58 protein-coding genes (1 of these 58 cut by a window edge) are annotated in these 55133 nt (G+C 66.1%); 30 read left to right on the forward strand and 28 right to left on the reverse strand.

Annotated features, from left to right (window positions below; all coding sequences use genetic code 11):
* Nucleotides 1-3: 3 nt before the first annotated feature.
* From D8676_RS00260 to D8676_RS00265, 3 genes are all read right to left on the reverse strand, one after another.
* The gene (locus D8676_RS00260) at nt 4-504 is read right to left on the reverse strand and encodes an MmcB family DNA repair protein (RefSeq protein ID WP_121578842.1); all 501 of its coding nucleotides are present in this window, start codon (nt 502-504) and stop codon (nt 4-6) included.
* A 138-nt stretch (nt 505-642) separates the two neighbouring features.
* The gene (locus D8676_RS27145; RefSeq protein WP_183096907.1) at nt 643-819 is read right to left on the reverse strand and encodes a hypothetical protein; all 177 of its coding nucleotides are present in this window, start codon (nt 817-819) and stop codon (nt 643-645) included.
* A 124-nt stretch (nt 820-943) separates the two neighbouring features.
* A complete protein-coding gene (locus D8676_RS00265; RefSeq protein WP_121578843.1) occupies nt 944-1132 on the reverse strand; it encodes a hypothetical protein in 189 nt (62 codons plus the stop codon).
* Nucleotides 1133-1343: 211 nt separating this feature from the next.
* On the opposite strand from D8676_RS00265, the gene D8676_RS00270 reads away from it, so the two are divergent.
* On the forward strand, nt 1344-1568 hold the full coding sequence (locus D8676_RS00270) for a hypothetical protein (protein WP_121578844.1): 225 nt from the start codon (nt 1344-1346) through the stop codon (nt 1566-1568).
* A gap of 186 nt (nt 1569-1754) precedes the next feature.
* A complete protein-coding gene (locus D8676_RS00275) occupies nt 1755-1946 on the forward strand; it encodes a hypothetical protein (protein WP_121579679.1) in 192 nt (63 codons plus the stop codon).
* Between the two features lie 120 nt (nt 1947-2066).
* Here the strand turns inward: D8676_RS00275 and cueR are convergent, their stop codons facing one another.
* Complete coding sequence (gene cueR, locus D8676_RS00280) at nt 2067-2465, reverse strand: Cu(I)-responsive transcriptional regulator (protein WP_121578845.1); 399 nt, start codon at nt 2463-2465, stop codon at nt 2067-2069.
* 237 nt (nt 2466-2702) lie between these two features.
* On the opposite strand from cueR, the gene D8676_RS00285 reads away from it, so the two are divergent.
* Entirely contained in the window at nt 2703-3326 is a 624-nt protein-coding gene (locus tag D8676_RS00285; protein WP_121578846.1) for a L,D-transpeptidase, read from the forward strand.
* Nucleotides 3327-3590: 264 nt separating this feature from the next.
* Entirely contained in the window at nt 3591-4034 is a 444-nt protein-coding gene (locus tag D8676_RS00290; RefSeq protein WP_121578847.1) for a hypothetical protein, read from the forward strand.
* A 10-nt stretch (nt 4035-4044) separates the two neighbouring features.
* Here the strand turns inward: D8676_RS00290 and D8676_RS00295 are convergent, their stop codons facing one another.
* The 4 genes from D8676_RS00295 to D8676_RS00310 form a co-directional block, all read right to left on the reverse strand.
* Nucleotides 4045-4623: a NifU family protein gene (locus tag D8676_RS00295; RefSeq protein WP_121578848.1), complete on the reverse strand. Its 579-nt coding sequence runs from the start codon at nt 4621-4623 to the stop codon at nt 4045-4047.
* A 152-nt stretch (nt 4624-4775) separates the two neighbouring features.
* Nucleotides 4776-5267 (reverse strand): universal stress protein, encoded by a 492-nt coding sequence (locus tag D8676_RS00300; protein ID WP_121578849.1) that lies wholly within the window; start codon nt 5265-5267, stop codon nt 4776-4778.
* Between the two features lie 145 nt (nt 5268-5412).
* The gene (gene trpS / locus D8676_RS00305) at nt 5413-6480 is read right to left on the reverse strand and encodes a tryptophan--tRNA ligase (RefSeq protein ID WP_121578850.1); all 1068 of its coding nucleotides are present in this window, start codon (nt 6478-6480) and stop codon (nt 5413-5415) included.
* Nucleotides 6481-6586: 106 nt separating this feature from the next.
* The gene (locus D8676_RS00310) at nt 6587-7777 is read right to left on the reverse strand and encodes an acyltransferase (protein ID WP_121578851.1); all 1191 of its coding nucleotides are present in this window, start codon (nt 7775-7777) and stop codon (nt 6587-6589) included.
* 164 nt (nt 7778-7941) lie between these two features.
* On the opposite strand from D8676_RS00310, the gene D8676_RS00315 reads away from it, so the two are divergent.
* On the forward strand, nt 7942-8223 hold the full coding sequence (locus D8676_RS00315) for a type II toxin-antitoxin system RelE/ParE family toxin (protein ID WP_121578852.1): 282 nt from the start codon (nt 7942-7944) through the stop codon (nt 8221-8223).
* Nucleotides 8198-8512, forward strand: a complete 315-nt coding sequence (locus tag D8676_RS00320) for a HigA family addiction module antitoxin (RefSeq protein WP_121578853.1) — start codon at nt 8198-8200, stop codon at nt 8510-8512. The genes D8676_RS00315 and D8676_RS00320 overlap by 26 nt, the downstream gene beginning before the upstream one ends.
* Here D8676_RS00320 and murJ read toward each other — a convergent pair whose 3' ends face one another.
* The 6 genes from murJ to dinB form a co-directional block, all read right to left on the reverse strand.
* A complete protein-coding gene (murJ, locus tag D8676_RS00325; RefSeq protein WP_121578854.1) occupies nt 8513-10105 on the reverse strand; it encodes a murein biosynthesis integral membrane protein MurJ in 1593 nt (530 codons plus the stop codon). It lies immediately after the preceding gene.
* Between the two features lie 9 nt (nt 10106-10114).
* Complete coding sequence (locus D8676_RS00330; RefSeq protein WP_121578855.1) at nt 10115-12910, reverse strand: [protein-PII] uridylyltransferase; 2796 nt, start codon at nt 12908-12910, stop codon at nt 10115-10117.
* 171 nt (nt 12911-13081) lie between these two features.
* The gene (locus D8676_RS00335) at nt 13082-15760 is read right to left on the reverse strand and encodes an EAL domain-containing protein (protein WP_245426498.1); all 2679 of its coding nucleotides are present in this window, start codon (nt 15758-15760) and stop codon (nt 13082-13084) included.
* 371 nt (nt 15761-16131) lie between these two features.
* Nucleotides 16132-16539: a DNA breaking-rejoining protein gene (locus D8676_RS00340; protein WP_121578856.1), complete on the reverse strand. Its 408-nt coding sequence runs from the start codon at nt 16537-16539 to the stop codon at nt 16132-16134.
* 40 nt (nt 16540-16579) lie between these two features.
* Complete coding sequence (locus tag D8676_RS00345; protein ID WP_245426500.1) at nt 16580-17575, reverse strand: L,D-transpeptidase; 996 nt, start codon at nt 17573-17575, stop codon at nt 16580-16582.
* A 100-nt stretch (nt 17576-17675) separates the two neighbouring features.
* Complete coding sequence (dinB, locus tag D8676_RS00350; protein ID WP_121578858.1) at nt 17676-18923, reverse strand: DNA polymerase IV; 1248 nt, start codon at nt 18921-18923, stop codon at nt 17676-17678.
* 187 nt (nt 18924-19110) lie between these two features.
* Between dinB and D8676_RS00355 the strand changes: the two genes are divergently transcribed.
* From D8676_RS00355 to D8676_RS00375, 5 genes are all read left to right on the forward strand, one after another.
* Nucleotides 19111-19542, forward strand: coding sequence for a hypothetical protein (locus D8676_RS00355; protein WP_121578859.1), 432 nt, complete (start codon nt 19111-19113; stop codon nt 19540-19542).
* 62 nt (nt 19543-19604) lie between these two features.
* Nucleotides 19605-19976, forward strand: coding sequence for a hypothetical protein (locus tag D8676_RS00360; protein WP_121578860.1), 372 nt, complete (start codon nt 19605-19607; stop codon nt 19974-19976).
* A 216-nt stretch (nt 19977-20192) separates the two neighbouring features.
* A complete protein-coding gene (locus D8676_RS00365; RefSeq protein WP_121578861.1) occupies nt 20193-20780 on the forward strand; it encodes a sigma-70 family RNA polymerase sigma factor in 588 nt (195 codons plus the stop codon).
* Nucleotides 20771-21445 (forward strand): anti-sigma factor, encoded by a 675-nt coding sequence (locus D8676_RS00370; RefSeq protein WP_121578862.1) that lies wholly within the window; start codon nt 20771-20773, stop codon nt 21443-21445. Before D8676_RS00365 ends, D8676_RS00370 begins: the two co-directional genes overlap by 10 nt.
* Nucleotides 21446-21554: 109 nt before the next feature.
* Nucleotides 21555-23294 (forward strand): S8 family serine peptidase, encoded by a 1740-nt coding sequence (locus D8676_RS00375; RefSeq protein WP_348628987.1) that lies wholly within the window; start codon nt 21555-21557, stop codon nt 23292-23294.
* A 13-nt stretch (nt 23295-23307) separates the two neighbouring features.
* Here the strand turns inward: D8676_RS00375 and D8676_RS00380 are convergent, their stop codons facing one another.
* Complete coding sequence (locus tag D8676_RS00380) at nt 23308-24330, reverse strand: substrate-binding domain-containing protein (RefSeq protein WP_121579681.1); 1023 nt, start codon at nt 24328-24330, stop codon at nt 23308-23310.
* A 339-nt stretch (nt 24331-24669) separates the two neighbouring features.
* Between D8676_RS00380 and D8676_RS00385 the strand changes: the two genes are divergently transcribed.
* From D8676_RS00385 to ugpC, 5 genes are all read left to right on the forward strand, one after another.
* Nucleotides 24670-26025, forward strand: a complete 1356-nt coding sequence (locus D8676_RS00385; protein WP_121578864.1) for an ABC transporter substrate-binding protein — start codon at nt 24670-24672, stop codon at nt 26023-26025.
* A 147-nt stretch (nt 26026-26172) separates the two neighbouring features.
* The gene (locus D8676_RS00390) at nt 26173-27183 is read left to right on the forward strand and encodes a sugar ABC transporter permease (protein WP_121578865.1); all 1011 of its coding nucleotides are present in this window, start codon (nt 26173-26175) and stop codon (nt 27181-27183) included.
* A gap of 1 nt (nt 27184) precedes the next feature.
* Entirely contained in the window at nt 27185-28351 is a 1167-nt protein-coding gene (locus D8676_RS00395; RefSeq protein ID WP_121578866.1) for a carbohydrate ABC transporter permease, read from the forward strand.
* Nucleotides 28352-28353: 2 nt separating this feature from the next.
* A complete protein-coding gene (locus D8676_RS00400; RefSeq protein WP_121578867.1) occupies nt 28354-30021 on the forward strand; it encodes an alpha-glucosidase in 1668 nt (555 codons plus the stop codon).
* Nucleotides 30022-30059: 38 nt separating this feature from the next.
* On the forward strand, nt 30060-31172 hold the full coding sequence (ugpC, locus tag D8676_RS00405; RefSeq protein ID WP_121578868.1) for a sn-glycerol-3-phosphate ABC transporter ATP-binding protein UgpC: 1113 nt from the start codon (nt 30060-30062) through the stop codon (nt 31170-31172).
* A 90-nt stretch (nt 31173-31262) separates the two neighbouring features.
* Here ugpC and D8676_RS00410 read toward each other — a convergent pair whose 3' ends face one another.
* Genes D8676_RS00410 through D8676_RS00430 form a run of 5 tightly spaced genes read right to left on the reverse strand, consistent with a single transcriptional unit; the run spans nt 31263 to nt 36733 of the window.
* Nucleotides 31263-33176: an adenylate/guanylate cyclase domain-containing protein gene (locus D8676_RS00410; RefSeq protein ID WP_245426502.1), complete on the reverse strand. Its 1914-nt coding sequence runs from the start codon at nt 33174-33176 to the stop codon at nt 31263-31265.
* Between the two features lie 53 nt (nt 33177-33229).
* Nucleotides 33230-34072, reverse strand: a complete 843-nt coding sequence (locus tag D8676_RS00415) for a metal ABC transporter permease (protein WP_121578869.1) — start codon at nt 34070-34072, stop codon at nt 33230-33232.
* On the reverse strand, nt 34069-34959 hold the full coding sequence (locus D8676_RS00420) for a metal ABC transporter permease (protein ID WP_121578870.1): 891 nt from the start codon (nt 34957-34959) through the stop codon (nt 34069-34071). Before D8676_RS00420 ends, D8676_RS00415 begins: the two co-directional genes overlap by 4 nt.
* Nucleotides 34956-35849 carry a manganese/iron ABC transporter ATP-binding protein gene (locus tag D8676_RS00425; protein ID WP_121578871.1) on the reverse strand — a complete coding sequence of 298 codons (894 nt, stop codon included), beginning with the start codon at nt 35847-35849 and terminating at the stop codon, nt 34956-34958. Before D8676_RS00425 ends, D8676_RS00420 begins: the two co-directional genes overlap by 4 nt.
* Nucleotides 35846-36733: a metal ABC transporter substrate-binding protein gene (locus D8676_RS00430; protein WP_121578872.1), complete on the reverse strand. Its 888-nt coding sequence runs from the start codon at nt 36731-36733 to the stop codon at nt 35846-35848. The genes D8676_RS00425 and D8676_RS00430 overlap by 4 nt, the downstream gene beginning before the upstream one ends.
* 164 nt (nt 36734-36897) lie before the next feature.
* On the opposite strand from D8676_RS00430, the gene D8676_RS00435 reads away from it, so the two are divergent.
* The 4 genes from D8676_RS00435 (at nt 36898) to D8676_RS00450 (ending at nt 40631) form a co-directional block, all read left to right on the forward strand.
* Nucleotides 36898-37326, forward strand: coding sequence for a Fur family transcriptional regulator (locus tag D8676_RS00435; protein ID WP_121578873.1), 429 nt, complete (start codon nt 36898-36900; stop codon nt 37324-37326).
* A gap of 126 nt (nt 37327-37452) precedes the next feature.
* Nucleotides 37453-38874, forward strand: coding sequence for an NADP-dependent phosphogluconate dehydrogenase (gene gndA, locus D8676_RS00440; protein ID WP_121578874.1), 1422 nt, complete (start codon nt 37453-37455; stop codon nt 38872-38874).
* Between the two features lie 43 nt (nt 38875-38917).
* Nucleotides 38918-39964: an L-glyceraldehyde 3-phosphate reductase gene (mgrA, locus tag D8676_RS00445; protein WP_121578875.1), complete on the forward strand. Its 1047-nt coding sequence runs from the start codon at nt 38918-38920 to the stop codon at nt 39962-39964.
* A gap of 220 nt (nt 39965-40184) precedes the next feature.
* Complete coding sequence (locus D8676_RS00450; protein WP_121578876.1) at nt 40185-40631, forward strand: DUF2214 family protein; 447 nt, start codon at nt 40185-40187, stop codon at nt 40629-40631.
* A 98-nt stretch (nt 40632-40729) separates the two neighbouring features.
* Here the strand turns inward: D8676_RS00450 and nth are convergent, their stop codons facing one another.
* Complete coding sequence (nth, locus tag D8676_RS00455) at nt 40730-41503, reverse strand: endonuclease III (RefSeq protein WP_121578877.1); 774 nt, start codon at nt 41501-41503, stop codon at nt 40730-40732.
* Nucleotides 41504-41525: 22 nt separating this feature from the next.
* Between nth and D8676_RS00460 the strand changes: the two genes are divergently transcribed.
* Together D8676_RS00460 and D8676_RS00465 are read left to right on the forward strand one after the other, a co-directional pair.
* Nucleotides 41526-42017: a DUF2244 domain-containing protein gene (locus D8676_RS00460; RefSeq protein ID WP_121578878.1), complete on the forward strand. Its 492-nt coding sequence runs from the start codon at nt 41526-41528 to the stop codon at nt 42015-42017.
* A gap of 102 nt (nt 42018-42119) precedes the next feature.
* Entirely contained in the window at nt 42120-43016 is an 897-nt protein-coding gene (locus D8676_RS00465) for a methylated-DNA--[protein]-cysteine S-methyltransferase (protein WP_121579683.1), read from the forward strand.
* On the opposite strand, the gene D8676_RS00470 is transcribed toward D8676_RS00465, so the two are convergent.
* Nucleotides 42997-43881, reverse strand: a complete 885-nt coding sequence (locus D8676_RS00470; protein ID WP_121578879.1) for an EamA family transporter — start codon at nt 43879-43881, stop codon at nt 42997-42999. The genes D8676_RS00465 and D8676_RS00470 overlap by 20 nt on opposite strands.
* Before the next feature lie 176 nt (nt 43882-44057).
* On the opposite strand from D8676_RS00470, the gene D8676_RS00475 reads away from it, so the two are divergent.
* The 7 genes from D8676_RS00475 (at nt 44058) to D8676_RS00505 (ending at nt 49774) form a co-directional block, all read left to right on the forward strand.
* Nucleotides 44058-44960, forward strand: coding sequence for a ribokinase (locus tag D8676_RS00475; protein ID WP_121578880.1), 903 nt, complete (start codon nt 44058-44060; stop codon nt 44958-44960).
* Between the two features lie 67 nt (nt 44961-45027).
* Nucleotides 45028-45642 carry a LysE family translocator gene (locus D8676_RS00480; RefSeq protein ID WP_121578881.1) on the forward strand — a complete coding sequence of 205 codons (615 nt, stop codon included), beginning with the start codon at nt 45028-45030 and terminating at the stop codon, nt 45640-45642.
* A gap of 13 nt (nt 45643-45655) precedes the next feature.
* Nucleotides 45656-46231, forward strand: a complete 576-nt coding sequence (locus D8676_RS00485) for a DUF922 domain-containing protein (protein WP_121578882.1) — start codon at nt 45656-45658, stop codon at nt 46229-46231.
* A 48-nt stretch (nt 46232-46279) separates the two neighbouring features.
* On the forward strand, nt 46280-47059 hold the full coding sequence (locus tag D8676_RS00490; RefSeq protein ID WP_121578883.1) for an alpha/beta hydrolase: 780 nt from the start codon (nt 46280-46282) through the stop codon (nt 47057-47059).
* 71 nt (nt 47060-47130) lie between these two features.
* Complete coding sequence (locus D8676_RS00495; RefSeq protein WP_121578884.1) at nt 47131-48276, forward strand: benzoate/H(+) symporter BenE family transporter; 1146 nt, start codon at nt 47131-47133, stop codon at nt 48274-48276.
* Between the two features lie 114 nt (nt 48277-48390).
* The gene (locus D8676_RS00500) at nt 48391-48864 is read left to right on the forward strand and encodes a DUF2852 domain-containing protein (RefSeq protein ID WP_121578885.1); all 474 of its coding nucleotides are present in this window, start codon (nt 48391-48393) and stop codon (nt 48862-48864) included.
* Between the two features lie 139 nt (nt 48865-49003).
* Entirely contained in the window at nt 49004-49774 is a 771-nt protein-coding gene (locus tag D8676_RS00505; RefSeq protein ID WP_121578886.1) for a M48 family metallopeptidase, read from the forward strand.
* Between the two features lie 12 nt (nt 49775-49786).
* On the opposite strand, the gene D8676_RS00510 is transcribed toward D8676_RS00505, so the two are convergent.
* From D8676_RS00510 to D8676_RS26945, 6 genes are all read right to left on the reverse strand, one after another.
* Nucleotides 49787-50344 (reverse strand): DUF934 domain-containing protein, encoded by a 558-nt coding sequence (locus D8676_RS00510; RefSeq protein WP_121579684.1) that lies wholly within the window; start codon nt 50342-50344, stop codon nt 49787-49789.
* Nucleotides 50345-50419: 75 nt separating this feature from the next.
* Nucleotides 50420-51172 (reverse strand): phosphoadenylyl-sulfate reductase, encoded by a 753-nt coding sequence (locus D8676_RS00515; protein WP_121578887.1) that lies wholly within the window; start codon nt 51170-51172, stop codon nt 50420-50422.
* Nucleotides 51147-52817 (reverse strand): nitrite/sulfite reductase, encoded by a 1671-nt coding sequence (locus D8676_RS00520; RefSeq protein WP_121578888.1) that lies wholly within the window; start codon nt 52815-52817, stop codon nt 51147-51149. The genes D8676_RS00515 and D8676_RS00520 overlap by 26 nt, the downstream gene beginning before the upstream one ends.
* 17 nt (nt 52818-52834) lie before the next feature.
* Complete coding sequence (locus D8676_RS00525; RefSeq protein WP_121578889.1) at nt 52835-53131, reverse strand: DUF2849 domain-containing protein; 297 nt, start codon at nt 53129-53131, stop codon at nt 52835-52837.
* Complete coding sequence (gene cysG / locus D8676_RS00530) at nt 53128-54576, reverse strand: siroheme synthase CysG (RefSeq protein WP_121578890.1); 1449 nt, start codon at nt 54574-54576, stop codon at nt 53128-53130. The genes D8676_RS00525 and cysG overlap by 4 nt, the downstream gene beginning before the upstream one ends.
* An 18-nt stretch (nt 54577-54594) precedes the next feature.
* Nucleotides 54595-54780 (reverse strand): hypothetical protein, encoded by a 186-nt coding sequence (locus D8676_RS26945; protein ID WP_147448122.1) that lies wholly within the window; start codon nt 54778-54780, stop codon nt 54595-54597.
* 29 nt (nt 54781-54809) lie between these two features.
* Between D8676_RS26945 and D8676_RS00535 the strand changes: the two genes are divergently transcribed.
* Nucleotides 54810-55133, forward strand: partial view of a host attachment family protein gene (locus tag D8676_RS00535; RefSeq protein ID WP_121578891.1) — the 5' portion only. The gene runs 126 nt beyond the window's last position; 324 of the gene's 450 nt are visible here — the first part of the coding sequence; the start codon lies at nt 54810-54812; the stop codon falls past the right edge of the window.

Consider the following 55133-nt stretch of genomic DNA (forward strand, 5'->3'; position numbering starts at 1 on the left):
GCTTCACTCACTCTCCCCATCCAGCGCCGGCACCGCCACGCCGGCGAGTTCCGCCGCGAGCAGCCTTGCCGCGCCGGCGCGCGCGATCCTCAGCATCAGCGCCTTGCGGGTGGCGGCGGCCATCCGGTGCTCGGGCGCGTCGCGCATGATCTCGGCGCCGTAGCCGTCGGAGAGGATGAAGCCGCATTCCTCGGGAAAGATCCCGGCCGGCACTTCCGGGTGCGTGGCGAAGAAGAAGCGGTCGGAGTGCAGCCGGTATTCCGGCCATTTGCGATCGACGCGGAAATCCTCGATCGAGGATTTGATCTCGATGATCCAGATGTCGCCCTGCCGGGTCAGCGCGACGAGGTCGGCCCGCCGGCCGGTCGCCAGGCTGAGCTCGGGCAGCACATGCGCGCCCATCTCGGCGAGAAGCCGCTGCACGCCGCGGCGCACGATCATGGCGCGCTCGGACTGGCGGCCGTCGACGAGGGGATTTTGCAGAATCGGCGAAACGATGGGCATGGCTCCACCATGCCAGCTTTTGTTCACGATTTGAACTCGTTTCGGAGTGGCGGTTGCAGATTACCAGATCGAAACGGAAGAGAGTGGCATCTATGGCGCCTTGATGGGGGGTCGGCTGGTGCTCGTTATGTGGCTGGTTTAGGCGGCGTAAAAGAATAGCGCGCCGCCTGCACAGGCAAGACTCAGAAACAAACCAAGATACGCGGCGGCGATCTTGCGGTCGGACACACTCCGCCAGCTTCCGTCATAAAGATCGTATCGGTGGACCAGGAAGATCGCTAATCCGAACCCGGCGATTATCATGAAAGCCAGCATGGTCGATCATATCCACGAGCGTCTGTTTCGAAGCTGGCCTGTCAAATACATAATCACCTTCGCTGGAGCCATCACAGATTTGCTGAAGGGCTCGGCTGAAAATCCGGCCGGATCTGCTGACGGATCACTGGTAGATTGGCAGGGTGGAGGTCCAGATGGCCAGGCCGATCACCGCCACGATGATCCAGAACAAAGAGTTGATGAGCATCCGCACGAGGTCGCGGTTCTGGTCCTGCGTCACGCCCAACCGATCCGACACCCAGTCGCCCGGCGCGATGAAGATCCAGAGGATCGCATCCAGAATCCTGCGCATCCGCCTGAATAGCACGGTTTCACGGATGTGAGAGGGGTCTCGGGACCGGCGCGCAAGCGGCGCGACCGCCACGGCCGCGCGTGCCGGACAGCGGCCGCGGGCCGGTTTTCGCCGTGCCGGTTCTCTCGCGCCCGAACACTCAAAAGTTATTGCGGGGTCTCGGCAATGCGCTAGCTTGGTCCTCGGGCGGGGTCATTCGGGAGGAATGGCCATGAAGTTCGGATCGACGGCCAATCCGCAGCAGGTCGCGGCGATGGGGCATGTCGTCGACGCCTATTGCAAACATCTGGGCATAGGCCACGGGACGCCGGAAGAAGAGCATATCGCGTCGCTGGTGCTTGCGCTCCACGAGGTCGGCATCAGGGGCGAGAGCGAGCTGCTGCGTGCCTTGATCGTGCCCGACCACAGGCTGCCCTCGGCATCCCGGGAACATTGAGGGCGAGCCGCGCGGGTTGCCCGGTCCAGCCGAAGTCGACCCGCTCAAAAAATCGCGCCGCAATGTCATTTGTTGCTGCGGCCGCCGCTGGCAGTCCCTACGGTGATCTCATCGTCGGACACTGACCAGGGCGCCGGCGGCAGAAAGAGCCCACAGATGCTTTCGCCCCAGAAGAGGCCGAAGCGCATGGTTGTCCCAGAAAATCTTTTCGAAGGACGCGCCGGCGTCGAACTGTTCGAAGCGGGCGACGAATGGTGCGTCAGGATCGTCGAGAACGGCGACGAGCAGGTCTCGTCATTCGTGATCGAATCCTTCGCCATGGCCTTCGCAGAAGGCCAGCGCATCCGCCTCGGCCTCGACGGCGTCGTCCGGCGTTAGCGCAATTCCAGCAAAAGTGCGGTTTTGCGTCGGCAATCGCGTAACGACAATAGGCAGAGCGGTTCCGCGATCCGGAGAAAGACGGAACACTCCAGGTCGCAGGGATCGTGCCGCCGACCGTCAGTTCCTGACGGCTTGGCCTGCCATGTCGTCGAGGATCGGGCAGTCGGGCCGCTCGTCGCCGTGGCAGGCGTGGATCAGCGTTTGCAGCGTCGCGCGCGTGGACTGCAGCTCGCGCACCTTCTCCTCGATCGCCGCGACATGGTTTTTGGCGAGCTCGCGCACGTCGTGGCTGGCGCGGCTCTTGTCGCGGTAGAGCGCCATCAGCTGCCGGCAATCCTCGATCGAGAAGCCGAGCCCGCGGGCGCGGCGCAGGAAGGCGAGCCGATGGACGTCGTCGCTCGAATAGTCGCGGTAGCCGTTGCCGGCGCGGGCCGGGCTGATCAGGCCGATGTCCTCATAGTAGCGGATGGTCCTTGCGGGGAGGCCCGAGCGGCGGGCGGCAGCGCCGACATTCATGCTCAACAATCCTGGGTCAGGGCGGCGATTCTGCAGGGTCTGCGAAAACGGGCCATTGATTTTGCTTCACATTCTCGTGAACCGTGTTGCCAAAATGCCATAGCAGGCGGCTTACTTGGCGTCATATGGAGCATATAAGAAATCTGCCCTTGGCAGACAAAGCCGCGTCAACCTAAGAATGGCGAAAATGCGGCTCGAATCGGGCCTCTACTGGCTGATCGGGGACTGAGACCAAGCATGCAGACCAAGTCACTGCTCGTTGCTGCCGGACTTGCCTTCGCCACGGCGCTGGCCGGCTGCTCGACGGACGGCACGGGCGGGTTCTCGTCGATCGCCTCCTACAACGCCCGCACCGACGCAGGCTACCGCATCCCGGCCATCCCGATCACCAAGGTGCCGGCCAAGTATCGTCGCCAGACGGTCAACTACCAGACCAGCGAGAAGCCGGGCACGATCATCGTCGACACCGGCGAGAAGCATCTCTATTTCGTGGAGGGCGGCGGCAAGGCCGTCCGCTACGGCATCGGCGTCGGCCGCGAAGGCTTCGAGTGGAAGGGCACGGCGAAGGTCGCCGCCAAGCGCGAATGGCCGGTGTGGACGCCGCCGCCGGAGATGATCCGCCGCCAGCCCGAACTGGCGAAGTGGCGCGGCGGCATGCCGGGTGGCCCGCAGAACGCACTCGGCGCGCGCGCCCTCTACCTCCACAACAAGAGCGGCGACACCGGCTACCGCCTGCACGGCACGCCGGAATGGTGGTCGATCGGCAAGGCGATGTCGTCCGGCTGCATCCGCATGATGAACCAGGACGTGGTCGATCTTTACGACCGCTCCAGCGTAGGGGCGAAAGTCATCGTCAAATAGACGAAAGCGAATATCCGCGGACCGTCTCGGCAACACGAGCGTCCAAGACAGAAAACCGGGTCGGGGGGCCCGGTTTTTTGTTGTCTGACTTTACGTCAAGCCGTAAACCATAGGCAGACGCGTTGCCGTGCCCGGTCGGGTAGAGGAGCGGCATCGCGCGGGCAAAGGCGGCATTCGGGAAAGCGCGCTGGTCGGAATGACCGCGACGACAAATGGTCGTCGCCGACCGGCAGGCCTTTCCGGAAAGAAGGCGAAGGGGTTGGCATGAACATGAGCGAGCGTTTCGAGACGCGCGGCGAGATCGGGCATTCCATTTCAGGAGTCAGAGACCAGCTGGCGCTGCAGGCGAGGGTCTTCACCGTGGCGGTGGGCATTTCGGTGATCGTGCTCGGGTTCCTCTACTACCAGTATATGGGCTTGGCGGAAAAATACGCCGACCTGCAGGCGGCCCACGTCAGGATCGAAGGCCAGCTCGAGGCGGCGATCGCCAATGTCGCCAAGGTCAAGCTGGACACCGAGCAGAGCCGCGTCGACGCGCGCGAGGTCAAGAGCCTGCTGGAGGCGGCTCTGAAGCCGCCGGGAGCGCCCACCAGCGCCTCTTTCCCGGGATGGCTGGGCATCAAGGCGGACGGGCCGAAGGAGGCCAAGGGCCTCATCGACCAGTACAAGACGCCGGTCTGGATCTACGCGACCAGCCCGACGGAGTAGGGGATGCCGGTCAGGCGACCTGCTCGACCTGCTGCACCTCGGGCACGAAGTGGCGGAGCAGGTTCTGGATGCCGTGCTTAAGCGTCGCCGTCGATGACGGGCAGCCCGCGCAGGCGCCCTTCATGTTGAGGAACACGACGCCGTTCTCGTAGCCGCGGAAAGTGATGTCGCCGCCGTCCTGGGCGACGGCCGGCCGCACGCGCGTGTCGAGCAACTCCTTGATCGTGACCACGATCTCCTCGTCGGCCTTGTCGTAGAACTCGCCTTCCTGGTCGGCGCGGTCGGCGCGCGCCTGACCGTCGCTCGCCATGACCGGCGCGCCCGACATGAAATGCTCCATGATGGCGCCGAGGATGGCCGGCTTCAGATGCTGCCATTCCGGCCCTTCGTCCTTGGTGACGGTGACGAAATCGTAGCCGAAGAAGACGCCGGTCACGCCGGGGATGGCAAAAAGCTTGCCGGCCAGCGGCGAAGCCTCGGCGGCGCTCTCGGCGTCGCGGAAATCGGCGGTGCCGTCGGCAAGCACTTCCTTGCCGGGCAGGAACTTCAGGGTCGCCGGATTGGGGGTCGCCTCGGTCTGGATGAACATGGTGTCTCCTGGCCAATCTGGGGCCGCTCGGGACATGGGTGCGCTCGAGCAATCGGCCGTTTCTTTGGAATAATTCTAAATAGGCCTGTTTCCGGGCACATTCAAGCGAAAGCGGATACAGCTTCGGGCCGGCGCGGGGAACAGTTTTTCGCTCAGGAGATGCTGTCTATGTCGTCGTCCGACAGATTTTGCGGCACCACCGTGACCGGAACCGGGAAGGCCGCGCCCTTGCCGGCGATCGAGGCGACCAGCGGGCCCGGTCCCTCCTTGGCGGCGCCGGCCGCCAGCACCAGGATCGCTATGTCCTGGTCCTCCTCGATCAGCTTGTGGATCTCCTCCACCGCCTTGCCTTCGCGGACCACCAGTTCCGGCTCGATGCCGACCTGGTCGCGCACCTTGGTGGCGTAGACGTCGAGGGCGGCGCCTGCGGTCTGCATCGCCTCCTCGCGCATGATCTTCTCGACGCCCAGCCAGTGCTGGAAGTCGCCGGGCTCGATGACATAGAGAAGCACCAGCACGCCGCCCGTGCTCTTCGCCCGCTTTGACGCATAGGCGACGGCGCGCTCGCATTCCGGCGTCTCGTCGACGACCGCCAGGAACTTGCGCCGATGCCCGGCCTCGCGACTCAGACGTTTGGAGACCATGTCCTACTCCCTCCCCACGCGGCACGCGGGTCGATCCTCCTCGGCCCCCTTCCGGTTGCGCGCAATTTGCCACCCGCCCGGGCGGGCGGCAAGATCGCAGCGATTGACGTAGCGTCCGGCCAGCGCGTGCTCCTGCCGCCAACCCTTAATTGTCAAGCAGTCCGATGATCTCGCGCACGGTCTTCATCGTGGCTTCGGCCTTGGCGCCGGCCCGCTCGCCGCCGTCGCGCAGCACCGAATCGACATAGGCGCGGTCGGCCGAGATGCGCCGCATCTCGCCGGCCACCGGGGCGAGCTTCTCCACCGCGAGATCGGCCAGCGCTGGCTTGAATTCGGAGAACTGCCTGCCGCCGAACTCCTTCAGGACCGCTTCCGCCGACGTATCGGCAAGCCCCGCATAGATGCCGACGAGGTTTTCCGCCTCAGGCCTTCCCTCGAGGCCGTCGACTTCGCTCGGCAGCGCGTCCGGATCGGTCTTCGCCTTCCTGATCTTCTTCGAGATCGTCTCGGCGTCGTCGGTGAGGTTGATGCGCGAGAGGTCGGAAGGGTCCGACTTCGACATCTTCTTGGAGCCGTCGCGCAGGCTCATGATGCGCGCGGCCGGGCCGCCGATGACAGGCTCGGTGATCGGGAAGAAGCCGTTCACCGTCTCCTCGCCGACCTTCATCTCGACGCCGACGCCGAGATCGGCGATGCGCGCCGAAAAATCATTGTTGAACTTCTGCGCGATGTCGCGCGTCAGCTCGAGGTGCTGCTTCTGGTCGTCGCCGACCGGCACGTGGGTGGCGCGGTAGACCAGGATGTCGGCGGCCATCAGGCTCGGATAGGCGAGCAGGCCGAGCGAGGCGTTCTCGCGGTCCTTGCCGGCCTTGTCCTTGAACTGCGTCATGCGGTTCATCCAGCCGATGCGCGCCACGCAGTTGAAGATCCAGGCGAGCTCTGCATGCTGCAGCACGCGGCTCTGGTTGAAGACGATGTGCTTCTTCGGGTCGATGCCGGAGGCGAGGAAGGCGGCGGTGATCGAGCGGGTCTGCTCGACGAGGTCCTGATGGACGAGTTGCGCGGTCAGCGAATGCAGGTCGACGACGCAGTAGATGCAGTCATTGGTGTCCTGCAGCGCCACGAACTTCTTGATCGCGCCGAGATAGTTGCCGAGGTGGAGGTTGCCTGTCGGCTGGACGCCGGAGAAGACGAGTTGCTTGAAGCCGGACATTTCTTTTTCCTATGGCTTGTGGACGGCCGTCTCGCGCGCGGCGAGAGTCCTTGCGGACGGCGCGCTTATGAACGAGCCGGCGTTCCGGATCAAGCCTCGTGAAAGCTTACGCCCGTGCGCTGGCTGGCTTGGCCGCTGCCGATCGGGACGGCTTGTCGGAGAGCCCGACCAGCGGCTTCAGCGACGACGGCAGCAGGTCGGCGAGTATGGCGAAGAGAAGCGAGCCCGCCGCGGTAGCGGCGGCGACCAGCAGATATTCCGTCCATACGCCGAGCCCCAGCGGCAGCACGTAGAACAGGGCCGCGACCACCACGGTCTGGTGCACGATGTAGAGCGGGAAGATCTTCCGGTTGAGCCAGGAAAGCGCGCGGCTGCCCTTGTTGAGATGCGCCGCCGCATAGCCGACCGCGGCGAGGATGGTCGACCAGGCGAGCGCGAAGAGCAGCACCTTGAAGAGCGGCGTCATCTCATTGTAGTCGCCGATGGAATAGCCGCCGGCGCCGGTCCAGGAAAAGACATAGAGGCAGGCGGCGATGGTCAGCGACAGGGCGAGGCTGGCATGCCGGCGCGAGATGATCGCGCCGATCACCGCCGCATGATGTTTCGCAATCAGGAAGCCCAGCCCGAACCAGCTCGCCCAGGCGGCGAACCAGGCGCCGTCATTGTAGAGCGCGTTGGTCTGGCGCGGGAAGAAGGGCGACAGCGCGAGGTTGAGCACCAGCGGCAGCAGGAAGAAGAGATAGATGGCGTTGCTGCGAGCCTGCCTCTCGAACCAGTCCATCACCGGCCGCATGACCGGTTGGGTGACCAGGCGGAACACCGGGTAGCAGACGAAGCACATGACGATCAGGTAGCCGACGAACCACATGTGTGCCCAGGTGAAGTTGCCGTCGGGATATTTGCCCTCGGTGAAATAGCGGGTCAGCCAGAAGGTGAGCAGCGAGCCCCGGTAGCCGTCCTCCCACATGCGCTCGTACCAGACCTGCGGCACCACGATCACGCACATGGCGAAGATCAGCGGCACGAAGAGGCGCAGGAAACGTTCTTTCAGGAAATCGAGCCCGGTCGAGGAGCGGAACACGAACCAGGTGCCCATGCCTGAAACGAAGAAAAGCAGCGCCAACCGCCAGGCGCGCGGATACATCATCACCAGCGACAGCGTCTCGCTGCCCTGGGGGCTCGAGATCAGCCATTTCATGTCGGGGAAAAAGGCGACCGACGAATGGTAGGCGATCAGGATCGCGAAGGCGATGACGCGCAGCCAGTCGACATAATAGAGCCGTGTCGTCGGCTGCATGTCTGACACCCCAACCACAATATTCTACCGTTTTGCTTTAGCGCCCGAATGCTTCATCCGCGTTAACCGGGAAATGCGAATTGAATCGGAAGGGGAATGTTCCCAAGCCTGCTTGTGTCGGCCACGCCAATTGCTACATATAACGTCATGCGTTATAGACATATATGATCCGAAGCTTCGCCGATGCGGAAACCGAAAAGATCTGGAACGGCGTCAAAAGCCGCAAGCTGCCGCCGGACATTCAGAACAAGGCACTGGTGAAACTTCGTATGCTGAACAGGGCCTTGATGCTCGACGATCTTAGAAATCCACCGGGCAATCGTCTTGAGAAGCTCAAAGGAGACTACCGGGACAGATATTCGATCAGGATCAACGAGCAGTGGCGGGTTGTTTTTGCCTGGGAAGAAGGCGGAGCCGGGAATGTCCAAATCATCGACTATCATTGAAGAGCCCCTCCACAACCCGCATGCGGGTGAAATCCTGCTGGAGGAGTTCCTCGTTCCTTTGGGATTGAGCCAGAATGCGCTTGCCCGCGCCATCGGCGTGCCTCCGCGGCGTATCAACGAGATCGTGCTCGGCAAAAGGGCGGTGACGGCGGACACAGATCTGCGCCTCGCTCGGTATTTCAGGATGTCCGAAGGCTTCTTTCTTGGGCTTCAGAACGACTTCGAGATCAGGGAGCGGAAGCGTCAGCTTGGCGATGCGCTGGATAAGATCGCGCCGCGCGCCGCCTGATCATTCCGAATCTGCCGGCGCCCGGTTTATCCCGCGCCCGCGCCGGACGTTCCTGCGGATCATGCTGAGATCGGCGCCGCCGAGCCCGAAGGCCGCCACGAAATAGATCGCCATCGCTGCAAGGATGATCGCCCCGAGCGCCAGTGCCTGGGTGTAGATCGGCGTCGCCGGATCGAAATGCTGCGCCAGCCAGGACACGGCCAGGTGGATGGCGACGGCCATCAGCGCGCAGGCGAGGATGAGCCGGGGCGTACGCTTCAGGAGGCCGGCATCGCTCCTCCAGTGGCCGCGCGCGATCAGCACGCCAAGCAGCATGGAGGCGTTGACCCAGCCGGCCACCGCCGCGGCGGTGGCTATCCCCGGCGCTCCCATCGACGGGAACAGCCATAGCGCCGTCGATATGTTCACCGCCACGGAGATTGCGGCGAAGATCATCGGCGTCCGCGTGTCCTCGCGCGCGAAATAGCCCGGCGTGAAGGCCTTGATCAGCACGAAGGCCGGCAGGCCGAGCCCGAAGATGGCGAGCACTTCGGCGACCACCGCCGTATCCTCCGGCGAGAAGGCGCCGCGCTCGTAGAGCACGCGCACGATCGGTTCAGACATGGTGAGCAGCGCGGCCGCGGCTGGCAGCGTCAGGAACAGCGTGAACTCGACCGAACGATTCTGCAGGTTCCCGGCATCGACGAGATGGCCGGACCGCAGCGCGCGCGCCAGTTCGGGCAGGAGCACGACGCCGACCGCGACGCCGACGACGCCGAGCGGCAGTTGGTAGACTCGGTCGGCGAGGTTGAGCGCGGGGACCGCGCCCGCCTGTCCCGAGGCGATCGCCGTGCCGACCAGCGTGTTGATCTGGGTGATGCCGCCGGTGATGGCGGCGGGCAGGGCGAGCCACAGCAGCCGCCTCACATTGGGCGTCAGCCGCGGCCGGCGGAAGCCGATCGACACGCCGGCGCGCCTGACCGCGAAGAAGACGATGCCGAGTTGCACCAGGCCGGCGGCCAGCACGCCCCAGCCGAGCGCCAGGCCGACCTCCCGTCCGTCGAAGCCGCCGTACCAGGCGGCGACCAGGATGGCGACCAGGATGATGTTGAGGAAGACCGGCGCGATCGCCGCCGCGAAATAGCGGTGCAGCGAGTTCAGCATTCCCGCCATCATGGCGCCGAGCGACATGCAGATGAGGTAGGGGAACATGATCGCCGCCAGCTCGGTGGTCAGCAGCAGTTTGGCCGGGTCCTCGGCGAAGCCGGGCGCGATGGCGTAGCGGATGACCAGCGGCATCGCCAGTTCCATGGCGATCGTCAGCAGCAGGAGCACGCTGAACAGAACGCCAAAAACCTCTTCGGAGAACTTCTTCGCGCCGGCGACGCCGCCGGCCTCGATCTCCCTGGCGAAGAGCGGCACGAAGGCGGCGTTGAAGGCGCCTTCGGCGAACAGCCGGCGGAACGTGTTGGGGAACTGGAATGCCGCGTAGAAGGCTTCCGCCACCGGCCCGGTGCCGAGTGCGGCCGCCATCATCATCTCGCGCGCGAAGCCGAAGATGCGGCTCAGCATCGTGCCCGACCCGACGGTCGCGAATTTTTTTACCAGGCTCATGGGACAGGCTTACTCCGCCGCGACCTTCGACTTGCCGGCGCGCTCGGCCGCCGCGCCTTCCAGCGTGGCGATCAGGCGCTTCTTCACCGTCTCCTGCCTGGTCGGGTTCTCGATCTTCGCGCCGGTCAGGTCGGTCACGTAGAAAGTGTCGATCACCTTCTCGCCGAAGGTGGTGATGTGGGCCGAGGCGATGTCGAGCGAGAGGTCGGACAGCGCACCGGTGATCTCCGACAGCAGGCCGGGCCGGTCGAGCCCCTCCACCTCGATGACGGAGAAGCGGTTCGACAGCGTGTTTCCGATGTCGACGCGCGGCTTGATCTTGAAGGCCTTGGCGCCGCGGCGCGGCCGCGACCGCTTCTCGATCATCTCGGGCAGCCACACCTTGCCGGACAGCACGTCCTCGATCAGCCTGCCGACCCGCTCGGCGCGCCGCCGCTCGTCCTCGTCGCGGTCGAACTCCCGGGAGATCAGGATGGTGTCGAGTGCCCGCCCGTCGGAGGTGGTGAAGATCTGCGCGTCGACGATATTGCCGCCAGCGGCGGCGCACGCGCCGGCGATCACCGACAGGAGACGCGGATGGTCCGGGGCCAGCACGGTGATCTCCGTCACCGCCTCGAAGGCGTGGGTCTTCACCATGGTGGCGAGTTTCTTCTTCGCCGCATCCGCCTCGCGGATGAATTCGGCATGGCGCAACTGGTCGTCCAGGTCGACGGTGAGCAGGTAGTTCTCGTAGTGCAGCCCGACATATTTGCGGCGCGTCTTCTCCGGCCATTCGGCAAGCGCGGCGGCAAGCGTCTCGCGCGCCTCGGCGGCGCGGTCGGCGCGCTTCACCTCCGAGAAGCCGCCGGTCAGCAGCAGTTCGGTCTCGTAGTAGAGGTTGCGCAGGAGCTGGCCCTTCCAGCCGTTCCAGACGCCCGGCCCGACGCCTCTGATATCGCAGACTGTCAGCACCAGCAGCAGCTTCAGCCGCTCGACCGACTGTACGACCGAGGCGAAATCGTCGATCGTCTTCCTGTCGTTGAGGTCGCGCGTCTGCGCCGTCATCGACATGTCGAGATGGTGCCGGACCAGCCAGGCCACCGTCTCGGTGTCCGCCGCCGACAGGCCGATATGCGGGCAGATTCGCTTGGCGATCCTGGCTCCGGCCTCGGAATGGTCCTCAGGCCGGCCCTTGGCGATGTCGTGCAGCAGCAGGGCGACGTAGAGCACCTCGCGATGCTTGCGCAGTCCCGGCATCAGCGAGTGCGACAGCGGGTGTACCTTCTCGCCGTCGCCGCGTTCGATCTCGTGCAGCACGCCGATGCAGCGGATGAGATGTTCGTCAACCGTGTAGTGGTGGTACATCGAGAACTGCATCATGGCGACGATCTTGCCGAAGTCGGGGATCAGCCGGCCGAGCAATCCCGCCTCGTTCATGCGACGGACATTGAGGTCGGGATTGCGGTCCGACGTCAGCAGATCGAGGAACAGCCGGTTTGCCTCGGCGTTGCGGCGCAGGTTCCTGTCGACCAGGCCGAGCGAACGGGTGAGCAGCTTGAGCGCGTCGGGATGGTATTCAAGCCCGTGCTTGTCGGCGAGCCAGAAGAGCCGGATCATGTTCACCGGATCGCGTTCGAAGACGTGCTCGTCGGCGATGTTGATGCGGTGGTTGTCAACGATGAAGTCGCTGGTGCCGGCAAGCTTGCGCTTGCGCCGCTGGAAGGTCAGGAAGATGCGGTTGAAGCCCGGGACGTGCTTGGCCTGCTCCTCCTCCAGCGCCGCGCAGAAGATGCGGGTCAGGTCGCCGACGTCCTTGGCGATCAGGAAGTAGTGCTTCATGAAGCGCTCGACCGCCGACAGGCCGGGATGGGTGGTGTAGCCGAGCCGCTCGGCAATGTCGCGCTGGATGTCGAAATGCAGCCGCTCCTCCGCCTTTCCGGTCAGGAAATGCATGTGGCAGCGCACCGCCCAGAGGAAGTCCTCGGCCTTGCTGAACTGGTCGTATTCGGCCTGGGTGAACACGCCCTTGTCGACCAGCTCGCCTGCCTTGCGCACGCGATAGAAATATTTGCCGATCCAGAACAGCGTCTGCAGGTCGCGCAGGCCGCCCTTGCCGTCCTTGACGTTAGGCTCCACCAGGTAGCGGGTGTCGCCGGCCTTGGCGTGGCGGGAATCGCGCTCGGTGAGCTTGGCATGGACGTATTCGGCGCCGGTACCCTTCACCACCTCGTTGTCGAAGCGGGCCATCAGCTCGTCGTAGAGCGCCTCCTCCGCCCACAGGAAGCGCGCCTCCAGGATCGAGGTGCGGATGGTGATGTCGGAGCGCGACTGCCGGATGCACTCGTCGATGTCGCGGGTGGCGTGGCCGACCTTCAGCCCCATGTCCCACAGCATGTAGAGCATGTATTCGACGACCGCTTCGCCCTGCGGCGTCTGTCCGGCGGGCAGCAGGAAGAGCAGGTCGATGTCGGAGCCCGGCGCCAGCGTGCCGCGGCCATAGCCGCCGGTCGCCACCACCGCCATGCGCGGCGCGGCCGCCTTGCCCCGGGGTTGCGGCACCTGCGTCATGGCGAAGTCGTGCAGCGCGCGGATGATCTCGTCCATCAGATGGGAGAGCCGCTTGGCGCAGGCGGTGCCGCTGCCGTCTTCGACGAGCAGCCTCTCGCCGGCCTGCCGTCCGGCGGCCAGCGTTTCCTTGAGGATCGCGAGCGCCTTGGCCCTGGTGTCGGCCGATTTCGCCCCGCCCTTGTCGGTCAGCGTGCCGAGCTTTTCGCGCAGCGTGCCGCTGTCGATCACATCCTCGAGCTTCAGGGGGATCTTCGCCATTGGCCCTCGCCGTCACGGCGGCGTCTATAGAGCAATTCCGGGAAAAGTGGAAATCCGGTTTTCCGTCCGGAATTGCGGCGAAGAAACGGCCATTCCGAGAAAAGTGGAGATCGGCTTTTCGTCATGCCGGAACGCGGGCACCGCGGCGGCTCGACGAAACGGCGCCGTGATCTAGGACGCCCTGCGCAGCAGCCGGCGGCGGGCGAAGGCCTTGAAGTCGGCGGCGCTCATCGCCCGCGCGAAGGCGTGGCCCTGCAGCGCGTTGCAGCCGAGCATCTGGAGCACGCGCGCGTGCTCCATCGTCTCCACGCCCTCCGCCAGCACCTCGATGCCGAGCGACTTGCCGATCTCGATGATCGAGCCGACGAGATGCCGCTGGGCCGGCGATTCGACGATCGGCGTGACCAGCTCCCGGTCGATCTTCAGCCGCCGCGGCTTCAGCCTGAGCAGGCTGACGATCGAGGCATGGCCGGAGCCGAAGTCGTCGATCTCGATGTCGATGCCGAACGCCTTGATCTGCTCGACGTTCCAGGTGAACAGCTCGTCGTTCTCGTCCAGGAAGATGGATTCCACCAGCTCGAAGGAGAGGCTGCCGGGCTTGATCGAGAGCTCGCCGAGGTTGCGGATCAGCTCCTCGTCGTGCAGGCGGCGCGCCGAGACGTTGACGGACACCTTCGGCACCTTGAGCCCGTTCGCCGCCCAGTCCTCGAAGTCGGCGAGCGCCTGCTCGAGGATCATGCGGTCTATGGTGGCGACCGCGTTCAACTCCTCGGCGGTCCTCATGAAATCGTTCGGGGTCAGCAGCCCCGAGGTCGGGTGTTTCCAGCGCGCCAGCGCCTCGACGCCGACGATGGCGTGGGTCGTCGCGTCGAACTGCGGCTGGTACCAGGCGACGAACTCGTTGCGCTCCAGGCCCGACAATATGTCGTCGGCGATGCGCTTGGTGGTGACGATCTCCGCCTGCAGCGCGTCATTGAAGAACTGGTAGCGGTTGCGGCCGCGGCCCTTCGCCCGGTAGAGCGCCAGGTCGGCATTGACCAGCAGCCGGCGCGGATCGGCGACCTGGTCGAGGTCGCAGGCGATGCCGATCGACACGCCGAAGCGGCACTCATGGCCGTGATAGGGCACCGGCTGGTACATCTGATCGATGACGCGGTCGGCAAGCTTGGCCAACAGCTCGTTCCATCGCGGCTTGTCGGCCTCGGCGATCTTGCACAGCACCACGAATTCGTCGCCGCCGACACGGGCGACGAAATCGCCCGCCCTGAGGTTCGCCCTGAGCACCCGCGCCGCATGCACCAGCATGGCGTCGCCGGCGGCGTGGCCGAGCGTGTCGTTGATCTGCTTGAAGCGGTCGAGGTCGAGATGCAGCAGTCCTGCGCGCTCGCCCTCGTCGAACTTCTCGACATGGGCGGCCAGCACCTCGTCGAGAAAGCGCCGGTTCGGCAGACCGGTCAGCGAATCGTGCAGCGCGTTGAACTCGATGCGCTCCTTGGCCGACTCCAGTTCGGCGTTGCGCGCTTCGCTGAGCGTGTTGGCGCGCTTCAGCTCTTCGTTGAGCAGGACATCGTCGGTGACGTCCCAGTTGACGCCGGCCATCCGGCGCGGGGCGCCGGGGTCCCTGTAGGCGCTGGCGGCCTCGCGGATGTGGCGGACCGTGCCGTCGGGAAGCCTCAGCCGGTACTGTGTGTGGTAGCTTCCCATTTCCGCGACCGCCTGGCGGAACTCCGCGCGCGCGCGCTCGACGTCATCAGGATGAACGGCGCTCTCCCAATGCATGTAGTTGCGCGGGCCGCCGTCGGCGGGCTGGCCGAACATCTGGTTCGTGCGGTCGTCCCAGAACAGCTCGTCGGTATCGAGGTTGATTTCCCAGACGCCGATCTTCGATGTGTCGAGCGCCAGCTCCAGGCGCCGCGACAGCCGCTCCATCTCGACCTCGCGCCTGCTGAGCTCGTCGACATTCTTCAGCCGCTCGTCGATCAGGCGTCCTGTCAGCGCGGTCGGGATCAGGATCAGCGCGCCGGCAGCGAAGATCGCCAGCCTAAGCATCCAGGCGTTCGGCGGCGTCTGCCCCCAGCCCTCCTTCGGCGTTGCCGCGATCTGCCAGGAGCCGGACGGCAGGATCACGTCGGCGGTGACCGGCTCGTTGGCCATGACTGCCTGGCTGCCGAAGAAGCGCTCGCCGCGCACGCCCATGCCGTCGCGGCCGGAAATCGCGATGTCGAGGCGCAGGTTCGGATCGAGCAGGCCGCTGTCGCGGTAGAGCTGCTCGAGCTCGACCACCGCCGAGACGATGCCCCAGAACCGCTTGCCGGCAACCGCGTCGTCGACGAAGACGGGGAAACGGCCGATCAAGCCGCGCCCGCCCTGCACCAGGTCGACGGGTCCGGCGAGGACGAGTTCGCCCGTGGCGCGGGCGCGAAACGCGGCCTCGCGCTGCGCCGGATTCTCGTTGTAGTCCAGTCCCAGCACCGCCTCGTTGCCGTCCAGCGGATGGACGAGCGTGGCGACCAGCCCCGGCGCCCCGACTATGTTGCGGATATGCGAGGTCCTGGCGAGCAGCTTGCCGGCCAGTTCCGAGAAGCGCGCCTGGTTCATCCGCGGCTCGGTCGCGATGGTGGCGACCAGCCCCCGCACCAGCTGGATGTTGCTGTTGACGTTGCCCTCCAGCTTCGCCCGGATCAGGCTGACCTGATCCAGAACGTGCGAGCGCAGCCGCTCCTCGTTGAGGCGGCGGTTCTGGTACTCGGCGAACAGGCCGGCGACCACGATGACAAGCAGCGCGAGCGCGACAGGCACGTTCGTCGGTCTACATATCAGGCGCAGCATGTTGCGCAGGGCGTAGAGCATGGCTCCCAAGATTACACCGCGAGCGGCCGTTCGGCGCAAAAAACCGTTGGACGCTAAAACAGACTCGTTAAACAGGGCCTTAAGAAAATGACGGGAATGCAGCAAGCCGCAATAAAGCTGTGCTGCTTTAGTGTAATGGCTCGCGTCCCTTTGGAAGAAAGCCCGATATTCCAGGCTTTCTTTATATGTAAAGATTGCCGCGGCTGCGATCGGCGGAGACCCTTGACCATTTGTTATCTCAGGTCAGCTCCCGCTGATCCGCCCGATCACGCCACCGGGCCGAAACGCTTTGGCGGCCTAAGCGACGGACACGCGCGCCTTGGCTGGCAAAAAGTCCGATCCGGGCAGAGCTTCGTCCGCTTCGATAGAAGTCAGCCGGTCACTTTGAAGGTGATCCGGAAATCGCATGTCTCGCCGCGGCGGGCGGCATTGCGCATCAGATAGACGCGAACCACATAGTCGCCGCTTGCCGGCAGCATGCCCGCATACTCGTTGCCGCTTTCCGAACCGAAGAAGAGCGCGGTTTCGGAGCCGGGCGCCGTTACGTTGAAATAACAGCTCAAATTGCTCGGCGAAAAGCTCACCGTCATCGCCTGGCTGGCGTTGGCGCCGATGCCGTAGACGACCGCGTCGTAGCCTTTCAGCGAGCCCGATAGCGTTGCCGAATTTTTGCCGGCGCCGAATTTGACCGTCTCGTGCTTGTCCGCCGCGATTGCCGGCAAAGCGAAAGCAAGGCAGGCGGCAAACGCGCCTGTCGTCAGTACGCAGTTTAGCGGCATCTTCGTTCCCCTGGATCTCCGAGGATCGGTCCTTAGGGTATTACGACATGATGACGAAGTCTTTGCCCGACTTGCTGTCGGGCGACAGCGGCGCGTCGGTCAGGATCATCACCATGCCTGGATGCATCTTCGCCTTGAGCTGCTCGACGAAAGCCGCCTCGGCCGTCAGGCGGCCAAGCGCGCGCTCCTCCGGCTGGAAGAGGCCGCCCTCATCCGTATGATGGGTGACGGCGACCCAGCTCATCCCCTGCGCGCCCTGGTCGGCGCCCTGCAGCACGAAGACATGGTCGCCGAGCGGCTCCGGCCCCTTAATGGCGAGGGCGGCCGTCGCAATCACGTCGGAATCCTGGATGAGCTCGATCTTCTTGTCGGCCGACGAGGCGATGACGGAAATGACCGGATTGGCTTCCGCCTCCGTCCAGTCGGCGGGATGCTTCTTTCCGGAGAGGCCGGCCTCGACCTCGGTGAACTCGTTCTCCGCATAGCCCGACAGCACCATGCCCGGATGCGTCAGCTCCCACGGATCGGAATGGCTGCCGGCGATGATGACGGGTGTGCCGAGATGGGTGATCCCGAAAAGTTTCGCCGAAAAATCGAGCGGCAGCCGCACGCAGCCATGCGACGCCGGATAGCCGGGCAGATTGCCGGCATGCAGCGCGATGCCCGACCATGTCAGGCGGTTCATGTTCGGCATCGGCGCATCGTTGTAGGTAGAGGAATGATGGTTCTTGTCCTTCTGCAGGACGACGAACACGCCGGTCGGCGTCGCGTGCCCGGGCTTGCCGGTCGAGCAGGTAGAGACCGCGACCCGTACGCCGTTGCGGTAGACATGCACCAACTGCTCCGGCAGCGACACCACCACCGCGACCGGCCCGGTCGGCTGGCGGTCGGGATGCCAGGTGAACTCGCCAGGTTTCAGGTCGCCGATATCCTTCAGCACCTCCTGCCCGACCGTCTCGGCGGCGATCAGGCTGACGCCCAAGATCAGCCCGCCGCGCAGAAGCTCGCGCCTGTCCATCCTTGCCAACCGTCTCATGACCATCCGACCCTCCTGCCGTGGCGTCGCCATCCTCAACGGCTTAGCGGATTCCGCCGCGCTTAGGAATCCTCCTCGCGCCGGATCGGCGCACAGTCTCTCACAGCTCCTTTTCCGCCAGCTCGCGGAAGGCGTCCGGCACCGAGCTCGATGGCATCAGCGCAACCGAGGCGTAGCCGACCGCCTCCCAGCCGAAACGGTCGCGGATCTTGTCGATGGCGCGGTCGGCGGTGAAGCGCGCCAGCCCGCGCCCGCTGCCCGGGCGTCGCCGCTCGTCGGCGAGCCCCAGCGGCAGGTCGAGCTGCAGGCCCTCGCGCTCCTCGAGATGTGATACCGATATCGCCAGCAGCGAGATCGTCCGCTCTTCCGGATGGTCGGCGAGCGCTGCCCGCACCAACTCCTCGGCGATCTCGGCCAGCATCGTCGTCGCCGAGATCGGCTGGTCGAGCGTGATCGAGCGGGTCACCGCGCGCATATCGGCGAAGCGCACGCGCACCGTCACCGTCCGCCCCGGGCGCGACTTTGCCCTGAGCCGCGTCGCGACGCGGTCGGCGAGGTGGAGCAGGGTGGGCCGGAACACGCTCTCCTTTGCCGGCTTGATGCCGATCGCCGATTGCGCACCCGCTGAATGCGCGCGCCTGCGGGTGACGATCGCACGCGGGTCGCGGTTCCAGGCGAGCGCGCCAAGCTTTGCACCCGCCGCCTGCCCGAGCAGGCGCTCCAGCGACCAACCCGGCGTCTTCGCCAGTTGTCCGATCGTGAAGACGCCGCTCTTCGCAAGCTTCGCCTCCGTCACCGGCCCGACGCCCCACATCAGCCCGACCGGCAGATCGTGCAGGAAGGCGAGTTCAGTCGCCGGGTCGACCACCACCAGCCCGTCGGGCTTGGCCACCTGCGAGGCGATCTTGGCGAGATGCTTCGTCCGGGCGACGCCGATCGAGATCGGCAGGCCGATCTCCTCGCGCACGCGCCGCCTTATCGTCGTTGCGATCTCGTCCGGCGGCCCGAACAGATGCGTGCAACCGGCGACGTCGGCAAACGCCTCGTCGATCGAGATGCGCTCGACCAGCGGCGTGAAGTCGCCGAGCACGCGAATGGCGGCGTCGCCAAGCCGCTGGTATTCCTCGAAATGTCCGCCGGTGAAGATCAGGCCGGGGCAGAGTTCCCTGGCGCGCCGGCCCGGCATGCCGCCATGCACGCCGAACGCCTTCGCCTCATAGGACGCCGCCAGCACCACGCCGCCGCCGACCGCGACCGGCTTGCCGCGAAGCGACGGGTCGAGCAACTGCTCCACCGACGCGTAGAAGGCGTCGAGGTCCGCATGCAGGATTGTCGCCGCGCTTTCCATACGATCGCAAGAGATTCTGGTTTCGAACAAAAAGAGAACATAGAGTGGCGCGTGTCAAGCGGTCGCTGCCGGCCGGGCCTGCTCGCGAAACCGTGCACTCGGCGTGATCAAAAACATCGGAAGGATGGTGTTAGTCTCGATTTGTAAACGAGGGAAACATCCCCGTTAGGGGGAGAAAGGACAAGAAATGACCGGGAACGATACGCTCTCGCAGCGTTGGGACAATTTTCAGCCATCCAAGACGCTGTGGTTCTGGAGCATCGTCGGCGCCGCGTTGGTGACCATGATCCTCGGCTTCACCGCCGGAGGCTGGACGACCGGCGGGAGCGCCGCAGCCATGGCCGAGAAGTCGGCACGCGATGCGCGCGCCGAACTGGTCGCGTCGGTCTGCATCGAGAAATTCGTCACCCAGTCGGACGCTACGGCACAGTTCGCCGCCTTGAAGGAAGCCTCTTCCTGGCAGCGTGACGAATTCATCGAGAAGGGCGGATGGGCCACGCTGATGGGCATGGAGAAGGCCGTTCCCGGCGCGGCAAGCGCCTGCGCCGACCAGTTGGCGGCGATGGACGACCTGCCCCCGCGCGAGGTGACGACCGCGCCGACCTCCACGGATAGCTGACGATCCCTGATCGAACTTGACGCCGGAGGCCATTCTCCGGCGTCACCGCACCGGCAGAAGGCATGGCGACCATGTCCAGCTTCAATTCGACGCCGCGCTTGCTGGTGCTGGCCACCGTCGCCTGCGGCCTGCTGGCTCCCGCGGCAGCGCAGGAGCGCATGGTGGTCCGGGCGGACGACGCCAAAAGAAGGACCTGCCCTTCCGAGCAATGCGGCATCGTCGGACGCTTCTTCTCCGGCGAGTCGGTCCCCGTCTTCGAACGCGCGGACGGCTGGTCCCGCGTTTCGCTCTATTACACGGCCGGATGTCATGACGGCCGCTCGTCCTTTGTCGAGGTCGGGCACGACGAATGCACGAAGGCCAATGGCATCGTGCAAGGCGAATTCGCCGAATGGGTGAAATCCGCCTTCCTCGCGGCGGAAGCCGGCAGCTAGGCCGGTTCTCACGCGGGGAGGCAGGCGGGGCTCCGGGGGGCGCCTCGCCTGCATCCGCACCGCAAGCCGCGCAAATGAGCCTCGGGCGCCATCGCGGCGAGCCGGCTCCGTAAGCCCGCCGCCCTTCCGCCGGCCCGCCACATGGGTTAAGTCAAAAATCCGAAGTTTCCGGTGAACCTTTCGCCGCCCAGCCGCGACCGAGCCTGCAGGAGCCTCATGGTAAGCCCCGTGGCCGCCACGTCCGCAGCACAGCAGACCGACCGCGAACTCGTGGAACGGGTCGCCGGCGGGGATCGCGCCGCCGTCAGGCTCCTGTTCATGCGCCACCACGCCCGGGTCTACCGGTTCGCGGCGCGCCAGACGGGATCGGAATTGATGGCCGACGACATCACCAACGAAGTCTTCCTCGAATTGTGGCGCCAGGCCCCGGCCTTCCAGGGCCGTTCGGAAGTGTCCACCTGGCTGCTCGGCATCGCCCGTTTCAAGGCGCTGTCGGCGCTGCGCAAGCGCAAGGAAGAGGCGATCGACGAGGACGAGGCCGCGGCGATCCCCGACACCGGCGATACGCCCGAAGTGGCGGTCATGAAGGACGACAAGGCGACTGCGCTGAAGCGCATGGTCAATGCGCTGCCGGAAGAACACCGCACAGTGATCGACCTCGCCTACTATCATGCCAAATCGGTTGTCGAGATCGCCGAGGTCCTGCAGATCCCGGTCGCCACCGTGAAGACCCGCATGTTCTACGCCCGCAAGAAGCTCGGCGAGGCGTTGCAGGCCGCCGGCTTCGAAAGGGGATGGCCATGAGCCCGGACGAGAACCCCGAAAACATGTCCCGCCGCGACGAGATGGAGGCGCTGCTGCCCTTCTATCTGAACGGCACGCTGGAAGCCGCCGACCTCGCCGCGGTCGAGGACTGGCTGGCGACGGACCCCGCAGCACTTGCCGCGCTCGAGGAAGCGGAGGCCGAGTTCTCCGGCACGAGCGCGGCCAACCAGGCGATCCGCCCGCCCGCCGATGCGCTGTCGCGCTTCTCCGCCGCGCTCGACGCCGAGGCAGGGGTGGAGCGCGTCGCCTCGCCCTCTCTGCTTTCGCGCCTGTGGGCCGGCTTCATGGCGATCCCGGCGGGCGTCGCCTGGGCGGCGGCCACCGCCGCGGTGGTGCTCGTGCTGGTGCAGGCGGTGATGGAGCCCGGCGGTCGCGGCGGGCCGATCGAGATCGCCGGCACGGAGGCTGCGAACATGCCCTTCGCGCTGGTCACCTTCAAGCCGGACGCCCGCATCGCCGATATTTCCGCCGTGCTGTCGGGGCAGGGCGCGGTGATCCTTGCCGGCCCTGCTGCGGGCGGCGTCTTCAAGATCGGCATCCCGGCAAAGACCGCCGCCGACTACGAGCGGATCGTCGGCCTTATTGCTGCCCAGCCCTTTGCCGAGACTGTTTCGGCAGGGAGGAAGCCAGCCAATGGCGGATAAAGCAGTTCCAGGAAAAGTGGGAAGCGGTTTTCCGTCCGGAATTGCGTCAAGACATCTGATACGCACGGCGCGGCGTCTTTCGATTCCGGCCTCTGTCCTGGCGGCGGTGTTGCTCGCAGCCTTTCCCGCTTCCGCGCAGACCAACGATCCGAACCTCACCGAGCAGGACCTCGACTGCTTCCGCAAGCAGGCGGAGGGCGGCCCCGACTGCGTGCCGGGACAGGCGCCCGAGGAGTCCGCGCCCGACCAGACCGAGCCTGAAAAGGCGGAGCCAGAGCCGCAGCAGCCGACCAGGGAGAGCGGGGCCGAACCGGACGCGGAGCAGACGACCGGGGAAGATGCGAAACCTGAGGCCGCACCGGCGAGCGAAGAAAGTGCTGCCGAGCCCGGTTCGGGGCAGGCCGGCGAAGCTGCGCCGCAGCCCGACGAATTCACCGTGCAGGGCCAGCCTTCGAAGCCGGATTCCGGTGCGGCTGTGTCCGAGCCTGCCGCGGCAGCCGAACCCGATGCTGCCGGACCTGGCCGCGACGCCGGCTCGGATACCGCTACCGACTCTACTGGCGCGAGTACCGGCAGTGCCGAAAATGCCGATCCCAACGCGGTGTTGCTGCCGGGCTTGATCGTGGACCTTTTCCCCAATCCGCCGCCCGCCGCTGCGCCGGAGCCCGCCGTGCCCGCACAGGCCGACGCCGCGATCCCCGCAGCTCCGCCGCCAGCCGATCCGCCTGCGCCTCCAGCGATCGCTCCCGGCGCGCTCGCCGCCGTTCCGCCCGTCGCCGCGCCGGTCGCGGTACAGGGTGAATTCGTGCCCGACGAGGTGCTGGTCACCGTGGACGGCGACGCTGCGGTCGCCGCCGCCGTCGCCCAGGATTTCGGCCTCGAAGTCCGCTCGCAGCGAACCTCGACCCTGCTCGATTCCACGATCGTGCGTTACGGCATTCCCGATGGAAGGCCGGTCGGCGTCGTGCTGGCGCAGCTTGCCGGCGACGGCCGCACCACCCGCCGCGTGCCGAACCATGTCTACGACCTGCAGCAGGCGGCGGGCATCGTGAACTACGCCTTCCAGCGCATCGCGCTGGCGCCCGACACGGCCAATGGCGAGAATGTCGGCGTCGCCGTCATTGACACCGCGCTCGACGAGACGCACCCCGCGATCAAGGACGCCATAGCTGGGGAATTCGACGCCATGCCCGGCGTCGAGGTCACCACGCGCGACCATGCGACCTCCGTCGCTGGGCTGATCGCCGGCACCGGCGAGTTCCGCGGCATGGCGCCCGGCGCCAGGATTTTCCACGCGCGCGCCTTCGAGGGCGGCAAGTCGACGATGGACGTCATCCTCTCCGCGCTCGACTGGGCGGCCGGCGAGGAGGTGCGCATCGTCAATATGAGCTTCGTCGGCCCGAAGAACGATCTTCTTGAGGAAGCCTGCGCGGCCGCCCGCGAGCGCGATATCGTGCTGGTCGCGGCTGCCGGCAACAACGGGCCGAACGCGCCCTACGGCTACCCGGCCGCCTATCCCGGCGTCATTGCCGTCACCGCGACCGACGACAAGGACGAGCTGATGGCAGAGGCCAACCGCGGGCCCTACGTCTTCGTCTCCGCGCCCGGCGTCAACGTCATCGCCCCGGTCGGCGGCGGACAGGACCTCGTCACCGGTACGTCCTTCGCCGCCGCCGTCGTGTCGGGGGCCATCGCCAATCTGATCCACGCAGCCCCCGACCGCTCGGCCGACTGGATCGAGGCGGCGCTCTCCTCCACCGCCAAGGATCTCGGCGAGGCCGGCCGCGATTCCGATTTCGGCTTCGGCCTTATCGACGCCAAGGCTGCCGGCGAGATGCAGGACGACTGAGGAAAATAGCCGGCTAAGATTTGGCGCCGGCAATAGAGCCGCGCACCACCAGATCGACCGGCCAGACCTCGCCGCGCGGGTCGCTCTCCAGGCCGGAGATCTTCGCTGCCAGCCTTTCGGCGATGCGCTGTCCGGCGGCGCGGATCGACGAGCGCGTCGTCGTCAGCGGCACGGAAAAATTCTCCGGCTTCAGCCAGGGGAACACGTCGTCATGGGCGATCACCGAGACGTCACCGGGGATCGACAGGCCGAGGTCGCGGATGGCGCGCACGACGCCGAGCGCCATGATCAGGCTGGAGCAGAGGATGGCCGTCGGCGGCGCGTCGCCCTGGAGCAGGCTTGTTGCCGCGCGAAACCCGTTCTCCTCCGTCATCGCCGCCGAGCGCATCCGCTCCGGCGCCAGCGCCAGCCCGCTTGCGGCAAGCGCGCGCCGCGCGCCGCGCTCGCGCAGGATCGCGAAGGTCTCGCCGAGATCGCCGTTGATCAGCGCCACCCTCGTATGGCCGAGCTGCACCAGCAGCCGCGCCGCGTCGTGGAACGCCGCCTCGTTGTCGATGTCGAGAAAGGCATAGTCGAAATCGAGCCCTTCGCTCCTGCCATGCACGATGAACGGGATGCCGAGCTGGTTGAGCAGGGAGACGCGGCGGTCTGCCGGCCGCGGCGAGGAGACGTAGACGGCGTCGACCTGCTTGTTGGCGACGACGCGGCGGTAGGTCGTCTCCTCCTCGTCGGCGTCGGCCGGCGACAGCACGAGATCGAGCTCGTGGCCGCGCGCATAGTCGCCGAGCCCCGACAGGAATTCGACGAAATGCGGGTCGATGTCGACGGCCGCACCCGTCGGCATGACGTAGCCGATCATGCCGGCCTTGCCGGTCGCGAGCCGCCGCGCGCTGGGGTTGGGCCTGTAGCCGTGCCGCTTGGCCGCGTCGGCGACGCGCCGGCGCGTCTCCTCGCTGACCTCGGGATAGCCGTTCAGCGCGCGGCTCACCGTGGTCTGCGAGAGGGCCAGCATGTCGGAGAGCTGCTTGAGGTTCACCGGAGCCTCCAAATTTGTCAAAGCGCTTTCAAATTTCCTCGCGCAGCCGCGCCGAGTGTGAAGAGCGCAACGCCACCATCCTTATCGGGAAATTGAGGCATGAGAAGCAAAAACTTGCCATCAAACGGCTTAAAAACGCGCTGTGGCGCCAACGTGGGTCACATTCGGCTTGACTCCCACGCTGATCGGTGGCGATATCACTGTCAGCCAAAGCGCTTTGAAGACCTCTTTTCAAACGATTGCGGTTGGTTTGATCCTGAGGCAAGCTTCAAGGCGGGGTCGGCAGGGCGGAATTGGAGGTTCCGTCCCATGTCATCAGATCCACAGGGAGGAATGCCAATGAAGAAGACCCTTTTGCTGGGCGCGGCACTTGCAGCCCTCGCCTTCGCGGCGCCGGCATCCGCCGAGTTGAAATTCCCGCCGGGCGAAGACGCGCGATTCCACTGGGACAATTTCGAGGCGCTCAAGCAGGTCGACCTGAAGGGCGAGACGCTGTCCATCTTCGGGCCCTGGCGCGGCGAGGACGAGGCGCTGGTGCGCTCGGTGCTCGACTATTTCATCGAGGCGACCGGCGTCACCATCAACTATTCGTCGTCTGAGAACTACGAGCAGCAGATCGTCATCGACACGCAGGCGGGCAGCCCGCCCAATATCGCCATCCTGCCGCAGCCCGGCCTGATCCAGGACCTCGCCTCCAAGGGCTTGCTGACGCCGCTCGGCGACGATGTCGCCGCCTTCGTGCGCGACAATTACGGCGCCGGCCAGTCCTGGGTCGATCTCGGCACCTACAAGGACAAGGACGGCACCGAGAAATTCTTCGCCTTCCCCTACAAGGCCGACCTGAAGTCCCTGGTCTGGTACGTGCCGGAGAATTTCGAGGAGGCCGGCTACGAGGTCCCCGCCACATGGGAGGATTTGCAGGCCCTGTCCGAGCAGATCGTCGAGGACGGCGGCGTGCCGTGGTGCATCGGGCTGGGCTCCGGCGGCGCTACCGGCTGGCCGGCGACCGACTGGGTCGAGGACATCATGCTGCGCACCGCGCCGCCCGAGACCTATGATAAGTGGACGAGCAACGAGATACCGTTCAACGATCCGGCGGTCGTCAACGCGCTGCAGATATTCGCCGACATCGCCACCAACGACAAGATGGTCGACGGCGGCAAGGCGGCTGTCGCGGCGACCGACTTCCGCGACAGCCCGAAGGGTCTCTTCGGCCTGCCGCCCAAGTGCTATCTGCATCGCCAGGCTTCGTTCATCTCGTCCTTCTTCCCAGAGGGTACGAAGCTCGGCGAGGACGCCGACTTCTTCTACCTGCCGCCGATGGCCGCCAAGCCGGAACTCGGCAAGCCGGTGCTCGGCGCCGGCACCTTCGCCATGATCACCAAGGACTCCAAGGCGGCGCGCGAGTTCATCAAGTTCCTGGAAATGCCGCTGGCGCATGAGATCTGGATGGCGCAGTCGGGCCTGCTGACGCCGCTGAAGACGGCCAACCAGGAGGCCTACGCCAACGACCAGCTGAAGAAGCAGGGCGACATCCTCGTCAACGCCTCTACCTTCCGCTTCGACGGCTCCGACCTGATGCCCGGCAAGATCGGCGCCGGCGCCTTCTGGACCGGCATGATCGACCTCGTCGGCGGCAAGCCGGCGCCGGACGTGGCTGGTGACATCCAGAAGAGCTGGGACGCGATCAAGTAAGTTGCGACGGAGACAGGCCGCCGGCCTGTCTCCAGCAATCGGCGGTCGGCAATCGCCTGGACAGGCGCTGCCGGCGCCCGAACTGCTATCGGTCAAATCGCGTATCGGACTGCCCATTGCCGACTGCCTTAAGCACCGGAGGGACCCGTGGCTGCTCAGATCCTTTCTGCCATCATCACGATCATCGTCGGCGTCGGCGGCGCGATCGCCTATTTCTGGGGCGCCAACAGGCTGCTCGACCTGATCTTCCCGTCGCGCGGCGTGGCCGGCATGGCCGCCGTCGACAATCTCCGGCGGCAGGGCTTCATCCGCCCGTGGCTCTTCATCGGCCCGGCGCTGATCATCCTCGTCGTCTACCTGATCTATCCCGTCATCCAGACGCTCTACCTCTCCTTCCACGATCGCAGCGGCGAGAACTTCGTCGGCGTCGCCAACTATGCCTGGGCGTTTGGCGACCGCGAGTTCCAGAACTCGATCCTCAACAACCTGCTGTGGCTGGCCGTCGTGCCCGCCGCCTGCACCTTCCTCGGCCTGGTGATCGCGGTGCTGACCGACAGGATCTGGTGGGGCACGATCGCCAAGAGCCTGATCTTCCTGCCGCTCGCCATCTCCTTCGTCGGCGCCAGCGTCATCTGGAAGTTCATCTACGAATACCGCGGCGACGGGCAGGTGCAGATCGGCCTCTTGAACGCCATCGTGCAGTTCTTCGGCGGCAATCCTCAGGTGTGGATCTCGCTGCCCTTCTGGAACAGCTTCTTCCTGATGGTCATCCTGATCTGGATCCAGACCGGCTTCGCCATGGTCATCCTGTCGGCGGCGCTGCGCGGCATTCCCGAGGAGACGATCGAGGCCGCCGTCATCGATGGCGCCAACCCGTTCCAGATTTTCTGGAAGATCATGATCCCGCAGATCTGGGGCACCATCGCCGTCGTCTGGACGACGATCACCATCCTGGTGCTCAAGGTCTTCGACATCGTGCTGACAATGACCAACGGCCAGTGGAACAGCCAGGTTCTGGCCAACCTGATGTTCGACTGGATGTTCCGCGGCGGCGGCGATTTCGGCCGAGGCGCCACCATCGCCATCATCATCATGCTCGCCGTGCTGCCCATCATGATCTGGAACATCCGCCAGGCCAACAAAGAGGGAGGGCTCTGAGATGGCGCAGGCAAGCGGCAAGTCGGCCGGAAAATCCTTCTTCGGCAAATTCGGCGTCCATCTCGCGGTATTGGTCTTCGTCGTCATCTGGACGGTGCCGACGCTCGGCATCCTCGTGTCGTCGCTGCGCGACAAGGACCAGATCATCGCGTCCGGCTGGTGGAACTCCTTCGCCAGCTCGACGCAGACCGAGGCCGGCCGCCTGCCGCCGCCGGAGAACCAGGTCGAGAAGGACGGCAGGTTCGTCATCGAGGGCAACATCTTCGGCGACGACCCGCCGCGCACGATCAGCGCCTTCGGCACCCGCGCCGCCGCGCCGACCCAGTATGCGGCGGGCGAGACGGCCGATCTCGGCGACGGCGTCACGCTGCAGCTCAACGAGGACGGCACGTTCGTGCTTTCGTCGCCCGTCGCCCTCGAAGGCAGCCGCGGCCAGCGCGTCTATTTCGCCTCCTCGGCGCCGCCACGCTTCACGACGGAGAACTACGAGACCGTGCTGTTCTCGGAAGGCATCGGCCGCTCCTTCATCAACTCGCTGACGGTGACGGTGCCGGCCACCGTCATCCCGATCATGATCGCAGCCTTCGCCGCCTACGCACTTGCCTGGATGCGCTTTCCCGGCCGTGCGCTGATCATCGCCACCATCATCGGTCTGCTGGTCGTGCCGCTGCAGATGGCGCTGATCCCGCTCTTGCAACTCTACAACGGCGTCGGGCTGTTCTTCGGCGTGCCGTCCAAGACCTATCTCGGCATCTGGCTGGCGCACACCGGCTTCGGCCTGCCCTTCGCCATCTATTTGCTCAGGAGCTACATGGCCGGGCTGCCGCGCGAGCTGATGGAGTCGGCGCGCATCGACGGCGCCAGCGACTTCGAGATATTCCTCAAGATCGTGCTGCCGCTCTCCTTCCCGGTACTCGCCTCCTTCGCCATCTTCCAGTTCCTCTGGGTATGGAACGATCTTCTGGTGGCGATGGTTTTCCTGGGGTCGGGAGCCAACCAGCTCGTGCTCACCGGCAAGCTCAACGCGCTGCTGGGTTCGCGCGGCGGCGACTGGGAGATCCTCACGACCTCGGCTTTCGTCACCATCATCGTGCCGCTGCTCGTGTTCTTCTCCCTGCAGCGCTATTTCGTGCGCGGCCTGCTCGCAGGCTCGGTGAAAGGAGGCTGACAATGCAGGCGTCGCAGCGCCGCCAGGTGCAACCCGAACCCGCTCCCGATCGCGACTGGTGGCGCGGCGCGGTGATCTATCAGATTTATCCGCGCAGCTATCAGGATTCGAACGGCGACGGCGTCGGCGATCTCAAGGGCATCATCGCCAGGCTTCCCTACATCGCCTCGCTTGGCGTCGACGCGATCTGGATATCGCCTTTCTTCAAGTCGCCGATGAAGGATTTCGGCTACGACGTCTCCGACTATTGCGACGTCGATCCGATGTTCGGCACGCTCGCCGATTTCGACGCGCTGGTCGCCGAGGCGCACCGCCTCGGCCTGCGCGTGATGATCGACGAGGTGATCTCGCACACGGCCGACATCCACCCCTGGTTCCAGGAGAGCCGGTCGAGCCGCAATAACCCCAAGGCCGACTGGTATGTCTGGGCGGACGCCCGGCCGGACGGCACGCCGCCCAACAACTGGCTGTCGATCTTCGGCGGCTCGGCCTGGCAGTGGGACACGCGCCGCCAGCAATATTACCTGCACAATTTCCTGGCCGAGCAGCCCGACCTGAACTTCCATAACAGCGAAGTGCAGGACGCGTTGCTCGACGTGACGCGCTTCTGGCTGGAGCGCGGCGTTGACGGCTTCCGGCTCGACACGATCAACTTCTATTTCCACTCCGAAGGGCTGGAGGACAATCCGCCTTTGCCGCCCGAGGAGCGCAACGACCAGACCGCGCCGGCGGTGAACCCCTACAACTACCAGGACCACATCTACGACAAGAGCCGGCCGGAAAATCTCGGCTTCCTCGAACGCTTCCGCACGCTGCTCGACGAATATCCGGTAGCCGCCGCCGTCGGCGAAGTTGGCGACTCGCAGCGCGGGCTGGAGGTCGTCGCCGCCTATACCGCTGGCGATCACAGAGTCCAGATGTGCTACGCCTTCGATTTCCTGGCGCCGGAAAAGATCAGCGCCGGCAAGGTACGCTCTGTGCTCGAAGCGTTCGGCCGCGTTGCCAGCGACGGCTGGTCCTGCTGGGCCTTCTCCAACCACGACGTCATGCGGCATGCCTCGCGCTGGGCGGCGAGCGAGCCCGACCGGCTCGCCTATCTGAAAGTCGTCTCCGCGCTGCTGATGTCTCTGCGCGGCTCGGTCTGCCTCTACCAGGGCGAGGAGCTCGGCCTGCCCGAAGCGGAGCTTGCCTTCGAGGATCTGCAGGACCCCTACGGCATCCGCTTCTGGCCGGAGTTCAAGGGCCGCGACGGCTGCCGCACGCCGATGGCATGGGATGATGCCAGGCCGAACGCCGGCTTCTCGACGGCCAAGCCGTGGCTGCCGGTGGCGAGGGAGCATCTCCCGCTGGCGGTCAGCCGGCAGCAGGGCGATCCGAATTCGCTGCTCGAGCATTACCGCCGCTTCCTCGCCTTCCGCGCCGGCCACCCGGCGCTGGTCAAGGGCGACATCGAGTTCCTCGCCGTCGAGGGAGACGCCATCGCCTTCGCCCGCAGCGAGGGCAACGAGCGCATCGTCTGCGCCTTCAATCTCGGAGCCAAGCCGGCGACGCTGGCGCTCGGGGACGGCAAAAAAGGACAGGAGACAGGCGGCCACGGACTTCACGGGACGCTTGAAGACGGGAAAATAACATTCCACGGCTACGGAGCATGGTTCGGCCGGCTGGACTAGCCGACGCGACCCTAACGGCGACTGAAACGGAGCGGACCATGGCAGATCTGACCCTCAGGCAAATCAAGAAGGCCTATGGCAGCCTGAACATCCTTCACGGCATCGACCTCGACATAGAATCGGGCGAGTTCATCGTCTTCGTCGGGCCGTCCGGCTGCGGCAAGTCGACACTTCTCAGGACCATCGCCGGGCTGGAGGAGATCACCTCCGGCGAGTTGAAGATCGCCGGCGAGGTGGTCAACGACGTGCCGCCGTCCAAGCGCGGCATCGCCATGGTGTTCCAGTCCTATGCGCTCTACCCGCATATGACGGTCTACGACAACATGGCCTTCGGCATGAAGATCGCGCGCGAGAACAAGGCCGAGATCGACCGCCGCGTGAAGCAGGCCGCCGAGATACTGCAACTGACCAAATATCTCGACCGCCTGCCCAAGGCGATGTCGGGCGGCCAGCGCCAGCGCGTCGCCATCGGCCGCGCCATCGTGCGCAACCCGAAGGTATTTTTGTTCGACGAGCCGCTGTCCAACCTCGACGCCGCGCTGCGCGTCGCCACCCGCATCGAGATCGCCAAGCTGAAGGAATCGATGCCGGCGACGACGATGATCTACGTCACCCACGACCAGGTCGAGGCGATGACGCTCGCCGACCGCATCGTGGTGCTGAAGGACGGTCGCGTCGAGCAGGTCGGCACGCCGATGGAGCTCTATCACCATCCGGGCAATCTGTTCGTGGCCCAGTTCATCGGCTCGCCGGCGATGAACATCGTCTCGGCGACCGTCGAGAAGGCAGGCCTGGTGACGGCGATCGCCATCGACGGCGGACTCAAGGCCGAGGTGCCGGTCGCCACGCCTGACGACGCCGGGGGTGCGAAAATCAGCTTCGGTGTGCGTCCGGAGGATCTCAGGATCGCCAACGGCGGCAACGTCCTGTTCGAAGGCCGCGTCGACTATATCGAGCAGCTCGGCGAGGTGCAGCTCGTCTATCTCGACATCGGCCGCGCCGACGTGCCGCTCGTCGTCAAGCTGCCCGGCAACTCTGTGCTGAAGCGCGGCGAAAGCCTGAAGGTCGACGCCGATCCTGGGACGCTGCACATCTTCAACGCGGACGGCCGCTCCTACGCGCGCGAGCAGACCGCAGCAAAAGCCGCCTGACGCATCCTCCCGTCTGGCGCGTTGCGGGCGGGCTTCCGGAAGGGAGCCCGCCCGTTGCCATCAGGAGCCTTGTCGTCAGCGTGACGCGCTTCAGGCGGCGCCCTGCTGGGGCTCGGCGATCGTCTGGACGCCAGCGTCGAGCACTTCGCCGATCAGGAACACCTCGATCGGCTCGCCCCTGCCTCGCAGCCGGTGCTGGCCGGCGGGTTTGATTTCGAAGCGCTTGTCGAGGCGCGACGCCGTCTCGGCCGAAACGGCGATCGTCGTCGCAGCCTCGGGTTCGAGTTCCTTGCCCAACCCCTGCAGCCTCTGGCTGACATTCACCGTATCGCCGATGATCGTGTAGTTCACGCGGTCGGACGCGCCGATATTGCCGACGATGACCGGACCCGTATGGATGCCGATGCGCACCCGCAGCTCGGGCAGGCCTTCCCGCCTCGCCGCCAGATTGTCGGCCGCCAGATCCTCGCGGATCGCCGCGGCTGCGCGCACCGCCGCTGCGGCGTGGCCCTTCAGCCGGTCGGGTGCGCCGAAGAAGGCCATCATGCCGTCGCCGAGGAACTTGTCGACCGTGCCGCCATAGGCGTCGACGGCGGCGCACAATATCGCGAAGTGACGGTTCAGCAGCCTCGATACCGCCGCCGCGTCCATCTGCTCCGACAGCGCCGTGAAGTCGGCGATGTCGGTGAACATGACCGTGACGATCGTCTCACGCGGTTCGGCGATGCCGATCTCGCCGGTGCGCACCAGCTTGGCGACCAGCGAGCGCGGGATATAGGTGGAGAAGGCGCGCAGCCCGATCAGCATGGCGTTGAAGGCGGAGGCCTGGTCGTCCAGTTCCTTGATGCGGCTGCGCGGCAGCGGCGCCACGCCGTCGAGGTCGAAATCGGCGACGCGCGTCGCCTGCCCGGCGATCGTCTGGATGGGCCGCGAAAGCCGCCGGCCGAGCAGGATCGCGACGACGATCGCCGCGGCCATGGCGGCAAGCCCGAGCAGGGCGGACCCGACCACGCGCTCGATCTCGCCGCCGATCTGGCTGCCCCTGAAATATGCCCCGATCGTCCAGGGCTGATCGTCATAGCCCGTGATCTTGCGGGTGATGGCGACATAGGTCTTGTCGTTCCACCAGCTGTTGTTTTCGCCGTCCATGCTTATTTCAGCGAGTTCGACGTTGCGGGTGCGCGTGGCGCCGAACTGGTCCTCCACCTTGCGGGTGGAATAGGCGGCCAGCACCGGGTCGCCGAAGGCGCTGAGCGGCATCAGCGGCGCCAGGCCGTTCTTGCGCGCATCGGGTTCGGCCAGCCGCTCGTCGGCGATGACGCGGTCCTCGCCGTCCAGGATGAAGGCATGCGTGCCGAAGCGCGCGGAGAGTTCCTGCGTGATCTCGGACAGCCTCTGCAGCTCGACCGCCGCGATCACCCAGCCCTGCGGCGCAGCGCCTCGCGAGAGCGGCGCCGACACATTGGCGTAGAGGCCATGCTCGTTGGCCACGAAAGAGCCCCACATCAGCCCGTTTGACTGGCGGCGTTCCTCCAGCGCCGCCAGCACCTGCGGCGACTTCTCGGCCGAGCGCGGCAGTATTCCGACCTTTCCGTCTGCGTTGCGCGAGACGCCCCTGCAGACCATGTCCGGCGTGCAGATCAGCATGGCGGTCGTCTGCCGGGCGGTCGACAGCGCGCCGGCCAGGACCGCCGACATGGCCTCGTCGTCGTCGATCAGGAACTCGCCCTGCGCGTAGAGCCTGGAGACGCCGGTCACGGCGCTTTCCGCCTGCTGCATCTCGGTGCGCAGCGAATCCTCCATCGCATCGACGAGCAGGGTCGATTGCGCGCCGAGCAGGTCGAGCGTGTTGCGGATGTTGGCGCCGACGGTCAGCGCCAGCACCCCGCCGATCGACAGGAAAACCAGCGCGCCGAAGCTGAGCGCCATGATGGCGGCGACGGGAATGCGCCGCCGATTTTCGGCAGCACGGACGAAGCGCACGGGTTCTGTCGACGAATTCATAGCGTCAAATGCCGTGACAGGCGGGTCAAATGCAAGTCCGCAGCAGGCGACGTTCAGGCAGGGCGGGCAATCCGCTCCGCGCGAGCGGCGCGCAGCCGCGAGACCAGGAAGGCGATGGCGAAGCCGCCGCTGAGCAGCAGCACGATGGTCGGCGCCGGCGCGCTGTCGAGGAAGAAGCTGAGATAGACGCCGGCAAAAGAGGCCGCCGCCGCGACGATCACCGAGACGGCGAGCATGCGCTCGAAGCGCGTCGTCAGCAGGAAGGCGATGGCGCCCGGCGAGATCAGCAGCGCTATGGCGAGGATGATGCCGACCGCCTTCAGCGCGCCCACGATGGTAAGCGACAGCACCGACAGCAGCCCGTAATGCACCAGCCTGACCGGCAGGCCGATCGCCCGCGCATGCTGGGCGTCGAAGGCATGCAGCAGGAGGTCGCGGCGGAAGATGGCGATGGCGGCGACGCAGAAGACGGCGATCGCGCCCGTCTCGGCCACGTCGCGCCACGACACGCCGAGCATGTCGCCGAACAATATGTGGTCGAGATGCACCTCGGTCTGGATCTTGGTGTAGAGCACGATGCCGAGCCCGAACATGCCGGAGAAGACGACGCCCATCACCGTGTCCTCCTTGATGCGGCTGTTCTCCTTGAGATAGCCGGTCGCCAGCGCGCAGAACATGCCGGCGGCGAAGGCGCCGATGGCGAGCGGGATGCCGGCGATGTAGGCGAGCACGATCCCCGGCAGCACCGCGTGGCTGACGGCGTCGCCCATCAGCGACCAGCCTTTCAGCACCAGGAAGCAGGAGAGCAGCGCCGACGGCACGGCGACCAGCAGCGCGATGGCGAAGGCCTGCTGCATGAAGGGAAACTGGAACGGCAGGAGCAGCGTCTCGATCATGCCACGTTCTCCGGCGCTTGCCCTTCCAACAGGCCAGCCTCCAGCGCTTCCCGGGCGCGCCTGCGCGCCGCCAGCAGCCCGTGCTTCGGCGCGAAGACGAAGGCGGCGAGGAAGATCAGCGTCTGCGCCACCACGATGATGCCGCCGGTCGCGCCGTCGAGGAAATAGCTGGCATAGGCGCCGACGAAGCTGGTCACGGTGCCGATGATCACCGAGATGACGATGAGGCGCGGAAAGCGGTCGGTCAGCAGATAGGCGGTGGCGCCGGGTGTCACCACCATGGCGATGACCAGGAAGGCGCCGACCGTCTGCAGCGCCGCCACCGTCGACGCCGCCAGCAGCGTGAAGAACAGCACCTTCAGCCGGTCCGGGTTCAAGCCCACCGAGCGTGCATGGTTCTCGTCGAAGAAGGCGACCATCAGGTCCTTCCATTTGACCAGCAGGATGGCGAGCGAGACGCCGCCGATGATGACGAGCTGCAGCGTGTCGCCCGGCGACACCGCCAGGATGTTGCCGAGCACGATGGTCTGCACGTTCACCGACGCTGGCGACAGCGAGATCATGAACAGGCCGAGGCCGAAGAAGGAGGTGAAGATCAGGCCGATGATGGCGTCTTCGCGCAATTTCGTGCGCTGGTTGAGGAAGAGCATCGCACCCGCCGCCAGCCCGCCCGACAGGAAGGCGCCGAAGGCGAAGGGCAGGCCGAGCATGTAGGCGCCGGCGACGCCCGGCACGATCGAATGCGAGAGCGCGTCGCCGATCAGCGACCAGCCCTTCAGCATCAGATAGGCCGACAGGAAGGCGCAGACTCCGCCGACCAGCGCCGACACCCACATGGCGTTGACCATGTAGCCATAGGTGAAGGGCTCGGCGAGCAGCGTCGTCATTTCTCGCTCTCGTCGATGGCGCCGTTCCGGCCCGCGCCGGTGTCGTAGATGACGAAGGGCCGCTCGTCGTCGGTCAGCACCGTCACGCGGCGCTTGTCGTCATCCTCGTGCAGGTCGTGGCCGCCCAGCGTGAACTGCCGGAGCACGCCGCCGAAGGCCTTCTCGAGATTGGCCTGGGTGAAGACTTCCGCCGTCGGCCCGTGACAGAGCACGGTGCGGTTGATCAGCACGGCGCGGTCGCAGAAGCGCGGCACGCTGCCGAGATTGTGGGTGGAGACCAGCATCACCCGGCCTTCCTCGCGCAGCGACTGCAGCAGCGCGATGATCGCCTCCTCGGTGCGCACGTCGACGCCGGTGAACGGCTCGTCGAGCAGGATCACCCTGCCGTCCTGCGCCAGCGCACGGGCCAGGAAGACGCGCTTCTTCTGGCCGCCGGAGAGCTCGCCGATCTGCCTTTTGCGGTAGGCCGACATGCCGACGCGCTCCAGCGCGCGATCTACCGCCTCGCGGTCCTCCCGGCGCGCCATGCGCAGGAAATTCATGTGGCCGTAGCGGCCCATCATCACCACGTCCTCGACCAGCACCGGAAAGTTCCAGTCGACGTCCTCGCTCTGCGGCACATAGGCCACGGCGTTCTTCCTGAGCGCGTCCGCCGCCGGCATGCCGAGGATCGTCACCTTGCCGGCCGCCAGCGGCACGAAGCCCATGATCGCCTTGAACAGCGTCGACTTGCCGGAGCCGTTGACGCCGACCAGCGCGGTGATCGTGCCTTTCGGAATGGCGAAGGAAGCGTCCTTCAGCGCGGTGTGGCCGTTGCGGTAGGTCACGGTCACATGTTCGACGTCCAGGCCGCCGCCTGCCACGGCTTCGGTGGCGAAGGGCGCGTTCATCCCTGCAGGCCCTTGGCGATGGTGTCGGCGGTGACTTTCAGGAGGTCGAGATAGGTCGGCACCGGTCCGTTCGGGTCGCTGAGCGAATCGACGTAGAGGACGCCGCCATATCTGGCGCCGGTCTCGCGCGCGATCTGCTGGGCGGGGTTCGGCGACACCGTGCTCTCGCTGAACACGACCGGTATGTTGTTTGCCCGCACCGCGTCGATCACCTTGCGCACCTGCCTCGGCGTACCCTGCTGGTCGGCATTGATCGGCCAGATATAGAGTTCCTTCAGGCCGAAGTCGCGGGCGAGGTAGCTGAAGGCGCCCTCGCTGGAGACCAGCCAGCGCCGCTCCTCCGGTATCGCGGCCAGTTCCTGCCGGATCGGCTCGACCTCCGCCTTGATCTTCTCCGAATAGGCGGCGGCGTTGCGGTTGTAGGCCTCGGCATTCTCGGGATCGTGCTCGACGAACGCCTTGCGGATGTTCTCGACATAGATCAACGCGGCTTCGGGCGACATCCACGCATGCGGGTTGGGCTTTCCGGTGTAGGGGCCTTCGGCGATGCCCATCGGCTCGACGCCGTCCGAAACCACGACGCTCGGCACGTCGCTCAGATTGTTGAAGAAGCGCTCGAACCAAAGTTCCAGGTTCAGCCCGTTCCAGAGGATCAGCTGCGCGTCCTGGGCGCGCAATATGTCGCCCGGCGTCGGCTGGTAGTTGTGGATCTCGGCGTTCGGCTTGGTGATCGATTCCACGATCGCCGCGTCGCCCGCCACGTTCTGGGCGATGTCGGCAATGACGGTGAAGGTGGTCACTGCCTTGAACTTCTCCTGCGCCGCCGCCGGTCCCGCCGGCATCAGTCCGGCGATAAGCACAAGGGCGGCCGTCAGCAGTCTCATGACATCCTCATTGTCGGGGTGAAGGCTAGGATCGAGGCTTAGATAGCGCGGCTCCGGCTCTTCGTCAATGCAATTGCAAATCGTTTGCAACTGGTGATCGCGGAAAGTGCCTCTCGCGGCCTTATGTTTTTGCAACTGGGTGTCATCTGGCGCATAATGGCCGGATGAAGAAACGGGCGGCGAAACGGTTGGACTACGAGAAGGAACTGCGCCGGCAGGGCGTGCGGATCACGCGCCAGCGCAGCGCCATCCTCGGCATACTTTCGGAAACGGAAGACCACCCCGACGCGCTCGAGATCTTCCGGCGCGCGGTGGCCGTCGATCCGTCGATCTCGCTCTCCACCGTCTACCGCACGATGAAGCTGCTCGGCGACATCGGCGCCATCCACCGACACGCCTTCGAGGGCGGCCCGTCGCGCTTCGAGCACGCCACCGATCACCATGACCATCTCATCGACATTGAGACCGGTGACGTGATCGAGTTCAAGTCGGACAAGATCGAGCAGCTGCAGGACGAGATCGCCAAGTCGCTCGGCTACGACATCGTTCATCACCGCCTGGAGCTCTACGGACGCAAGCGCCGCACGGGCTAATCGATTGAAGCGATGCCCATGAATCGCCTGCCGACGTGTTGACGAAGGTTGGCTCGCGCGTCAAACATCGCCCCGCTGCGGGTCCCGGCCCGTCGCGAAGACAGGAATACAGCAAGGAATGCAACGATGGCGGATGCCGAGATCGGACTGATTGGCCTTGGCGTGATGGGGTCGAACCTCGCGCTCAACATCGCCGAGAAGGGCAACAAGATAGCGGTGTTCAACCGCACCGTCGCCAAGACACACCAGTTCCACCAGGAAGCCGGCGCGCTCAAGGACATGATCGTGCCCTGCGACACGATCGAGGCGCTGGCGGCGGCCATCCGTCCGCCGCGGCCGGTCATCATCATGGTGCAGGCGGGTGCGGCGGTCGACGAGCAGATCGCCCATCTGCGCGGCGTGCTGTCGGCCAACGACATCGTCATCGACGCCGGAAACGCCAATTTCCGCGATACCATGCGCCGCTTCAAGGAGCTGGAAGGCTCGGGCCTGACCTTCATCGGCATGGGCGTGTCGGGCGGCGAGGAAGGCGCGCGCCACGGCCCCTCGATCATGGTCGGCGGCACGGAGGCCTCCTGGAAGCGCGTCGAGAAGGTGCTTACCGCCATCTCCGCCAAATATGAGGGAGAACCCTGCGCTGCCTGGCTCGGCACCGACGGCGCCGGCCACTTCGTCAAGACGATCCACAACGGCATCGAATATGCCGACATGCAGATGATCGCCGAGATCTACGGCATATTGCGCGACGGGCTCGGCATGGCTCCCAAGGAGATCGGGCAGGTCTTCGCCGAATGGAACAAGGGCAGGCTCGATTCCTATCTCATCGAGATCACCGCCAAGGTGCTCGCTGCCGACGATCCCAAGACCGGCAAGCCGATGGTCGACATGATCCTCGACCGTGCCGGCCAGAAGGGCACCGGCAAGTGGTCGGTGATCGAGGCACAGCAACTCGGCATTCCCGCGACCGCGATCGAGGCTGCCGTCGCCGCCCGCGTGCTTTCCTCGCTGAAGGACGAACGCGTCGCTGCCGAAAAGGTCTACGGCGCGGACGGCGTCGCCAAGTTCTCGGGCGGCAAGGACGAGGTGCTCGCCGACCTCGAGCTTGCGCTCTTCGCCGGCAAGATCGCCGCCTACGCGCAAGGGTTCGCCGTGATGGCTGGCGCGTCGAAGGAGTTCGGCTGGGACCTGCCGCTGCCGACGATTGCAAAAATCTGGCGCGCCGGCTGCATCATCCGCTCGCAGTTCCTGGGCACGCTGGCCAAAGCCTTCTCCGGCGGTCCGGTCGCCAATCTCCTGATGACGCCGGCCTTCGTCGAGATGATGAAGGAGGCGCATCCGGCGCTTCGCCGCATTGTCGCGCGCGCGGCTGAAGCCGGCCTGCCGACGCCGGCGCTGTCCTCCGCGCTCGGCTATTTCGACAGCTACCGACTGGGGCGCGGCACGTCGAACCTGATCCAGGCGCAGCGCGATTTCTTCGGCGCCCATGGCTTCGAGCGCATCGACGAGCCGGGCGCGCATCACGGCCCCTGGGGCAGCGGCGCCGCCTGACGTCAGCCCCCCGGGATTCCTGCAGCCGAAAAAGGATCGAGACATGGACTGGCAACCCGCCGACAACCGCTACGAGGCGATGGTCTACAACCGCTGCGGCCGTTCCGGCCTCAAGCTGCCGGCCATCTCGCTCGGCCTCTGGCACAATTTCGGTGACGACACGCCGCACCAGCTCAAGCAGGCCATCTGCCGCAAGGCCTTCGACCTCGGCATCACCCATTTCGACCTCGCCAACAATTACGGCCCGCCGGGCGGCACCGCCGAGATCGCCTTCGGCGATATACTGCGCACCGATTTCGCCGGCTATCGCGACGAACTGATCGTCTCGACCAAGGCCGGCTACAACATGTGGCCCGGACCCTACGGCGAATGGGGCAGCCGCAAATATCTGCTCGCCAGCCTCGACCAGAGCCTGAAGCGGCTCGGCGTCGACTATGTCGACATCTTCTATTCGCACCGCTACGACCCCGACACGCCGCTCGAGGAGACGATGGGCGCGCTGGATTCGGCGGTGCGGGCCGGCAAGGCGCTTTATGTCGGCATCTCGTCCTACAACTCGCAACGCACCCGCGAGGCGGCCGACATGTTGCGCCAGATGGGCACGCCCTTCATCATCCACCAGCCCAGCTATTCGATGATCAACCGCTGGGTCGAGGATGACGGGCTGCTCGACACGCTGGACGGGCTCGGCGTCGGCTCGATCGTGTTCTCGCCGCTGGCGCAGGGCATGCTGACGTCGAAATATCTCGGCGGTATTCCGGAAGACAGCCGCGCCGCCCAGGGCAAGTCGCTGAGGCAGAGCTTCCTCAACGAGCAAACCATCGCCAACATCCGCGCGCTGAACGCGATCGCCGAAAAACGCGGCCAGACGCTGGCGCAGATGGCGCTCGCCTGGGTGCTGCGCGGCGGGCGCGTCACCTCCGCGCTGATCGGCGCCAGCCGTCCGGGCCAGGTCGAGGACTGCGTCGGCGCGCTGAAGAACCTCGAGTTCAGCGACACCGAACTCGCCGAGATCGACCGCTACGCGACCGAGGCCAACATCAATCTCTGGGCGAAATCAGCGGAGCGGGACGGCCCGCAGCGAAACTAGCGGCGACAGGCGCGATCCGGAACCCGGATTCGGCTCCGGGCCTCAGGGGCTTCGGTCCGGGTCGACTGGTGTTGGTCATGGCAATCGAGGGGGCTTGGCAACTGACAGGCAACTGACATCCTGCCGCGACGTTGGACATTGCGCCAAGCCGCATTAGTCTGCCGGACCCCGCCACCTGCGCCTCGCCGGCCCGCTCGGCGAAGGCGGCCAAGGAAGCCTCATGGATATCATCGTCGATCTCCTGCTTGCCATCCTCCACCACTTCCTGGTCTTCACGCTCGCCGGCCTGCTGGCTGCCGAGTTCGCGCTGGTGCGGCCGGGTCTCTCCGGCGCCAGCCTGGACCTGCTCGGGCGCATAGACCGCGCCTATGGCGGCGTCGCCATGGCGATCATCGTCGTCGGCATCTGCCGCGTCCTGTTCGGCGTGAGGGGCTGGGAGTTCTATGTCGCCAACCACGCGTTCTGGGGCAAGATGGTGGCCTTCGTCATCGTCGGGGCGCTGTCCTCCCGCCCGACCATGCGCATCATCGCCTGGCGCCGCAGCGGCACCGGCGTCGTGCCGGAAGGCGAGATCGGCGCCGTCCGCTCCTGGATCAAGGGCGAGATCTTCTTCCTGGCGCTGGTGCTGGTGTTCGCCGCGGCGATGGCGCGCGGCGTTGGAAGCTAGTGCAATTCCAGCAAAAGTGCGCAGCGGTTTCGCGTCCGGAATTGCGTAAAAACAAGTAGATAGAGCGATTCCGCGATTCGGAGAAAGACGGAAACGCTCTAGGCGGGTTCGGCCTCCGGCGACAGCGCGACCAGCGGCGCCGGGATGCTGCTAGTCTTCTCCGCCGACTTGCAGATGTCGGCGATCACGCAGCGCTCGCATTCGGGCCGGCGCGCCTTGCACACATAGCGCCCGTGCAGGATCAGCCAGTGATGGGCGTGACGCATATATTCCGGCGGGATGACGCGGATCAGCCCTTCCTCGACCTGTTCGGGCGTCTTGCCCGGCGCCAGCCCGATCCGGTTGCCGATCCGGAATATGTGCGTGTCGACCGCCATGGTCGGCTGGCCGAAGGCCATGTTGAGCACGACGTTCGCCGTCTTGCGCCCCACCCCCGGCAGCTTGGTCAGTTCGTCGCGGTCTCCCGGAACCTCGCCGCCATGGTCGCGGATCAGCGCTTCCGACAGCGCGATCACGTTCTTCGCCTTGTTGCGCCAGAGCCCGATCGTCTTGATGTATTCGCCGACCTTCGCCTCGCCGAGCGTCAGCATTTTCTGCGGCGTGTCGGCGACCTTGAACAGCGGTCGCGTCGCCTTGTTGACGCCGGCGTCGGTCGCCTGCGCCGACAGCACGACCGCCACCAGCAGCGTGAAGGCGTTGACGTGTTCGAGCTCGCCCTTCGGCTCGGGCCGCTGGATGGCGAAACGGCGGAAGATCTCGTGCACCTCGTCAGGCGTGTAGCGGCAACGTGGGCGGGCGGGACGCGCCTTGCGTTTGGTTGTCGTGACGGTTGCGACGGAGGCTGCGGCGGTTTTTCTCTTGGGCTTTTCCATGAGCCCTCTATAATTATCACTCATGAGCGAGACAAACGCCGCAAAGGCCGACGAACCGTTCTTCCAGGCCCTGCTCACCCCGCACCGGTCGCTCGGGCGCACCGGCTTCGCCGTGCTGATGGGCGCGCTGCTGTTCGGCTGGGCCGTCACCGGCGCCATCTTCCTGTCGAACGGCGCCTGGCCGGTCTTCGGCTTCTTCGGACTGGACGTGCTGCTGGTCTATGTCTGCTTCAAGCTGAACTACCGCGCCGCCCGCGCACGCGAAGAAGTCTCGGTGTCGCGCACCAGCCTCGACATCAGGAAGGTCGCGCCGTCCGGCCGTTCCGAGGCGCACCATTTCAATCCGTTCTGGGCGAAGTTCGCGATAGCCCGCCACGACGAGATCGGCATCACCCGCATGGCGGTCGAGGGGCAGGGCCGCTCCGTGCCGATCGGCGGCTTCCTCAACCCCGATGACCGCGAGAGCTTCGCCGCCGCCTTTTCCCGCGCGCTGGCCACCGCGAAGGGGCGGTAGGCGCGAAATCTTCTTCTTGAGCGCAGGAATCGGGTGGAGGACGTCCATCCGAGGTCTCATATCAGGGCCAAGGAGAACATTGCCATGAACGCCCTGATGCCTATGAATGCCCATATGCCGATAACCCCTGTTCTTCAGCACGACATCACGCCCGATGGCAGCGACTACGAGACGGTCTGCCGCGTCATCGAGAAGATCAGCCTCGACTACCGCAACCAGCCCTCGCTGGAGGAACTCGCGGACGAGGTCGGCTCGACGCCGACCGCGCTGCAGAAGCTTTTCACGCGCTGGGCCGGCCTGTCGCCGAAGGCTTTCCTGCAGGCGGTCACCCTCGACCATGCGCGCCGCCTGCTCGACGGTGGCATGCCGCTCCTGGAAACCTCCTTCGAGCTCGGCATGTCCGGTCCCGGCCGCCTGCACGACTTGTTCGTCACCCATGAGGCGATGTCGCCCGGCGACTACAAGACGCGCGGCGCCGGCCTCACCATCCGCTACGGCTACCACATCTCGCCCTTCGGGCTTGCGCTGGTGATGGTGACCGACCGCGGCCTTGCCGGCCTCGCCTTCTGCGACCCGGGCAAGGAGCGCGACGCCTTCGCCGACATGTCCGGCCGCTGGCCGAACGCGACCTATGTCGAGGACATGGGCGCGACCGGATCCTATGCGCAGCGTGTCTTCGATCCGTCGCGCTGGCGCGCCGACCAGCCACTGCACGTCGTCATGATAGGCAGCGACTTCCAGGTCCGCGTGTGGAGGGCGCTACTCCGGATACCGATGGGCAAGGTGCGCAGCTACAGCGCCATCGCCGAGGAGATCGGCTCGCCTTCCGCCAGCCGCGCGGTCGGCGCCGCCAACGGCGCCAACCCGATCTCCTTCGTGGTGCCCTGCCACAGGGCGCTCGGCAAGTCGGGCGCGCTCACCGGCTATCACTGGGGTCTGACGCGCAAGCGCGCCATCCTCGGCTGGGAGGCCGGTCAGCTCAACGGCCCCGCGAGTTGAACAGTCGCGGGCCGAACAGGTTGAGGCCGAGGCCGGCCACGACCAGGCCCGAAGCAGCGAGCTTCCAGCCTTGCAACGGCTCGCCCAGCAGAACGGCCGAGCCGAGGAAGCCGAAAACCGGCACCAGCAGGGTGAACGGAGCCACGGTCGAGACCGGGTAGCGGCCGAGCAGCGTGCTCCAGGCGGCGAAGCCGAACAGCGTCGACAGATAGACGATATAGGCGATCGAGCCGAGCGAGACCCAGTCAAGGCCGGTGAAGCTCTGCAGGAAAGCCTCGCGGTCGACGATCAACGCGACAATCGTCAGGGGCGGCAGGGCGACCAGGCTGCCCCAGACGACAAGGCCGAGCATGCTCACGGCCGCCGCCTGCTGCGAAATCAGCTTCGACACGACATTGCCGCCGCCCCAGGAGGCCGCTGCCGCGACCAGTAGCGCAAGCCCGGCGAGCGTCACGTCCCCGCCGACATGCATCGCAACGACACCAACGCCGGCGAAGGCGAGGACCGCGCCGGCAAGCTGCCAAAAGGCCGGGCGTTCGCCCAGCAGCAGGACCGACAGCCCGATGGTGAAGAAGACCTGCAATTGCAGGACGAGGGAGGAGAGCCCGGCGCTCATGCCGACCTTCATGCCGGTGAACATGAAACCGAACTGCATTGCGAAGATGAGCAATCCGTAGAGGACGATCAGCCGGACTGGCGCCTCGGGCCGCTTCACGAAGAATATCCAGGGGAAGACGGCGAGCGCGAAGCGCCATACCCCGAGCGCCAGCGGCGACACCTCGCGCAGGCCGAGCTTGATGATGGCGAAGTTGACGCCCCAGATGGCGACGACGACAAGCGCTAGAAGCAGGTGAGGCAGGCGCATCGACAGGCTCCTTCGCCGTCCCGCACCCTTCGTGCGAATCGGACGCGACCCTATAGACCAGAAGTCCCGGCTCGGATCGGTCCAGCATGGCGCAAACGGAATGCCTGCGGGATTGACGCCGCTATTTTCCTCGCCTTCCAAAACGGCTAGCTTCCCCGCAAATTCGGGAGGCTTTCTTGATCACCGTCGTCGGCTCCATCAATCTCGATCTCATCGCCGCCGTGGAGCGCCTGCCCGCGCCCGGCGAAACGCTGCGCAGCGGCGGCTTCAGCACGGCGCCGGGCGGCAAGGGCGCCAACCAGGCGCTGGCGGCGGCGCGCGCCGGCGGCGAGGTCCGCATGATCGGCGCCGTTGGCCGCGACGGCTTCGCGACGGAGGCGCTCGCCTGCCTGAAGGAGGGCAAGGTGCAGCTCTCCGGCGTCCGGGAAGCGGCGGCGGCGACCGGCATCGCGCTGATCTTCGTCGATGGTAAGGGCGAGAACGTCATCGTCATTGCGCCCGGCGCCAACGACACGGTGCTGTCGGGCGACCTCGCCCGGGCGAATTTCAGGAAAGGCGAAATCGTGCTGCTGCAGCACGAGATCCCGCTCGACACGGTCGAGGCGACGCTCTCGGCAGTCCGGCAGGCCGGCGGCGTGAGCGTGCTCAACACCGCGCCCTTCCGCGCCGAGGCGGCGAAGCTCCTGGCGATGGCCGATTTCGTCGTCGCCAACGAGACCGAGTTCGACCTCTACGTCGACGCGCTGAAGCTCGAAGGCGCGGACCGCAAGGCGCGCATGGCGGATTTCTCGCGCAAGACCGGCCGCACGGTCATCGTGACGCTCGGTGCCGAGGGCGTGATCGCGGCTTCGCCCGAAGGGGACCTCGCAGTGCCTGCGCTGAAGATCACCCCGGTCGACACCGTCGGCGCTGGCGACACCTTCTGCGGCTATCTCGGCGCCGGCCTTGACGTCGGCCTGCCGCTCGAAGAGACGCTGCGCCGGGCCGCCGCCGCCGGCTCGCTCGCCTGCCTGAAGCCCGGCGCGCAGCCTGCCATCCCGCACGCGAAGGAGGTCGACGAGGCGCTGGCGTCGCGCTGATCGCAGCCGGGGTCTGGACACGCGGCCGCCGCAATGCATCATGCGCCTCCTTTCCGGAGGCAGGAAAATGTCGCTCGAACTCTATGCCGCCTATCTCGTCGCCTGCATCGTCATCATCATGGTGCCGGGGCCGACCGTCACTCTGATCATCGCGTCGAGCATGCGCCACGGCGTGCGCGCCGGCCTCGCCAATGTCGCGGGCACCCAGGCCGGCATCGCACTGATGATCGTGATCGCCGGCATCGGCCTCACCACCGTCATCGAGGCGATGGGCCACTGGTTCGAGCTGCTGCGCCTGCTCGGCGCCGCCTATCTCATCTGGATGGGCTGGCAGATGCTGCGCTCCAGCGGCCGCCTCGATCCGGGCCAGGCGCCGGCGCGTCCGCGCGGCGGCTTCTTCCTGCAGGGTTTCCTCGTCGCGGTCAGCAATCCGAAGACGCTGGTGTTCTTCGGCGCCTTCTTCCCGCAGTTCATCGATCCTGCCGGCGACTATGCGCTGCAGATCGCCGTGATGGGCGTCACGGCGCTGGTCTTCGCCGTCGCCTCCGATTCGGCCTATGCGGTGGTCGCGGCCCGCGCCGGGCGCCTGCTCTCGGCCAAGCGCGTAAAGCTGCTGTCGCGCATCAGTGGCGGCTTTCTCATCGGCGGCGGTCTGTGGCTCGCCTTCTCGCGGACGAGATAAGGTGGCCTTTCGGATGCGGTCCTGCCTGTTCGCGGCCGGCCTGGCCGCGCTTCCCGCTGTCGCCCATGCGGAATGGAAGCCGGTCGAGAAGGAAGTACCCTATGCCATAACGGGCAAGACCGGCCCCGAACTCTACGCCTCGATCGGCGAGCGCAAGCCCGAGGCCGGGTTCGCCTACACCATTTTCAAGCTGACCTGGCAGCGCGACTACCAGCCCCAGCCGGACGGCGGCTGCATCCTGGTCACGGCGCGGCCCAAGCTGATCATCAGCTATCATCTGCCGGAACCCTCAGAGGACCTGCCGGAACCCGTCGCGACGAACTGGAAGGTCTTCATCGACGGCGTGCGCAAGCACGAGGCGGTGCATGGCGAGATGATCGTCGACATGGTCAAGCAGATCGAGGCCTACAGCATCGGCCTTTCGGCCGCCGACGATCCCGACTGCAACAAGGTGAGGGCAAAGCTGCAGGAGCGCCTGCCGTCCATCTCTCAGGCGCGGCAGCAGAAGAGCCGCGAGTTCGACCGCGTCGAGATGAGCGAGGGCGGCAACGTCCACCAGCTCATCCTCGCCTTCGTCAACGGCGGATAGAGCGCCCGACGCCGCGCCACCCTGCGAAACGTGAATACGGAACCTGATATGGCAGACGCATCCCATTTCGATCATGACGGCACCGCGATCGCCTATAGGCGCATCGAGGGTGGCGCCCCCGGCGTCGTCTGGCTGGGCGGCTACCGCTCCGATATGCTCGGCACCAAGGCCGAGACGCTGTCCGCCTGGGCGGAGCGCGCCGGCCGCGCCTTCCTGCGCTTCGACTATTCCGGCCATGGCGAATCCGGCGGCGCCTTCGCCGAGGGCACCATCTCGAAATGGCTGGGCGAGAGCCTCGCCGCCTTCCGCAGCCTCACCGAAGGCCCGCAGGTCCTGGTCGGCTCCTCGATGGGCGCCTGGGTCGCGCTACGCCTGGCCCAGGAGCTGCAAAAGGCGGGCGAGGGCGGCCGCATCGCCGGCATGGTGCTGCTCGCGCCGGCTCCCGACTTCACCGCCGAGCTGATCGAGCCGGCGCTGACTAAAAAGCAGAAGCGCGAACTGGCCGAGAAGGGTTATTTCGAGGAGAAATCCGAATATTCACCCGACCCCAACATCTATACAAGCGCCCTCATCGAGGACGGACGGGCGAACCTCGTCATGACCGGGCCGATCGACACCCATTGCCCGATCCACATCCTGCAGGGCATGGCCGATCCCGACGTGCCGCACACCCATGCGCTCAAGCTGGTCAGCCTGCTGCCCGCCGACGACGTGACGCTCTCGCTCATCCCCGGTGGCGACCATCGCCTGTCGCGGCCGCAGGATCTCGAGCTTCTGGTCCGCGCGGTGGAAGGCGTGATCGCCCAGTCCGGGGAGGCGCGCCCGTAGCCGTCCCCGCTTGCCTGACGCCCGATCCTGCCGCAAGAAGGCGGCGCCCCTTCCGCTTCCGGTTCCCGACCATGCGCCTTTCCATCCCCGCTTCGGCCTTCGTGGCCGCGATCGTCGGCTTCGGCGGCACTCTGGTGCTGATCATCGCGGCGTCCGACGCCGTCGGCGCCACCCAGGCCCAGACCGCAAGCGCGGTGACCGCGCTCTGCCTCGCCATGGCGGTGGAGAGCCTCTATCTGTCGTGGCGCACCAAAATGCCGGTCATCAGCGCATGGTCGACGCCGGGCGCGGCGCTCATCGGAGCCTCCAGCGGCTTCACTGTCGAGGAGGCGGTCGCCGCCTTCATCATCACCGCGCTGATGCTGATCGTCACCGGCCTGTTCCGGCCGCTGACCAGGCTGATCGCCAAAATTCCGGCCTCGGTGGCGTCGGGCATGCTCGCTGGCATCGTCGTCACCTTCGCCATAAATGCGGTGAAGACGATTCCGTCCGATCCCTGGCTCATCCTGCCGCTGATCGCCGCCTTCTTCGTCTTCCGCCTGCTCAATCCGGCGCTCTCGGTGCTCGCGGTGCTGGTCGGCGGCGGGCTGGCAGCCTTCCTCACCGGCCGCGTCGGCGGCCTGCCGGCGCCGGAACTGTCGACGCTGACCCTGATCGCGCCCGACTTCTCGCTGTCGTCCGCGGTCAGCCTGGCGCTTCCGCTCTATCTGGTCACCATGGCGTCGCAGAACCTTTCCGGCCTCGCCGTGCTGCGCGCCGCCGGCTATCACCCGGAACCCGGTCCGCTGATCACGGTCACCGGCTTGGTGTCGCTGCTCACCGCCCCTTTCGGCGCGCTCACATCCAACCTCGCCGCCATCTCGGCCGCCATCTGCACCGGGCCGGACGTCCATCCCGATCCTGCCGAGCGCTGGAAGACCGGCCCCTTCTACGCGCTGTTCTATCTGATCTTCGCCATTTTCGGCGCTTCGCTGGTCGCCATCTTCGCAGTACTGCCGCAGAGCCTCATATTGCTCGTCGCCGGCCTCGGGCTGATGGGGCCGCTCGCCAATGCGCTGGCCATCGCTTTGAAGGACGAATCCGAGCGCATGGCCGCCACCACGGCCTTTGCCGTCACCGCGTCGGGCCTCACACTCCTCGGCATCGGTTCGGCCTTCTGGGGGCTCCTGGCCGGATTGGCCGTCCTGGCGCTCGATTCCCTCAAAAAACGCCAATGATATCAAGCCGTTGTCTGGTTTTGCCTGATGCGTTCTTGAATCGCCGCTTTCATCCCCCCATTTCGATTTGAGCAGTCACGGATGACTGCCTCCAACCGAAGGAACGGGAGTGAAATGAACACGACTGCACTGATCCGTCCGGCCTGGACGCCGGCAACCATCGCGTTGATGGTGATCGGCTTCATGGTGTTCTGGCCGCTCGGCCTCGCCATGCTTGCCTACATCATCTGGGGCGACCGGCTTGACGGCTTCAAGCGCGACGTCAACCGCGCCACGGATGGCGTCTTCGCCGGCTGCCGCCGCGGCGCCAACAAGGCGCATCGCTGGGGCCACGGCCCTTCACGTACCGGCAACGTCGCCTTCGACGACTGGCGCGACAAGGAACTGGAGCGCCTCGCCGAGGAGCGCCGCAAGCTCGACGAGATGCTCGCCGAGTTCGACGAATACGCCCGCGAGCTGCGCCGTGCCAAGGACCAGGAGGAGTTCGATCGCTTCATGGCGAATCGCAAATCCAACCCGCCGGCCCCCAGGAACGGCGACAACGGTGAAAATGGCGGCAGGAACGGCCCGAATCTGCTCGACGATTGAGCAGTTCAGGCGCCCGATCCCGGGAACTATCGCCGAAATTTGATCCAGCCGAACGGCGCCGCTGACACAGCGGCGCCGTTTTTCATTTCTGCTGTCAGCCTCCCCTATTCAACAAAAAAGAATCTTGTATCGTCACGCCATGCCAATCGCGCTGCTCAAACGGACGACCGTCGGAAAAAAGACCAGTCGCTCACTGGTCAAGGAGTGTCTGCACGAGGTCGCCGGGCGAACATTGCCGCTCCGAATCGTCGAAAACGACCGCGCCAGGCAGTTGACCCTGAGGATCGACGCCGGCGGCCGCGGCCTGCGCGTCACCATCCCCCCGGGGCTGGCGCCCGGCGAGGTCAACCGCTTCCTGCGGCGCCAGCAGGACTGGCTCGAGGAGCGGCTGGCCAAGCTGCCCAAGCGTCCGCTGGTGCGCCCCGGTATCCGGATACCGCTGCGCGGCGTGCCGCATGTCATCGTCCACCTGCCCGAACGGCGCGGCACCGTGTCGGTCGGCCGCAAGGAGGACGGCACGCCCGCCCTTTTCGTGCATGGCGAGCGCGAGCACCTGCCCCGGCGGCTGGCCGATTTCCTGAAGAAGCAGGCCAAGCGGGACATCGAGGCGCTGGTGCTGAAGCACACGGGCGCCATCAACAAGCGCGCCAAATCGATACGCTTCCGCGACACGTCGAGCCGCTGGGGCTCGTGCACCTCGGACGGCAAGCTTTCCTTCTCCTGGCGCATCATGATGGCGCCGAAGCCGATCATCAACTACCTCGTCGCGCACGAGGTCGCGCATCTCAAGCAGATGAACCACGGGCCGAAGTTCTGGAAGCTCTGCGAGGAGCTCTGCCCCGACACCGAGCGCTGCAAGGACTGGCTGAAGCGCAACGGCAACGCCTTGCAGGCGATCCAGTTCGAATAAACCCTAAAAGGGCTACTGCGACGGAAGCCGGCGCCAGGAGTATTTGCCTGCCGTGGCCGAGGCCCTGGCGGCCGGCTGGTAGTAGACGCCGATGCCGCCGACCTCACCGCTCTCCAGCCGCTTGATCAGCACCGGATGCGTCACTTCGAACTCGTCGAAGCCGACCCTCAGCATGTGCGGCAGCTGGTCGATCAGCACCTGGCCGGTGGCGCGCACCCGCCCTTCGAAATTATGGCGCGAGCGCAGCAGCTCCGCCTTGGAGAAGGAACGCCCGTCGTTGAAGGCCGGGAAGGCCAGCGCCACCAGCGACAGATCGCCGAGCAGATCGGCGAGGGCGTCGAGCTTGTCGCCGGGCTGCAGCAGCACGCCCAGCCGCTCCCTGGCCGATTTGCGCTGCTCGGGGTCGAGGTCGAGGAAAGCCTGCAGCGGCAGGATGATGCGGCCGTTGCCCACCAGCGCCTCGGCGCTCTCGGCATGCGTCCATTCGTCCTCGCGGAAGCCTGCCGGGGTCCACAGGCGCGGCTGGGGCTGCTCCGGCGGGGCGCCGGCTTCGGGCTTGGTCTCGGTCATGGTGGCGAGCATATCAGCTTTTCTTCTTCCTGTTTCCAGTGCCGCCGATGGAAAGGGCACGATCGTGGACATGGGCTAGAGCGAGGCGTCGGTCAGCGAGGCGTCGAGCCCGGAGAGGTGGATGCCGCACTCGACCTTGGCCTGGCCGGCCCAGCGGCCGCTGCGGGCGTCCTCGCCGGGCTTCACCGGCTGGGTGCAGGGAAAGCAGCCGATGGAAAGATAGCCGTAGGCGACCAGCGGGTTCTCGCGCAGCCGGTGCGCCCGCATGTAGTCGGCCTGGTCCGAGGTCGTCCAGCGCGCCAGCGGATTGATGCGCACGCGCGGGCCGACCGCCTCGAACACCGGCAGCGCCGACCGTGACGCCGCCTGATGGCGCTTGCGGCCCGTGAACCAGGCGCGGAAAGGCTTGACCCCGCGTGCCAGCGGCTCGACCTTGCGAATGTCGCAGCAGGCGTCCGTATCGCTCTGATGCAGCCGGCCATCGGGGTCACGCCGTTCGAGCGCGGCCTCCTCGGGCGTCAGCACCCTGATGTCGGTCAGGCCGAAATCGGCGACCAGCGCGTCGCGATAGGTCAGCGTCTCCTCGAAATGCTTGCCGGTGTCGAGGAACAGCACCGGCAGGGTGCGGTCGACGCGCGCGATGATGTCGAGCAGGACCGCCGAATCCGCGCCGAAGGAGGATACCGCCGCGATGCCGCCGGAAAATTCCTCGCGTATCGACAGCTCTACAATCCTTTCGGCCGGCAGGTGGCCGTAGAGCGCCTCCAGGCTCGCGGCGTGGCCGAGAGCCTCAGCCTCCCCGTCACGCGGCCTTGGCTTCGCCAGCATAGAGCGCCTCCTTGAACGGCGCCGGTCCGAGCCTGCGATAGGCGTCGATGAATCTTTCGCCGGCGTCGCTGCGGATCGCGAGATAAGTCTCGACGATCGTCTCGATCGCGTCGACGATCTCGTCCGGGCCGAAGCCGCGGCCGATGATGTCGCCGATGGAGGCATTCTCGTCGGCCGAGCCTCCAAGCGTGACCTGATAGAGTTCGGCACCCTTCTTCTCCACGCCCAGTATGCCGATATGGCCGACATGGTGATGGCCGCAGGCGTTGATGCAGCCGGAGATGTTGAGCTTCAACTCGCCGATGTCGCGCTGCCGCTCCAGCGAGGCGAAGCGTGTGGCGATCTGCTGCGCCACCGGGATCGACCGTGCGTTGGCCAGGGTGCAGTAGTCGAGGCCGGGGCAGGCGATGATGTCGCTGATCAGGTCGATATTGGCGGTGGCGAGGCCGATCTCGACCAGCGCGTCATAGACCGTCTTCAGGTCGGCGCGCGCGACATGCGGCAGGACCAGGTTCTGCTCGTGGCTGACCCGCGCCTCGTCGAATGCGTATTTCTCGGCGATGTCGGCCACCGCGTCCATCTGGCTGTCCGAGATGTCGCCGGGCGTCTCGCCTATGTTCTTCAGCGAGATCGTCACCGCCGCGTAGTCGGGATGCCGATGGGTCGTGACGTTCTGGTTCAGCCAGTCGGCGAAGCTCTTCGAATCCAGCCGCGCAAGCCGCACGGCCTCGTCGCCCTCAGGCCGCTCGGGCAGGGACGGCGGCGCGAAATAGGCGTTGATCGCATCGATGTCGGCCTGGGGCAGCTTCAGTTCGCTGTCCTTCAGCGCTTCCCATTCGGCTTCGACCTGGCGGGCGAATTCTTCCGCGCCGGTTTCGTGGACGAGGATCTTGATGCGCGCCTTCCACTTGTTGTCGCGGCGGCCGGAGAGATTGTACACGCGAATGATCGCGGTGATGTAGGACAAGAGGTGCTGCTGCGGCAGGAAGTCCCTGATCTTCTTGGCGAGTATCGGCGTGCGGCCCTGGCCGCCGCCGACCCATACGGCGAAGCCCAGTTCGCCCGCCGCGTCCTTCTTCAGGTGCAGCCCGATGTCATAGGTCTGGATGGCCGCCCTGTCGCGCTCCGAGCCGGTGAACGCGATCTTGAACTTGCGCGGCAGATAGGTGAATTCCGGATGCACCGAGGACCACTGCCTGAGGATCTCGGCATAGGGCCTGGGATCGGCCGCCTCGTCCGCCGCGGCGCCGGCGAAATGATCGGCGCTGATGTTGCGGATGCAGTTGCCGCTGGTCTGCAGCGCATGCATCTCGGCCGAGGCGAGATCGGCGAGCGCGGCTGGAATGTCCGACAGCGCCGGCCAATGGAACTGGATGTTCTGCCGGGTGGTGAAATGGCCGTAGCCCCTGTCGTAGGTTCGCGCGATGTGGGCGAGCATCCTGAGCTGCCGCGACGACAGCGTGCCATAGGGAATGGCGACCCTGAGCATGTAGGCATGGAGCTGCAGGTAGACGCCGTTCATCAGCCTGAGCGGACGGAACTGGTCCTCGGTGATGTCGCCGGCCAGCCGGCGCTCGATCTGGTCCCTGAACTGCGCGACACGGGCCTGGACAAACTCGTGATCGAACTCATCGTAACGGTACATCTTCGTCTCTCGCCGTTTTATGCAGCCAGGCTGCGCGCCTGCTTGCCGAGGTCGTTGCGGACGGTGGGGCCGGCGGCGCGGATGCGTTCGCGCAGCCGCGTCGGGCGGATCACGCCGTCGACCAGCTCGATGTCGACCATCGCCACGTCGAGCACGAAGTTCGCGGCGAAGGCGGCCTTGCCGATGTCCTCGAGCCGCGCTTCCGCTTCCTTGTCGGCGGCGATCTCCGCATCGTCGATCGTCTCCGCCCAGCCGCCCCTGGCGTACCAGAGGCATTCACCGTCGGTCAGGCGATTGGCGGTGAGGATCTTCATATGCGGGCTCCCTGGGGCTCGGCCTTGGCCGCCTGCTTCCTGTGTGCGGCAAGCGGCTCGGAATGTTCAAAGTTCGCGCCGGCCACCGCGTCGCCGATGACGGTCATCACCGGTCCGTTTAGATCGGTACGGCTTTCCAGCGAGGGCAGGTCGGCAAGCGTTCCGTGGAACCGCCTGCGGCTCGCCAGGCTGGCGTTCTCGACAACGGCCACCGCCGTGTCGGGCGACAGGCCGGCCTCGATCAGCCGCGAGGCGACATCCGCCGCTACCGAGCGGCCCATATAGACGGCGACCGTCGCGCCCGAGATGGCGAGCTTCGCCCAGTCGGGCAGCGTACCACCCTTGAGGTCGTGACCGGTGGTGAAGACCATCGAGGAAGAGACGCCGCGCAGCGTCAGCGGCAGCTCGAAATCGGCGGCGGCGGCGAAGGCGGCCGTCACGCCGGGTACCACCTCGTATGAAACCCCCGCGTCGCGCAACGCGGCCATCTCCTCGCCGGCGCGTCCGAAGACCAGCGGATCGCCGGATTTCAGCCGCACCACGCGCTTGCCGTCGCGGCCTAGCTCGACCAGCAGCGCATTGATCTCGGCCTGGCTCTTCGAGTGGCAGCCCTTGCGCTTGCCGACCGACAGACGCTCGGCGTCGCGCCGGCCCATGGCGATCACGGCCTCCGGCACCAGCGCGTCGTGGACGATCACGTCTGCTTCCATCAGCAGCCGTTGCGCGCGCAGCGTCAGCAGGTCCTCGGCCCCGGGTCCGGCGCCGACCAGCGCGATATGGCCGCGCGGCGCGGTGGAGCGCGACAGCAGTTCCGAAGCGGCACGGCGGGCGCCGGCCAGGTCGCCGGCCTCGAGCGCGCGTTCTGGCGCGCCGGAGAAAAAGGCGCGCCAGAACGCGCGGCGCTCGCTTCCCTTGGCCAGCAGGTGCTCGGCGGCGACACGGAAGGAAGCGGCGAGCGCAGCGAGCGGCCCGAGCGAGGGCGACAGCAGCCTGTCGATCCTGGCGCGCACGATCTGCGCAAGCACCGGCCCGGCGCCTTCCGTGCCGATCGCCACGGCAAGCGGTGCGCGGTTGACGATGGCCGGCGTGAAGAAATCGCAGAGCTCGGGCCGGTCGACGGCGTTGACCGGGATGCCGGCGGCGCGGGCGTCTTCGACGATGCGGCGGTCGAGGCTTTCATCGCCGGATGCGGCGAAGACCAGGACGGCCCCATCGAGATGCGCCGGCGCGTATTCGGCCTCGACAAGTTCGGCGCCATTGACCGCGAGCCATTCCCGCAAGGCGGGGTCCGCATCGGCCGCCACCACGCGCAGCCTCGCGCTGGACTGCCCGAGCAGGCGCGCCTTGGCGAGCGCTTCCTCGCCGCCGCCGACGATGACCACGGCTTCGCCCTCGACCCGCATGAAAATGGGGAAGGCGTTCAGCTTGGGTACATCCTCGGTCATCGGCAGGGTCCGGCAAAATTAGCCTGCTTTTTTACCGGCAAGCGCCTGAAACCCAAAGAAACGCAGTCGCTTGGCGTCGACAGCCGCGCAATCGGTTTTGCGCGAAGCTTCCGGCGAAGGGAAAAAATTTCCGGCGGCGGTTTCGAGCCCAATTCCGAGGGCCGGAGTCACTGCCGGGAACATCGGCAGGCGGACAGCGTTCAAACTTTGCACCCCGCAACAGGAGACGCATCATGGATCGCATCGCCCTCAAGACTGGACTTTGGCTTATGGTGGCGGACGGGGAGAAGGCGTTGTTCCTGAAGAACGAGGGCGACACGGCTTATCCGAACTTCCAGGTCGTGCGCGAGATCGAGCAGGACAATCCGCCGACGCGCGAGCAGGGCACTGACCGGCCCGGCCGCCTCAGCGACGGCCCCTCGGCGCATCGCAGCGCCGTCGCCGACACCGACTGGCACAAGGTCGGCAAGGTTCGTTTCGCCGACGAAATCGCGGAGCGGCTTTACGAGATGGCACATCGCGGCGACTTCAAGGAGATCGTGCTGATCGCGCCGCCG

The organism is Mesorhizobium sp. YM1C-6-2 (genome assembly GCF_003666685.1).
In the GTDB taxonomy this organism is placed as follows: Bacteria; Pseudomonadota; Alphaproteobacteria; order Rhizobiales; family Rhizobiaceae; genus Mesorhizobium_K.

Bases quoted from the DNA above. Each gene is read 5' to 3' on its own strand.
- gndA (WP_121578874.1), top strand. From the start codon at position 37,453: ATGGCGGATGCCGAGATCGGACTGATTGGCCTTGGCGTGATGGGGTCG.
- murJ (WP_121578854.1), bottom strand. From the start codon at position 10,105: ATGAGCCTGGTAAAAAAATTCGCGACCGTCGGGTCGGGCACGATGCTG.
- D8676_RS00260 (WP_121578842.1), bottom strand. From the start codon at position 504: ATGCCCATCGTTTCGCCGATTCTGCAAAATCCCCTCGTCGACGGCCGC.
- D8676_RS00425 (WP_121578871.1), bottom strand. From the start codon at position 35,849: ATGAACGCGCCCTTCGCCACCGAAGCCGTGGCAGGCGGCGGCCTGGAC.
- mgrA (WP_121578875.1), top strand. From the start codon at position 38,918: ATGGACTGGCAACCCGCCGACAACCGCTACGAGGCGATGGTCTACAAC.
- D8676_RS00290 (WP_121578847.1), top strand. From the start codon at position 3,591: ATGAACATGAGCGAGCGTTTCGAGACGCGCGGCGAGATCGGGCATTCC.
- D8676_RS00330 (WP_121578855.1), bottom strand. From the start codon at position 12,910: ATGGCGAAGATCCCCCTGAAGCTCGAGGATGTGATCGACAGCGGCACG.
- D8676_RS00265 (WP_121578843.1), bottom strand. From the start codon at position 1,132: ATGCGCAGGATTCTGGATGCGATCCTCTGGATCTTCATCGCGCCGGGC.
- D8676_RS00485 (WP_121578882.1), top strand. From the start codon at position 45,656: ATGCGGTCCTGCCTGTTCGCGGCCGGCCTGGCCGCGCTTCCCGCTGTC.
- D8676_RS00505 (WP_121578886.1), top strand. From the start codon at position 49,004: ATGCCAATCGCGCTGCTCAAACGGACGACCGTCGGAAAAAAGACCAGT.
- D8676_RS00515 (WP_121578887.1), bottom strand. From the start codon at position 51,172: ATGCTGGCGAAGCCAAGGCCGCGTGACGGGGAGGCTGAGGCTCTCGGC.
- D8676_RS00315 (WP_121578852.1), top strand. From the start codon at position 7,942: ATGATCCGAAGCTTCGCCGATGCGGAAACCGAAAAGATCTGGAACGGC.
- D8676_RS00385 (WP_121578864.1), top strand. From the start codon at position 24,670: ATGAAGAAGACCCTTTTGCTGGGCGCGGCACTTGCAGCCCTCGCCTTC.
- D8676_RS00300 (WP_121578849.1), bottom strand. From the start codon at position 5,267: ATGGTCTCCAAACGTCTGAGTCGCGAGGCCGGGCATCGGCGCAAGTTC.
- D8676_RS00295 (WP_121578848.1), bottom strand. From the start codon at position 4,623: ATGTTCATCCAGACCGAGGCGACCCCCAATCCGGCGACCCTGAAGTTC.
- D8676_RS00365 (WP_121578861.1), top strand. From the start codon at position 20,193: ATGGTAAGCCCCGTGGCCGCCACGTCCGCAGCACAGCAGACCGACCGC.
- D8676_RS00275 (WP_121579679.1), top strand. From the start codon at position 1,755: ATGGTTGTCCCAGAAAATCTTTTCGAAGGACGCGCCGGCGTCGAACTG.
- D8676_RS00410 (WP_245426502.1), bottom strand. From the start codon at position 33,176: ATGAATTCGTCGACAGAACCCGTGCGCTTCGTCCGTGCTGCCGAAAAT.
- D8676_RS00430 (WP_121578872.1), bottom strand. From the start codon at position 36,733: ATGAGACTGCTGACGGCCGCCCTTGTGCTTATCGCCGGACTGATGCCG.
- D8676_RS00510 (WP_121579684.1), bottom strand. From the start codon at position 50,344: ATGACCGAGACCAAGCCCGAAGCCGGCGCCCCGCCGGAGCAGCCCCAG.
- D8676_RS00335 (WP_245426498.1), bottom strand. From the start codon at position 15,760: ATGCTCTACGCCCTGCGCAACATGCTGCGCCTGATATGTAGACCGACG.
- cueR (WP_121578845.1), bottom strand. From the start codon at position 2,465: ATGAATGTCGGCGCTGCCGCCCGCCGCTCGGGCCTCCCCGCAAGGACC.
- D8676_RS00525 (WP_121578889.1), bottom strand. From the start codon at position 53,131: ATGAAGATCCTCACCGCCAATCGCCTGACCGACGGTGAATGCCTCTGG.
- D8676_RS00345 (WP_245426500.1), bottom strand. From the start codon at position 17,575: ATGAGACGGTTGGCAAGGATGGACAGGCGCGAGCTTCTGCGCGGCGGG.
- D8676_RS27145 (WP_183096907.1), bottom strand. From the start codon at position 819: ATGCTGGCTTTCATGATAATCGCCGGGTTCGGATTAGCGATCTTCCTG.
- D8676_RS00415 (WP_121578869.1), bottom strand. From the start codon at position 34,072: ATGATCGAGACGCTGCTCCTGCCGTTCCAGTTTCCCTTCATGCAGCAG.
- D8676_RS00470 (WP_121578879.1), bottom strand. From the start codon at position 43,881: ATGCGCCTGCCTCACCTGCTTCTAGCGCTTGTCGTCGTCGCCATCTGG.
- D8676_RS00395 (WP_121578866.1), top strand. From the start codon at position 27,185: ATGGCGCAGGCAAGCGGCAAGTCGGCCGGAAAATCCTTCTTCGGCAAA.
- D8676_RS00435 (WP_121578873.1), top strand. From the start codon at position 36,898: ATGAAGAAACGGGCGGCGAAACGGTTGGACTACGAGAAGGAACTGCGC.
- D8676_RS00370 (WP_121578862.1), top strand. From the start codon at position 20,771: ATGGCCATGAGCCCGGACGAGAACCCCGAAAACATGTCCCGCCGCGAC.
- D8676_RS00360 (WP_121578860.1), top strand. From the start codon at position 19,605: ATGGCGACCATGTCCAGCTTCAATTCGACGCCGCGCTTGCTGGTGCTG.
- D8676_RS00340 (WP_121578856.1), bottom strand. From the start codon at position 16,539: ATGCCGCTAAACTGCGTACTGACGACAGGCGCGTTTGCCGCCTGCCTT.
- D8676_RS00355 (WP_121578859.1), top strand. From the start codon at position 19,111: ATGACCGGGAACGATACGCTCTCGCAGCGTTGGGACAATTTTCAGCCA.
- D8676_RS00520 (WP_121578888.1), bottom strand. From the start codon at position 52,817: ATGTACCGTTACGATGAGTTCGATCACGAGTTTGTCCAGGCCCGTGTC.
- D8676_RS00465 (WP_121579683.1), top strand. From the start codon at position 42,120: ATGAATGCCCATATGCCGATAACCCCTGTTCTTCAGCACGACATCACG.
- D8676_RS00310 (WP_121578851.1), bottom strand. From the start codon at position 7,777: ATGCAGCCGACGACACGGCTCTATTATGTCGACTGGCTGCGCGTCATC.
- nth (WP_121578877.1), bottom strand. From the start codon at position 41,503: ATGGAAAAGCCCAAGAGAAAAACCGCCGCAGCCTCCGTCGCAACCGTC.
- D8676_RS00500 (WP_121578885.1), top strand. From the start codon at position 48,391: ATGAACACGACTGCACTGATCCGTCCGGCCTGGACGCCGGCAACCATC.
- dinB (WP_121578858.1), bottom strand. From the start codon at position 18,923: ATGGAAAGCGCGGCGACAATCCTGCATGCGGACCTCGACGCCTTCTAC.
- D8676_RS00270 (WP_121578844.1), top strand. From the start codon at position 1,344: ATGAAGTTCGGATCGACGGCCAATCCGCAGCAGGTCGCGGCGATGGGG.
- D8676_RS00480 (WP_121578881.1), top strand. From the start codon at position 45,028: ATGTCGCTCGAACTCTATGCCGCCTATCTCGTCGCCTGCATCGTCATC.
- D8676_RS00460 (WP_121578878.1), top strand. From the start codon at position 41,526: ATGAGCGAGACAAACGCCGCAAAGGCCGACGAACCGTTCTTCCAGGCC.
- D8676_RS00400 (WP_121578867.1), top strand. From the start codon at position 28,354: ATGCAGGCGTCGCAGCGCCGCCAGGTGCAACCCGAACCCGCTCCCGAT.
- D8676_RS00420 (WP_121578870.1), bottom strand. From the start codon at position 34,959: ATGACGACGCTGCTCGCCGAGCCCTTCACCTATGGCTACATGGTCAAC.
- D8676_RS00495 (WP_121578884.1), top strand. From the start codon at position 47,131: ATGCGCCTTTCCATCCCCGCTTCGGCCTTCGTGGCCGCGATCGTCGGC.
- D8676_RS00320 (WP_121578853.1), top strand. From the start codon at position 8,198: ATGTCCAAATCATCGACTATCATTGAAGAGCCCCTCCACAACCCGCAT.
- trpS (WP_121578850.1), bottom strand. From the start codon at position 6,480: ATGTCCGGCTTCAAGCAACTCGTCTTCTCCGGCGTCCAGCCGACAGGC.
- cysG (WP_121578890.1), bottom strand. From the start codon at position 54,576: ATGACCGAGGATGTACCCAAGCTGAACGCCTTCCCCATTTTCATGCGG.
- D8676_RS00490 (WP_121578883.1), top strand. From the start codon at position 46,280: ATGGCAGACGCATCCCATTTCGATCATGACGGCACCGCGATCGCCTAT.
- D8676_RS00285 (WP_121578846.1), top strand. From the start codon at position 2,703: ATGCAGACCAAGTCACTGCTCGTTGCTGCCGGACTTGCCTTCGCCACG.
- ugpC (WP_121578868.1), top strand. From the start codon at position 30,060: ATGGCAGATCTGACCCTCAGGCAAATCAAGAAGGCCTATGGCAGCCTG.
- D8676_RS00450 (WP_121578876.1), top strand. From the start codon at position 40,185: ATGGATATCATCGTCGATCTCCTGCTTGCCATCCTCCACCACTTCCTG.